The sequence below is a fragment of the Clostridium sp. DJ247 genome (assembly GCF_014231265.1).
In genome coordinates, this window is record NZ_JABAIW010000023.1 from 1 (window position 1) to 57671 (window position 57671).

47 protein-coding genes, 3 pseudogenes and 6 riboswitches (1 of these 56 running past the window's edge) are annotated in these 57671 nt (G+C 30.6%); of the genes and pseudogenes, 9 read left to right on the forward strand and 41 right to left on the reverse strand.

Going from position 1 to position 57671, the window contains the following annotated elements; all coding sequences use genetic code 11:
- Positions 1 to 98: 98 nt before the first annotated feature.
- The 17 genes from HGI79_RS10715 to HGI79_RS10795 form a co-directional block, all read right to left on the reverse strand.
- A complete protein-coding gene (locus tag HGI79_RS10715; RefSeq protein ID WP_185650680.1) occupies positions 99 to 1430 on the reverse strand; it encodes a cobyrinate a,c-diamide synthase in 1332 nt (443 codons plus the stop codon).
- Positions 1431 to 1454: 24 nt separating this feature from the next.
- Complete coding sequence (gene hemL, locus HGI79_RS10720) at positions 1455 to 2723, reverse strand: glutamate-1-semialdehyde 2,1-aminomutase (protein WP_185650681.1); 1269 nt, start codon at positions 2721 to 2723, stop codon at positions 1455 to 1457.
- A 326-nt stretch (positions 2724 to 3049) separates the two neighbouring features.
- On the reverse strand, positions 3050 to 4018 hold the full coding sequence (gene hemB, locus HGI79_RS10725; protein WP_185650682.1) for a porphobilinogen synthase: 969 nt from the start codon (positions 4016 to 4018) through the stop codon (positions 3050 to 3052).
- A gap of 20 nt (positions 4019 to 4038) precedes the next feature.
- Positions 4039 to 5499: a uroporphyrinogen-III C-methyltransferase gene (cobA, locus tag HGI79_RS10730; protein ID WP_185650683.1), complete on the reverse strand. Its 1461-nt coding sequence runs from the start codon at positions 5497 to 5499 to the stop codon at positions 4039 to 4041.
- Positions 5500 to 5511: 12 nt separating this feature from the next.
- Positions 5512 to 6384, reverse strand: a complete 873-nt coding sequence (hemC, locus tag HGI79_RS10735) for a hydroxymethylbilane synthase (RefSeq protein ID WP_185650684.1) — start codon at positions 6382 to 6384, stop codon at positions 5512 to 5514.
- 2 nt (positions 6385 to 6386) lie between these two features.
- Positions 6387 to 7073: an NAD(P)-dependent oxidoreductase gene (locus tag HGI79_RS10740; protein ID WP_185650685.1), complete on the reverse strand. Its 687-nt coding sequence runs from the start codon at positions 7071 to 7073 to the stop codon at positions 6387 to 6389.
- Entirely contained in the window at positions 7031 to 8227 is a 1197-nt protein-coding gene (hemA, locus tag HGI79_RS10745; RefSeq protein ID WP_185650686.1) for a glutamyl-tRNA reductase, read from the reverse strand. Before hemA ends, HGI79_RS10740 begins: the two co-directional genes overlap by 43 nt.
- A gap of 202 nt (positions 8228 to 8429) precedes the next feature.
- Positions 8430 to 9164, reverse strand: coding sequence for a CbiQ family ECF transporter T component (locus HGI79_RS10750; protein ID WP_241428190.1), 735 nt, complete (start codon positions 9162 to 9164; stop codon positions 8430 to 8432).
- Complete coding sequence (locus HGI79_RS10755; protein ID WP_185650687.1) at positions 9127 to 9438, reverse strand: energy-coupling factor ABC transporter substrate-binding protein; 312 nt, start codon at positions 9436 to 9438, stop codon at positions 9127 to 9129. Before HGI79_RS10755 ends, HGI79_RS10750 begins: the two co-directional genes overlap by 38 nt.
- A 4-nt stretch (positions 9439 to 9442) precedes the next feature.
- Complete coding sequence (locus HGI79_RS10760; RefSeq protein WP_185650688.1) at positions 9443 to 10162, reverse strand: energy-coupling factor ABC transporter permease; 720 nt, start codon at positions 10160 to 10162, stop codon at positions 9443 to 9445.
- Between the two features lie 2 nt (positions 10163 to 10164).
- Entirely contained in the window at positions 10165 to 11292 is a 1128-nt protein-coding gene (locus tag HGI79_RS10765; RefSeq protein WP_241428191.1) for a histidinol-phosphate transaminase, read from the reverse strand.
- Between the two features lie 138 nt (positions 11293 to 11430).
- Complete coding sequence (cbiB, locus tag HGI79_RS10770) at positions 11431 to 12390, reverse strand: adenosylcobinamide-phosphate synthase CbiB (RefSeq protein WP_185650736.1); 960 nt, start codon at positions 12388 to 12390, stop codon at positions 11431 to 11433.
- A 65-nt stretch (positions 12391 to 12455) separates the two neighbouring features.
- Positions 12456 to 13973, reverse strand: coding sequence for a cobyric acid synthase (locus tag HGI79_RS10775; RefSeq protein ID WP_185650690.1), 1518 nt, complete (start codon positions 13971 to 13973; stop codon positions 12456 to 12458).
- Between the two features lie 127 nt (positions 13974 to 14100).
- A riboswitch (cobalamin riboswitch) is annotated at positions 14101 to 14278 on the reverse strand.
- 320 nt (positions 14279 to 14598) lie between these two features.
- Positions 14599 to 15324, reverse strand: a complete 726-nt coding sequence (locus HGI79_RS10780; protein WP_185650691.1) for an energy-coupling factor ABC transporter ATP-binding protein — start codon at positions 15322 to 15324, stop codon at positions 14599 to 14601.
- Between the two features lie 4 nt (positions 15325 to 15328).
- Positions 15329 to 16126 carry an energy-coupling factor transporter transmembrane protein EcfT gene (locus tag HGI79_RS10785; RefSeq protein WP_185650692.1) on the reverse strand — a complete coding sequence of 266 codons (798 nt, stop codon included), beginning with the start codon at positions 16124 to 16126 and terminating at the stop codon, positions 15329 to 15331.
- Positions 16127 to 16231: 105 nt separating this feature from the next.
- Entirely contained in the window at positions 16232 to 16786 is a 555-nt protein-coding gene (locus tag HGI79_RS10790; RefSeq protein ID WP_185650693.1) for an NUDIX domain-containing protein, read from the reverse strand.
- A 177-nt stretch (positions 16787 to 16963) separates the two neighbouring features.
- Entirely contained in the window at positions 16964 to 17590 is a 627-nt protein-coding gene (locus HGI79_RS10795; RefSeq protein WP_185650694.1) for an HD domain-containing protein, read from the reverse strand.
- A 267-nt stretch (positions 17591 to 17857) separates the two neighbouring features.
- Between HGI79_RS10795 and HGI79_RS10800 the strand changes: the two genes are divergently transcribed.
- Positions 17858 to 18946, forward strand: coding sequence for a hypothetical protein (locus HGI79_RS10800; protein WP_185650695.1), 1089 nt, complete (start codon positions 17858 to 17860; stop codon positions 18944 to 18946).
- A gap of 369 nt (positions 18947 to 19315) precedes the next feature.
- On the opposite strand, the gene HGI79_RS10805 is transcribed toward HGI79_RS10800, so the two are convergent.
- From HGI79_RS10805 to HGI79_RS10895, 19 genes are all read right to left on the reverse strand, one after another.
- A complete protein-coding gene (locus tag HGI79_RS10805; RefSeq protein WP_185650696.1) occupies positions 19316 to 20164 on the reverse strand; it encodes a TPM domain-containing protein in 849 nt (282 codons plus the stop codon).
- Between the two features lie 63 nt (positions 20165 to 20227).
- Complete coding sequence (locus HGI79_RS10810) at positions 20228 to 20797, reverse strand: LemA family protein (RefSeq protein ID WP_185650697.1); 570 nt, start codon at positions 20795 to 20797, stop codon at positions 20228 to 20230.
- A 376-nt stretch (positions 20798 to 21173) separates the two neighbouring features.
- A complete protein-coding gene (locus tag HGI79_RS10815; protein ID WP_185650698.1) occupies positions 21174 to 22310 on the reverse strand; it encodes a protein-glutamate O-methyltransferase CheR in 1137 nt (378 codons plus the stop codon).
- Between the two features lie 19 nt (positions 22311 to 22329).
- A complete protein-coding gene (locus HGI79_RS10820) occupies positions 22330 to 25533 on the reverse strand; it encodes a response regulator (RefSeq protein ID WP_185650699.1) in 3204 nt (1067 codons plus the stop codon).
- Between the two features lie 14 nt (positions 25534 to 25547).
- Positions 25548 to 26810: a hybrid sensor histidine kinase/response regulator gene (locus tag HGI79_RS10825; RefSeq protein ID WP_185650700.1), complete on the reverse strand. Its 1263-nt coding sequence runs from the start codon at positions 26808 to 26810 to the stop codon at positions 25548 to 25550.
- Between the two features lie 181 nt (positions 26811 to 26991).
- On the reverse strand, positions 26992 to 27954 hold the full coding sequence (locus HGI79_RS10830; RefSeq protein ID WP_185650701.1) for a sugar ABC transporter substrate-binding protein: 963 nt from the start codon (positions 27952 to 27954) through the stop codon (positions 26992 to 26994).
- A gap of 420 nt (positions 27955 to 28374) precedes the next feature.
- Positions 28375 to 29118, reverse strand: a complete 744-nt coding sequence (locus HGI79_RS10835; protein ID WP_241428194.1) for an ABC transporter permease — start codon at positions 29116 to 29118, stop codon at positions 28375 to 28377.
- Entirely contained in the window at positions 29084 to 29923 is an 840-nt protein-coding gene (locus HGI79_RS10840) for an ABC transporter ATP-binding protein (RefSeq protein WP_185650702.1), read from the reverse strand. The genes HGI79_RS10835 and HGI79_RS10840 overlap by 35 nt, the downstream gene beginning before the upstream one ends.
- Positions 29924 to 30001: 78 nt before the next feature.
- Complete coding sequence (locus tag HGI79_RS10845; RefSeq protein WP_185650703.1) at positions 30002 to 31057, reverse strand: aliphatic sulfonate ABC transporter substrate-binding protein; 1056 nt, start codon at positions 31055 to 31057, stop codon at positions 30002 to 30004.
- Positions 31058 to 31473: 416 nt separating this feature from the next.
- Entirely contained in the window at positions 31474 to 33171 is a 1698-nt protein-coding gene (locus HGI79_RS10850; protein WP_185650704.1) for a sulfate adenylyltransferase subunit 1, read from the reverse strand.
- Position 33172: 1 nt separating this feature from the next.
- A complete protein-coding gene (gene cysD, locus HGI79_RS10855) occupies positions 33173 to 34072 on the reverse strand; it encodes a sulfate adenylyltransferase subunit CysD (RefSeq protein ID WP_185650705.1) in 900 nt (299 codons plus the stop codon).
- Positions 34073 to 34192: 120 nt separating this feature from the next.
- The gene (locus HGI79_RS10860; RefSeq protein WP_241428192.1) at positions 34193 to 34906 is read right to left on the reverse strand and encodes an ABC transporter permease; all 714 of its coding nucleotides are present in this window, start codon (positions 34904 to 34906) and stop codon (positions 34193 to 34195) included.
- Positions 34872 to 35711 (reverse strand): ABC transporter ATP-binding protein, encoded by an 840-nt coding sequence (locus HGI79_RS10865; protein WP_185650707.1) that lies wholly within the window; start codon positions 35709 to 35711, stop codon positions 34872 to 34874. The genes HGI79_RS10860 and HGI79_RS10865 overlap by 35 nt, the downstream gene beginning before the upstream one ends.
- A gap of 16 nt (positions 35712 to 35727) precedes the next feature.
- Positions 35728 to 36042 carry a ferredoxin family protein gene (locus HGI79_RS10870; protein WP_185650708.1) on the reverse strand — a complete coding sequence of 105 codons (315 nt, stop codon included), beginning with the start codon at positions 36040 to 36042 and terminating at the stop codon, positions 35728 to 35730.
- Complete coding sequence (locus tag HGI79_RS10875; protein ID WP_185650709.1) at positions 36026 to 37714, reverse strand: adenylyl-sulfate reductase subunit alpha; 1689 nt, start codon at positions 37712 to 37714, stop codon at positions 36026 to 36028. Before HGI79_RS10875 ends, HGI79_RS10870 begins: the two co-directional genes overlap by 17 nt.
- A gap of 47 nt (positions 37715 to 37761) precedes the next feature.
- Complete coding sequence (gene cysC, locus HGI79_RS10880) at positions 37762 to 38352, reverse strand: adenylyl-sulfate kinase (protein WP_185650710.1); 591 nt, start codon at positions 38350 to 38352, stop codon at positions 37762 to 37764.
- 353 nt (positions 38353 to 38705) lie between these two features.
- Positions 38706 to 38819: riboswitch (SAM riboswitch) on the reverse strand.
- A 578-nt stretch (positions 38820 to 39397) separates the two neighbouring features.
- Positions 39398 to 39832 carry an Rrf2 family transcriptional regulator gene (locus HGI79_RS10885; RefSeq protein WP_185650711.1) on the reverse strand — a complete coding sequence of 145 codons (435 nt, stop codon included), beginning with the start codon at positions 39830 to 39832 and terminating at the stop codon, positions 39398 to 39400.
- A gap of 180 nt (positions 39833 to 40012) precedes the next feature.
- A complete protein-coding gene (locus HGI79_RS10890; RefSeq protein ID WP_185650712.1) occupies positions 40013 to 40849 on the reverse strand; it encodes a Cof-type HAD-IIB family hydrolase in 837 nt (278 codons plus the stop codon).
- 173 nt (positions 40850 to 41022) lie between these two features.
- Positions 41023 to 42474 (reverse strand): PLP-dependent aminotransferase family protein, encoded by a 1452-nt coding sequence (locus HGI79_RS10895; protein WP_185650713.1) that lies wholly within the window; start codon positions 42472 to 42474, stop codon positions 41023 to 41025.
- 386 nt (positions 42475 to 42860) lie between these two features.
- Here HGI79_RS10895 and HGI79_RS10900 point away from each other — a divergent pair.
- Both HGI79_RS10900 and HGI79_RS10905 read left to right on the forward strand, forming a co-directional pair.
- Positions 42861 to 43385 (forward strand): annotated as a pseudogene (locus HGI79_RS10900) (IS4 family transposase); the annotation flags it as partial.
- A 94-nt stretch (positions 43386 to 43479) separates the two neighbouring features.
- Positions 43480 to 44421 (forward strand): DHH family phosphoesterase, encoded by a 942-nt coding sequence (locus tag HGI79_RS10905; RefSeq protein WP_185650715.1) that lies wholly within the window; start codon positions 43480 to 43482, stop codon positions 44419 to 44421.
- A 679-nt stretch (positions 44422 to 45100) separates the two neighbouring features.
- Here the strand turns inward: HGI79_RS10905 and HGI79_RS10910 are convergent.
- Positions 45101 to 45931, reverse strand: coding sequence for a MetQ/NlpA family ABC transporter substrate-binding protein (locus HGI79_RS10910; RefSeq protein ID WP_185650716.1), 831 nt, complete (start codon positions 45929 to 45931; stop codon positions 45101 to 45103).
- A gap of 190 nt (positions 45932 to 46121) precedes the next feature.
- Positions 46122 to 46232, reverse strand: a riboswitch (SAM riboswitch).
- 249 nt (positions 46233 to 46481) lie between these two features.
- Entirely contained in the window at positions 46482 to 47384 is a 903-nt protein-coding gene (locus HGI79_RS10915) for a D-alanine--D-alanine ligase (protein WP_185650717.1), read from the reverse strand.
- Positions 47385 to 47634: 250 nt separating this feature from the next.
- On the opposite strand from HGI79_RS10915, the gene HGI79_RS10920 reads away from it, so the two are divergent.
- The 3 genes from HGI79_RS10920 (at position 47635) to thiE (ending at position 49894) form a co-directional block, all read left to right on the forward strand.
- Positions 47635 to 48054, forward strand: a complete 420-nt coding sequence (locus HGI79_RS10920) for a hypothetical protein (protein WP_185650718.1) — start codon at positions 47635 to 47637, stop codon at positions 48052 to 48054.
- Between the two features lie 106 nt (positions 48055 to 48160).
- A riboswitch (TPP riboswitch) is annotated at positions 48161 to 48261 on the forward strand.
- 184 nt (positions 48262 to 48445) lie between these two features.
- Complete coding sequence (gene thiD / locus HGI79_RS10925; RefSeq protein WP_185650719.1) at positions 48446 to 49249, forward strand: bifunctional hydroxymethylpyrimidine kinase/phosphomethylpyrimidine kinase; 804 nt, start codon at positions 48446 to 48448, stop codon at positions 49247 to 49249.
- A 33-nt stretch (positions 49250 to 49282) separates the two neighbouring features.
- Complete coding sequence (gene thiE, locus HGI79_RS10930) at positions 49283 to 49894, forward strand: thiamine phosphate synthase (protein ID WP_185650720.1); 612 nt, start codon at positions 49283 to 49285, stop codon at positions 49892 to 49894.
- Between the two features lie 94 nt (positions 49895 to 49988).
- Here thiE and HGI79_RS10935 read toward each other — a convergent pair whose 3' ends face one another.
- Positions 49989 to 51362, reverse strand: coding sequence for a sodium:alanine symporter family protein (locus HGI79_RS10935; protein ID WP_185650721.1), 1374 nt, complete (start codon positions 51360 to 51362; stop codon positions 49989 to 49991).
- Between the two features lie 105 nt (positions 51363 to 51467).
- A riboswitch (glycine riboswitch) is annotated at positions 51468 to 51555 on the reverse strand.
- A 5-nt stretch (positions 51556 to 51560) separates the two neighbouring features.
- Positions 51561 to 51641: riboswitch (glycine riboswitch) on the reverse strand.
- A 202-nt stretch (positions 51642 to 51843) separates the two neighbouring features.
- Here HGI79_RS10935 and HGI79_RS10940 point away from each other — a divergent pair.
- The 3 genes and pseudogenes from HGI79_RS10940 to HGI79_RS10945 form a co-directional block, all read left to right on the forward strand.
- Positions 51844 to 52119: pseudogene (locus HGI79_RS10940) on the forward strand (transporter substrate-binding domain-containing protein); the annotation flags it as partial.
- Between the two features lies 1 nt (position 52120).
- Positions 52121 to 52234: pseudogene (locus HGI79_RS22790) on the forward strand (amino acid ABC transporter permease); the annotation flags it as partial.
- 668 nt (positions 52235 to 52902) lie between these two features.
- On the forward strand, positions 52903 to 53859 hold the full coding sequence (locus tag HGI79_RS10945; RefSeq protein ID WP_185650722.1) for a patatin-like phospholipase family protein: 957 nt from the start codon (positions 52903 to 52905) through the stop codon (positions 53857 to 53859).
- Positions 53860 to 54007: 148 nt separating this feature from the next.
- Here the strand turns inward: HGI79_RS10945 and pepT are convergent, their stop codons facing one another.
- A complete protein-coding gene (gene pepT, locus HGI79_RS10950; RefSeq protein ID WP_185650723.1) occupies positions 54008 to 55258 on the reverse strand; it encodes a peptidase T in 1251 nt (416 codons plus the stop codon).
- Between the two features lie 413 nt (positions 55259 to 55671).
- A protein-coding gene (addA, locus tag HGI79_RS10955) for a helicase-exonuclease AddAB subunit AddA (RefSeq protein WP_185650738.1) crosses the window boundary here: on the reverse strand, positions 55672 to 57671 show its 3' portion. Its footprint extends 1828 nt past the window's final position; the window shows 2000 of its 3828 coding nt (coding positions 1829–3828); the start codon falls outside the window, past its right edge — the gene reads right to left on this strand; its stop codon occupies positions 55672 to 55674.

The window sequence follows — 57671 nt, forward strand, 5'->3', positions numbered from 1 at the left end:
AAAGCTTCTTAGATTTTCAAAAACACGAACTTTAGACTGATTAAAAGTTTTTAACGTGCTGAAGTTTGGCAACATATCCGGTGGTATAAGTTAAATTTTCACCTACATCCATTTAATAAATATTTAAGCATATCTATATTGCCGAAAAAATGAACATGCCCATAGGCTCCTAAGGAATTATTTTTTACATATCCACACTCCCAACTTTTTATAGAACCATCATATAATTCTTTTTTTAATTTGTAGATTTTTTCTTCTTTCAAATCTACAAAGGACTTATGAAACTCATGACAGTTTATTTCTATGCCTAAAGGAAGTACAGAATTTTCTTTAAAAGTTTTAAGTTCTGCATATCCAAAGTTCTGAAGCCTTTTGGTCATATGAGCATGTCCTTTAAGAAATCCTACAGTTTCATTTATTTTATTACCTTCAATATTTTCTATACCTTCTGTGAGGTACATTAATCCTCCACACTCCGAATAACTTCTAACTCCAGCTTGTAATTGTTCTCTAATGCTCTTAAGCATATACTTATTTGAGCTAAGCTCTTCTACAAACACTTCTGGATAACCTCCACCTATATATAGAAAATCAATGTTATCTGGTAACTTTTTATCTTTTATTGGGCTAAAGAATATAACCTCTCCTGCCTCTTGTAAAAGCTCTAAATTTTCCTTGTAGTAGAAGCTAAAAGCTTTATCATAAGCTACAGCTATTTTCATTTTTTTATTTTCCAAATGAAACGTATCGTCAAAATATTCAGTTTCTTTAAAATACTTTAAAAGAGCTTCTAAATCAATATACTTTAAAATCAAATCACTACATAGATCTATTTTTTCATTTAAATCTTGAACTTCACTACTTTGTACAAGTCCTAGATGGCGGCTTTTTAAGGATAGCTTCTCCTCCTTAGGAATGTATCCAAAGACCTTCAAATTACAGTTTTGTTGTACAGCCGCTTTTAATAGATTATAGTAGTTTTCACTGACATTATTAAATATGATTCCTACTATATTTACTTTTTCATAATTTAATATTCCATTTAGTTCTGCACATAATGTGGCACTTTGTGCTTTAGGTGTTATGACCAAAACAACTGGAAGATCTAATGTTTTAGCCACATGTGCAGTAGAATACTTTGTACTTATGCCTTTGCCATCATAAAGTCCCATTACCCCTTCAACTATACCTATAGTTCCTTTTCCTCTTGAAAAAGAAGCCTTAACTCCATCTTCCCCCATAAGGAATAAGTCTAGATTTCTTGAAGCTTTCCCCGTTATATGACTGTGGAAGGCTGGATCTATATAATCAGGTCCAACCTTATAGCCTTGCACATCAAATCCCTTTTTCATTAAGGCTTTCATTATACCTAAAGTTATAGTAGTTTTACCCCCGCCACTGCTATTTGAGGATATAACTATACTTTTCAAAAACAACACCTCGTTTATAATTTATTAAAACTTTTTCATCAAATCTAAGAACTTTTCTATATCTTGTTCTGTATGTTTTACATTTATAAACATAGCCTCAAACTGAGATGGAGACATAAATATTCCACTGTTTAGCATGTGTATAAAAAATTTAGAATAAAGCTTAGTATCACATAATTTAGCTTCTCTATAGTTAGTTACTTTTTCATTTTCGTTGAAGAATGCTGTCATCATGTTTACGCATCTATTAATAACTAATGGTATTCCTTTTTCCTTAGCTATTTCTTCCATGCCTTTTTGTAATTTTTCTCCTAGCTTATTCATATTATTATAGTATTGTTGATTATCATATAACTTTTTAAGAGTTGTATACCCAGCTGCCATAACTATAGGGTTTCCAGACATTGTTCCTGCCTGATATACAGGTCCCATAGGTGATAACTGTTCCATTAAATCTCTTCTTCCACCATAAGCTCCACAAGGAAGTCCTCCACCCATTATTTTTGCAAAGGTTACTAAGTCTGGTTTAACTCCATAAAGACTTTGTGCTCCTTTATAAGCTACTCTAAAACCACTCATTACTTCGTCAAAAATCAATATACTTCCATATTGTGTACAAATATCTCTTAGTTCTTTTAAAAACTCTTTATCTGCCGGTATAACTCCCATGTTTCCCGCTACAGGCTCTATAATAACTCCAGCTATTTCTTCACCGTATTTTTCAAATAATTCTCTTACACTATTTATATCATTATACTGAGCTATTAAAGTATTTTCTATGCTTCCCACTGGAACCCCTGGAGACCCTGGAATATTTGCAGTTAAAACCCCTGACCCAGCTTCTACAAGGAATCCATCAAAATGACCATGATAACATCCTGCAAATTTTATAATTCTATCTCTCTTAGTACATCCTCTTGCTAATTTTATAGCACTCATAGTAGCCTCTGTTCCTGAATTCACCATTCTTATCATATCTACGTTATCTATTGTTTCACATATAAACTTAGCTAGGTTCAACTCAAGTTCCGTAGGTGCTCCAAAAGCAATAGAATTTTCAGCTGTATCTTTTATAGCTTTAACTACATCTTCGTCGTTGTGTCCAAGTATCATAGGACCCCAAGCATTAACAAAATCTATGTATTCATTACCATCTTCATCATAAACACGAGCTCCAACCCCTTTTTTTATAACTGGAGGATCAATATCTAATCCAGTATAAGCCCTAACAGGACTGTTAACCCCACCAGGCATATATTTTTTAGACTCATTAAATATCTCAGAACTTCTCATATTTTCATCCCCTTAATATTTATCTTTTTAAATATCATCACTATAAACCTATAAAACTATAAACTAACTACGGATGAAACTTAACTTATACGGAGGGATATGTTGCCAAAACTGAAGGCACATTTAAAAACTTTTTTATAAGTCTTAGTGAAGTGTTTTTAGAAAATCTTAGGAGTTTTGATATGTCTGAGGTACGAGTTTATCAAAGCTTCTTAGATTTTCAAAAACACGAACTTTAGACTTATAAAAAGTTTTTAACGTGCCGAAGTTTGGCAACATATCTCGGAGTATAAGTTAAGTTTCCACCGCGGCTTCCTATAGTTTCACTATTCTTCACGTATCCATCTGCAAATATCTAACGCATGATAAGTTATAATCATCTTAGCTCCTGCTCTTTTAATAGATGTCATCATTTCCATAACTATAGCTTTCTCATCTATTAATCCTGCTTGTGCAGCTGCCTTAACCATAGCAAACTCTCCGCTTACGCTATAGGCTGCTATAGGCACATCATATCTATCCCTAGCCCATCTTATTACATCAAGGTAAGATAAAGCAGGTTTAACCATTATTATATCTGCACCTTCATCTATATCATCTTCAATTTCCAGCATTGCTTCTCTAATATTTGCTGGATCCATTTGATAGGTTCTTCTATCTCCAAACTTAGGTGCTGAATCTGCAGCTTCTCTAAATGGACCATAAAAAGCTGAGCAATATTTTGCACTATATGACATTATAGATACATGCTTAAATCCACTTTCATCTAGTGCATCTCTGATAGCAGATATTCTACCATCCATCATATCTGATGGTGCCACCATATCTGCTCCCGCTTTTGCATGAGATACAGATATCTTTGCTATATATTTTAATGTTTCATCATTATCCACATTTTGTCCGCATATTATTCCACAATGACCATGACTTGTATATTGACACATACACACATCTGTTATTACAAACATTTCTGGACATAACTCTTTTATTTTTCTTATACCCTTTTGTACTATTCCATTTTCCTCAAAAGCTGACGTAGCCACTTCATCTTTACTATCTGGAACGCCAAATAGTAAAACACTCTTCACTCCTGCTTTTTTCATATCATTTATAATTTCTTCTAATTTGTCTAAAGAGTAATGATAATTACCTGGTAAAGAAGATATCTCTTCCTTAATATTTTCCCCTTCAACTACAAAAAGTGGATATATAAAATCTGATGGATGAAGGAATGTTTCTCTCACCATAGATCTTATTACACTATTCTCTCTCAATCTTCTATGTCTCCTAAACATTACTTTAACCTCTCTTCAAATTAATTTGTTTCAAGCAGTTTACTTATGATTCCGTCTATGTTATATGAATCACACATTTCATAACTTATTGCATGGTTTTCTAAAGTTTTTCCAGTAATGGGCCCTATAGAGATAACCTGCTTAGATTTTATTTTATCTAGTCCAACTAACTCTATCATATTGTTAACAGTGGTTGGACTTGTAAATACTACTATGTCTACTTCGTCAAAACATTCCTTATTAGGCAGATCTCCAGCTACGGTTTCATAAGTATAACACTCATCAAGTATGCAGCCATATTCTCTTAAAACCTGTGCTAAATAAGGCCTTGAGTTCTTTGATCTTGGTAGGAATATTTTATCTCCAGGTTTTATAAAGTCCTTCATCTTTTGAAATAAGCTTTCTGCTACGAATTCTTCCGCTACAATTTTAGGTATAATACCTCTAGACTTAATTACTTTTTCTGTAGCTGGTCCTATAGCGGCAAACACACCTTTTATTTTTCTTATGTCATATTCCTTATTAACTAAGTGGTTAAAAAAGCTTTCCACTCCGTTAACACTTGTAAATACCATATAATCATATTCTGGTAATTTATCTATATAATTGTCTATATTTTCTGAAGTATACTTTATCTTTATTGAATTTATTTCTGTAACCTGCGCTCCTAAATCTATTAGCTTCTCTCTTATATCTTTAGATTGCTCTTTCGAACGTGTAATACAAACATTCTTTCCAAACAAAGGTTTTTTTTCATACCAATTTAACCTGTCGTTGAATTTAACTACTTCTCCCACAACTATAATACAAGGTGAGTGAAGTCCTGCATTTATAGCTTTTTCCTTTATATCTTTTAATGTAGCTATTACCTTTCTTTGCTTAGATGTAGTTCCCCTCATTACTACAGCACAGGGGGTGCAGTCATCCATTCCGTTTTCTATGAGACCTTGTGCTATAACACCTAAGTTTTCAAAACCCATTAAAAATATTAATGTACCTCCAATGGCTGCAGCTGCTTTCCAATCAATATTTAACTTATCAGCACTCATGCCTGTGAAAACATGAAAACTTTGTGCTATTTTTCTATGAGTTACAGGGATTCCGCCATAGTTTAAAACAGAAATTGGTGAAGTAATTCCTGGAATAACTTCAAATTCTATATTTTCATCTATAAGCCTAAGAGCTTCTTCTCCACCTCTTCCAAATATGTATGGATCTCCACCCTTTATTCTTCCCACAATATGCCCTTTCTTAGCTAACTCCACAAGCATATCATTTATTTCATCTTGAGTTTTATAGTGACAGCCTGGCTCTTTACCACAATAATATATTTCACAATTTTCATTTATATATTTTAAGATTCCGCTTCCAGCCAGTCTATCATACATTATAGCTGTACACTCTTTTAACTTTCTTATAGCTTTTAAGGTTATAAGTTCTTCATCTCCCGGTCCTGCTCCAATAAGATAAACTTTTCCCATTTCAAGCTCCCCCTATACTTCTAATATTTTTTTCGCAAGATTTCGCCCTAATTCTATATAATTTTCCCTACTTCCACTTAGGTCTTTTTTAACTAATTTATTTCCTATTTGAAATATTCCCATAATATTCATTAAACTTCCTTCTATTTCAGCATAAGCTCCTATAGTAGCGTGACAATCTCCACCTAGAGCTCTCATGAAACTTCTTTCTGCTTCTACACATATTCTGGCTTCCAGTAAATCTAAACTCTTAATTATTTCAGCATGCTGATTACCTTTTTTAATTTCTATTCCTAAAGCACCTTGACCAACTGCAGGTATTATTCCATCTACTGAGAAATAATCTGTTATAATACTCTCCATATCTAATCTTTTAAGTCCCGCTGCCGCCAGTATTATACCATCTAATTTTTCTTTCTCTATCTTATCTATTCTAGTTTGCACATTTCCTCTTATAGGTACTATTTCCAGGTCTGGTCTTAGTAACTTTACCTGTTCGGCTCTTCTATTACTACTTGTACCTACTCTAGCACCTCTTCTAAGTTCAGTAAAATGAACTCCATTTATTGATACAAAAGCATCTCTTACGTCTTCCCTAACAGGTACAGCAGCTATTTCAAAAGGCTCTGGAACTTCGAAAGGTACATCTTTCATACTATGTACTGCTGCATCAGCTTCACCATTTAAAAGAGCAAGCTCTATCTCCTTTATAAAAAGCCCTTTGCCACCTATTTTATTTAAAGCAATATCTAATCTTTTATCACCTGTAGTTTCAATTAAAAGTTTTTCCGAGTCTAAACCATACTTTTCTTTTATCATGCTCATAACAGTTTCCGTTTGGACTTGAGCAAGTTTACTTCTACGTGTTGCAATTGTTAATTTCAAGGTTAATCACCATCCCAACTTTTTAATGCAATACTTTCTAAAACAGTTTCGTCGTAAAATAATTCAAGAACAGTTTTATGTTTTCCCTTTATATAAAAAAAGTAAAAATCATCTGAACAAATAAAATTTAATATTTCTTTGCTATCCCTATAACCTCTAAGTTTGTTTCTAATACTAGAAGTAAATTCTATAAAATCTTTATATTTTTTCAATTCTATATCTATTTTATCTGCTAAAAAAACTGACATTTTAGGATTACCCTTTAATGTATGCAACCCAAAAAACACATTATTACTTTCCCTTTGACAAGGAGTGATGCATAAGCCTTTGTCAGGAATAGTACAGTCAACATACAGCTTAGCTATCTCATCACAGTGGCTTCTTATACTTTGGTTTGTATTTTCACAGTTTGTAGCAATGACTACTATGTGCTTATCAAGCATATAGCTTTTTTCATACTGTCCATAAACAAGCTCTAAATTATTATTTTTTTCAAGTTCATGAAACTCAGCTATGAATTCCTTTGATAAAACTGTTACAATACAACCTCTTTTTACAAAGGTTTTTGCCTTTATAAAAGCAGCTCTTCCTCCTCCCACTATGAGAATCTTTATTTTATTTGAAACTAGTGAAAGCATGGTATATTCTATTCTGCTGCATAGAATATCTTCTGTATTATTCTCATACAATCCTCTGCACGTCCTTTCAACTGTTCCTCCTTTAAAACGTCTATAGCTCTATTTATATAAGCATCACTGGTGCTCTTCAAAAGAGTTTCTGCAAGCTTTTCTGCATCCTTAGTATTTTTTTTATTTTTAAAAGTTTTATATCTCTTTGTATATACTTTCTCTCCACACTCTTTAAGCTTAGCTATTTCCGGAGAAATATCCTGTATTTTTTGCCAATTTAAAAATTCGTTTATATGTTTTTCTAAAATAAATCTATTGTTTTTCATTATTTCTTTTCGTTTTTTTCTATTTTCATCATCCATGGAACTTACTTTATCAATATTATATACTGTTACATTTTTCATTTTATATACATCTTCTTCCACATCTCTCGGTACTGCCAAATCAAATATAAGCAATGGTTTTTCTGGTAAGTTATCTTTTTTTATTACACAGTGAGGTGCAGAAGTACAGGATATTATACATTGAACATCATTGTAGTATTTTATTTTTTCATCAAAATGTATTACTTTTACTCTCTTATCATCTATATCTACTGCATCAGTATTTCTTACAGCTATATAAAGAACCTCGAAAGCACCGGACATAATATACTTAGCAGTAAGCTGTCCTACTTCACCAAAACCTAATATCATAAATCTTTTTAGTCCACGTTTTCTACTTTCACTAACTGATATAGATGAAGAAGATACAGGTATTCTATTAAGATTTGACACTGTTCTAAATTCCTTTCCGCAAGTTATAGCCTCTTGAAACAATCTCTGAAGATCCTTCGTTATAGTTTTAGCCTGAAGAGAAATTTCATAAGCATCCTTAATTTGACCTAATATTTGATCTTCACCTAATATTAAGGAGTGGAACCCACAAACTACATCCATAAGGTATTTAGCTACCTTTTCTCCTTTATAATGAAAAATATATTTAGTTAACTTTTTATCCCACTTTAATTTTTCAAAAACTTTTTCTATGATTTTATCATCACTATGATCTGAATTAAAATAAATTTCAGTTCTGTTACATGTACTTAATATTACAACTTCGTCACAAATTTCACGCAATTCTTTTGCATAAGTTTCAACATGCTTTTGTATTATAGAAAACTTTTCTCTTATCTCAAGTTTCACATCACTTTTTAAACCAATAAGTTGAATCATCTCACCATCTCCATAAACAGAATTCTTGGCTTCAGGGGAGTTTTTATTCCCTCTGAAGCTTAGAAGTCGTTATCCAGGACGTAGCCGCTCTTTACTCCCAGTTAAGCAGAGAGCCCAAATCTATGATTTGGTGCGAATCGCTTACTCCTCTGAAGATTGGAGTATTAGAGCGGGTAGTCATCGGACAAAGAATTTCCTTATATTAAACTTTAAAAGTAGTAACACTAATTATATTGTTATTAAGTACAAAAATCAACGAGCCTAAGAGAACAATATATATACATACAGCCATAAATCTTAACATAGAAAAATTAAATTCTTTAGTTAGATAAGGAGTGTACCCTCTGTATCCTCTACTATCTAATCCATCTTTTATACATTTCCACCTATTCATGGTGTTTACAAATAATAACCCTGCCATTTTTCCTGTGTTTCTAATTTTTAATTTAACTCCATCAAAACCACCTCTGGCCTTTATAGAATTATAGAGTATACCATATTCTTCATCTATTATAACCAAAAATCTTTCCATACTTTTTGCTATATCACAAATATCTTTTAGCCAATGATATTTTGAAAAAATGAATAATGCATCATCAATAGGCGTTGTAAGAGAAAAAAATGATAAACACAATGCCGCTGATAAACTTTTTAATAAAATGATAAAGCAATAATTTATTCCATAGTCAAATACAAAGGTTATAGACGAAAAAGCGGCAAATGCTGCTATTTCAAAAGTAAACTTAACAACGACTTTCCTATTATTTTCACATAAAACATGTAATAATATAAAAACTATTATGTTTAGAATTATTGGAAAAGCCTTATGCGAAAAACCTATAACTACAATAGGAAATATACTTAATATTATTTTTTCAACAGGATGTACTTTAGATACCTTACTTATTTTTGATAATGCCATTATTAATTTTAACATCTTTTCTTCTTCCTACATTATAGCCTACAAAGTACCCAATAAAACCTGCCCCTGCGGCAGCTTGTAGAGCAAAAAGTAAACTTTGTATTTCACTTGATGGCGGCTGCCATACATGTTTAAACCAGGGTTTATAGTTAGGATCTATTTGGGTTATTGTGTTTTGAATTTTATCATCAGCCCCTGCAAATTCTCCACCTCTTATAGTTCCTATAACAAGCGATGAACAGACTAAAGCTATACATAAAATAACTAAAAATATATTTTTCTTCTTCAATTTGCTACACCTCAATTAAATCCTTAATTTCCTTAGAAGAGTAATTTTCTATAAATTCAAATATTATTACTGTTAGTATTCCTTCTATTATAGCTAAAGGAATCTGTGTTATTGCAAATATTGAGAAAAACTTTATAAAAGATACAAGTACTCCTCCTGTCTTATCTGGAATAGCTAATGCTAATTGAACTGATGTGGTAAGGTAAGTGGCTAAATCACCTAACATTGCTGCTAAAAATACTGCAGCTTTTTTATTTCTTCTTTTAACAAGTCTAAAAATTATATAGGATACTATAGGACCTACTATTCCCATAGAAAAAGCATTTGCTCCAAGAGTTGTAATTCCACCATGAGCTAGGAATATAGCTTGAAATAAAAGAACTAGTAGTCCTATTACAGCCATTGTAAAAGGTCCAAATAGTATAGCCCCAAGACCTGTTCCAGTTGGATGTGAACAGCTTCCAGTAATTGATGGTATTTTCATTGCAGATAAAACAAAGGAGTATGCAGCCACAAGCCCTAATAACATCTTTATATCCTTATTTTTACTGCTTCTCTTTCTTATATGTTTTAGACCTATAAATACAAAAGGTATTGACAAAACAACATATACTCCACACCAAACCGGTGGCAAAGAGCCTTCTGCTATATGCATAGCGTATACGTTAGATGATAACGTGATAATCAACGCTAAAATCATAAGAAATGTATACTTCTTACTCAATTTTATTCCTCCAAAAAAATATTCTGATTCAGAACTTCTATGATTTTTTCATTACTTTCTCTATCTTTTATAGCTAATCTAATATAGTCCTCATCTAATCCTCTAAAATTGTTACATTTTCTTACAGCTATTCCATGTTTTAAACACTTGTCATAGAACTGATAACATTTAACATTTTTAAGCTTACATAATATAAAATTACTGTAGGTTTGATATACTTCTTTAATAATTTCTGTTTCTCCTAGGCTGTCCGTCATAAAGTTTCTTTCTTCTTCAATCCACTCTAAGGAATTCTCTATATATTCTTTATCTTTTAAAGCATACTTCGCTGCAGTTTCAGCAAAACAATTTATATTCCAAGGATTTTGTTTACTTTTTATACTTTCTATTAACTTTTTATTACTGCTTATACCATACCCTAATCTTACTCCTGGCATGGCATAGAATTTTGTTAAAGCTCTTACTATAAATATGCACTTATACTTTTCTATTTTTTCTAAAAAACTAAAGCCTCTTTTACCTGTAAATTCAATAAAAGCCTCATCAATTATAATAATCTTGTTGTTTTCTTCGCAATATTCCACTATTGCTTTAAATTTTTCTTTATCTATTACTTGTCCATTTGGATTGTTAGGATTTCCTATTATTAAAGCATCCACAAGTTTCATTTTTTCCTTTATGTTATCATAATCATAGTCCATGTTTTCCTTTAAATAAGAATATTGTATATTACATCCCCATTTTAAAGCATTGAGCTCATACTCTATAAATGATGGTACAACTATACATATACTTTTAAAACAGCTAATAACCAAATCTAATATTTCCGCAGCACCATTTCCAAGCGCTATACCTTCTTCATCTATTATGTATTCAACTTGATTTTCTGAGGATATAACATCTTCTTTTTGTTCCCTAAAATATGATTTACTAAACTTCAGATATTCTTTAATATTTTTTCTTAGTTCTCTATACTTAACATCTGGATATCGTTCTAAACTTTCTACGGCCTCATTTATGTTATCCTTAAAACTTTGCGGTACTCCTAAAGGATTAATATTCGAACTAAAATCAAGTAATTTCTTACCCTTTAGCAAACCTTCAGTATATATATCTCCTCCATGTTCCAATGTATCACTTCCCATCTTGTAAATTAATATTGTGTACTATTTTAATTTTGGTTATCTATCTAGGGTTACTGGTTTTAAATTTAACTTATACATAGGGATATGCTGCCAAAACTGATGGCACATTTAAAACCTTTCCCTCTATATTGCAAACCTCTGCATCAGTAAAATAATAAGTACATACACAACTGTCAAAAGCAATTCCGATGCATACATAAGTTTTATAGAGTCATTAATATGCTCCGCTTCCAGCTCTTTTTTCTTATCTCCTATAGTAGGCTTATATACTTTTTCTCCAAAATAAACATTGGTTCCCCCCAATTGTATTCTCATAGCTCCTGCTGCTGCGCCTTCAGGATATGCACAATTTGGACTCTTATGATTTTTTCTATCTCTTATCATTATTTTGAAGCTCTCTATTAGATTTCCCTGTACTATAAAAGCAGTTATGCACATAAGTATACCTGTTATTCTAGCTGGAATGAAATTAAATACATCATCTATTTTAGCTGGAAAAAACCCCATATATTTATATTTCTCATTCATGTAACCTAGCATAGAATCCATAGTGTTTATTCCCTTATACATCATAGCTAAAGGTGCCCCCCCAACTATTGCATATAACAATGGTGCTATTACTCCATCAGAGGTATTTTCTGCTACAGTCTCAACATCAGCCCGTATTATCTCTTTATCACTTAACCGAGTAGTGTCTCTGCCAACTATATAAGATAACTTAATTCTTGCAGCTTCTAAATCTTCATCTTTTAATGCATTATAGACCTTTTTCGCTTCATCTTTTAAACACTTTGCCGCTAATGTGGTCCATATTATAATTATATTTAAAACATTATATAGTAAAGGCATATGCTTTACAGATTTTAGGATTATAAAAGGTACTAAAAAACTTATACCAGCTACAATAATTACAATAATACCTCCAAAAATTCTAATACCTTCATTTGTCTTAAAGAACTTTCTTCCTTTTCTCTCTAAAAAACTTATAAGTTTTCCTATATATATAACAGGATGAGGAAACCACCTAGGATCTCCAATAATCCAATCTAACAAAACTGCTAAAATTATATCTAAACTATTCATTACGAGAAAAGACTCTATCAAATTAATCCCTCAATTCTCTTAAAATATCCTGTATTATTCTAAAATTATTTTTCTATACCTATAATTTCATATATTCTTTTCATATCCAAGCTTTTCCTAACTATATCAGCAAGTTTATCTAACTCTTTTTCACGCAAGGATTCGTAGATACTAGCTTTTTTCAATTGAATTCCTTTTTTAACTCTTATGTTGTTAAGTACATACTCTCTAAAATCAGTTCCATCAAAAACTCCATGAATATAAGTTCCCAATATATTTTCTTTCTTATTTATAGCGCCATCAAACCCAGAAACCCTTTCTCCATTTTTCTCCGTTATTTCAAATAGAGGCTTTGCATTTTCACCATAAGTACATATTCCCATATGAATTTCATATCCATATGCTTTAAGTTTCCTTCTGTCAACTAAACCTTTATCCGTATGTACATTAAATATTTCTATAGTTTCTGCATTTACTCTAGTAGTAACTTTTTCTTCCTCAAAGGTTGTTTCCAAATCTAATAAACCTATTGCTTCTATTTCCCTTATATTCGTTTCCACTCCATAAGGATCTTTAATTAGCTTTCCAAGCATTTGATATCCACCGCATATGCCTATTATTAAGCCGTCGTTGCTATACTGTTTTATGCGCTGTTCTATTCCGGATTCTCTTAATTTTAGTAAATCCTCTATTGTATTTTTACTTCCAGGAATTATAAGTAAGTCCGGCTCACCAAATTCTTCTACTGAGGTTATAAACCTTATTGAAACATCTTCTTCACTTTTTAAAGCGTCAATATCCGTAAAGTTTGATATATGAGGTAACTTGATGATAGCTATATCTATAGGAGCTGTTACTTTTTTATTAAATTCAACGGCACCATCTTCATCTTCAAGAGCTAAATTAGAATATGGAACTACACCAACACAAGGCACTTTTATTATGTCTTCTAACATATCTAGCCCTGGCTTAAGTATTTCTATATCGCCTCTAAATTTATTTATTATTGTGCCTCTAACTCTCTTTCTTTCTTCTTCTGTAAGTAATAACATAGTGCCTGCTAGAGATGCAAAGACTCCACCCTTATCTATGTCTCCTGCTATTAATACAGGTGCATTAACAATTTCAGCCATACCCATGTTAACAATATCTCTATCTCTTAAATTTATTTCTGCAGGGCTGCCGGCCCCCTCCATAACTATTATGTCAAACTCTTTCTCTAGCTTTTCAAAGCTGTTTTTTAGCATATCTTTAAACTGAAGCTTCATATTATGATATTCCATAGCTGTACTATTCCCATGAACCTTACCATTAACAATGATTTGACACTTCTTATCTGAGGTTGGTTTTAACAGTATAGGATTCATATAGGCTTCTGGCTGCAATCCAGCTGCATATGCTTGTAGTACTTGAGCTCTCCCCATTTCTTTTCCATCTAAAGTTATATATGAATTCAAAGACATATTTTGGGATTTAAAAGGACAAACTGAATAACCATCTTGTTTAAATATTCTACAAAGGGCAGCAACTAATATGCTCTTGCCCACTGATGATCCCGTTCCTTGAATCATTAATTTAGCCATAACATCATATCCCCCAATCGTATATATCTACAAACTAAAAAAGCAGTAACCCTTTCAGAGTCTACTGCTTTTATGCCAAAAATCGGCAAAGCCGAGATTAATCACACAAAAAATCTTTCCCTCCGAAAGTTTGTTTCAAACATTAGGCAGGTCTCCTGGCTTATGACTCATCCTCCCCTTAGCCTTCCCCTTTATGAGTGGCATAATTAAGGTTCGTTATCATTTACAGTAGCGGGGGCTGCTGCGGAATTTAACCGCATTCCCTTTTCACCTTTTTTAAAGGCACCTAAGCTTATTATTTTCTTTATAAATTTAGTTTATTACACTTTAAGAGCCATGTCAACAAGTACCATAATATAAAGTGAAACTTGAATCAGATGGGGTTTGTCTTACGAATCCGGAGACGTAGCCGCTCTTTACTCTCAGTTAAGCAGAGAGCCAAAATCTGTGATTTTCATATGGTCGCTTACTCTGTGAGTACTCATCTGACCTAAGGAAGATGAGTTTCATATAAAGATGGGAGTATTAGAGCGGGTAGTCATCGGATAAAATTATGAATGACTATACTCTTTAATTGATTAAATTTCGTGCATGTTTATCTATGTGATATAAAGTCTTATTTATTTTACTTTATGTTATATTCTATTAAAAATTCATTATCACTAATAACAGCATCATAGTTATCATCTCTTACAAGTTCATGTTCTTCTGAAAATACTAATGCCCTCTTGAATACACCTTTCACATATTCAAAATCATGGGTGGAACAGATTATAGTTTTACCACTTTCATTAAGCCTAATCATAAGCTCTCTTAAAAACTTCTTGCCCTTTGGATCTATTCCATTCATGGGTTCATCTAGAACTAAAACTTCTGGATTCATAGCAAGTACACTAGCTATAGCCACTCTCTTTTTTTCTCCGCCACTTAAGTTGTAGGGCTCCCTTAATTTAAGGTCTTCTATATCAAGCAGTCTCAAACAATCAGTAACTCTTCTTTCTACCTCAGTTTCATCTAATTCCATTTGTCTAGGTCCAAAAGCTACTTCTTCATATACATTAGAGCAAAAAAGCTGTGCATCAGAATTTTGGAATACAAAACCTATTCTTTTGTGAAAAAGCTTTGAAAACTTACTATTGTCCAATTTTCTACTATTTATTTCATCACTATGAAAATAATACTTTCCTTTAGTTGGAAATACTATGCCATTTATCAGCTTTAGAAAAGTAGATTTTCCACTTCCATTAGCTCCTATTAACGCTACAGCATCCCCTTCTTTAATAGTTACATTTATATTTTTCAAAACTTCTACATCTTTATATTTAAAAAACACATCCTTAACTTCGATCATTCAATCACATCCTAGCTAAATAAAAATATACTATTATGAGTATTACATTTATAAAAGAATATATGAGTTCTTTAACTCCAAGTTTATATTTTATATGAGATATGTATTCTCCAGTAAAACCTCTACATTCCATAGCAAAATACATTTCTTCTCCCATTTCCTTTGACTTCAAAAACAAATTTCCCATTATTTTTGTTAAAGAGGAATACTTGTTATTATTTTTTCCAATGGATCTTAATTTTAAAGCATAGAGCATATGTAATGAAAATTCTCCAAGAATAAATATGTACTTTATTGTTATATCAAATACCAATATAAATATATCTGGTATAAAAAAAATCTTTAAAGCTTTAGTTATGTCATGCCATTTTGTAGTGTAGGACAAAATGTTAACACTAAGAACAGTACCAACAATTTTTAGTATAATTAATACACTATTTTTCACATTCCCCATGAACATAGAAGGTATAAGCATTACTAAAGTGAATGCTGGTATAACTAAACTTAATGATAAAATCCGTTTTATATCTCTTATGTCAATTAAACTTAGAATTAATAATAAATATACATATAAAATCATTACATATAAAAAATTTTTAGATAATGAAATAAATAGTATATTCAATATAGTAAATAAAACTTTAACCACTGGATTTAGCTTGTACATAAGGGTACTACCCGTATTTTCATTTCGCTTAATCAAAGACAAAATATGTATTATTTCCATAACACTTTTATCTATAAATTTATCTTTATCCTCCTTAGGCATATAATCATCTTTTTTAAAGAGCCATTCTTCCATAATCCACACCTACTTACTGTTACTTCTTTATCCATTGACTACCAGACCCAAGATTTCCCTTTTATAATCAAAGGTCAAGGAGCTGCTCTTCACGAATTAGTTCAACTAATCTCTTATATTCTCACAAAATGTATACCAAGGACCTACTCCAATTGCAATTCCTTTCTTTTCTTCATTCAATAGAAAATTTCTTATATTATTTTTTTCAACCAAAAGCACTTCTATTTCTTCTTCAGCTTCTAACTTTTGTTCTGGGTTTATATTTTCTTTAATATTTTCATCAACTTCTACTTCTACTACCCTTACAGTATCTGTTAGAAGTGCAGCATTAGAATATAAAGTTGGACTTATGCTCTTTATTTTTCCCACATATCCTGTTTCTTCCTGCAATTCTCTTAGAGCTTCCTTTTCTAAATTATTATCTTCTACTAACCCAGCTGGAAAACCTATAACATATTTGTCTACTGCAGGCCTGTACTGTTTTATAAATAAATATCTATTTGATGGAATTAATTTTGCTATAATAACAACAGTTTTGCTTGTATTATTTCTTTCTATACTTTCCCATACTAAATCCTCATTACATTTACCTTTATAAATTATTTCCTTTAATGCTAACCATTTAGCCTTATATAATATTTTTTCTTTTACTTTTTTCATACATGCCTCCATCTGTGTCTACCTTGAAATATATTAAGGCAGTAAATAATTATTTTATAATACTAATATTTCTTATAATATCTATTATATCATTTATATTGATGAATTTAATCTATTTTAAAAATATAAAATCACGAAAACTATTAAAATTTTACTTTATACATTGATTGTCTACTACTACCTGTCAAAACCTACTTGTAATTCATATTCTAAGTTTTCTATAAAATTCTCTAAAAACCTAAGTCTTTCTTCATAAAACCTTGCTCCTGTTTTGGTTTTAGTTAACGAACTTTTCTTTTTTATTCTTTCCAATCTTTTTTGTAATCTTTCATAGACTTTCATGTAAGATGGGTCTGTTTCCATGACAGTTGCCATACTGTCCCATAACACTGTTATTGCACCTACTTCATCTAATAAATCAGCATCTATCAATATCCTATCCTCAAGAGAGAGTTTTTCTATACATTCCTTTTTAGAAGAATGTTTTTTTATAGCTTGTATAATTCTTTTTGATTGATTTTTATCATAATTTATGCTTTCTAAATACTTGCTACAAATTTCTGCACTTAAATCTGCATGAGGTATGCTATTGTCATTTCTTTTTCCAACATCGTGAAAAATTGCAGCAATAGATACTACTTGCTCATCACCTTTTTCAAACTCATTTAGCCTATGAGTCCAATTATAAACTCTTAAAATATGCTGAAATCTTATTCGGAATGGATACTTATTTTCAAAGTCATCTACTTCTAGTTCTCTATTATCTAAAAATTTCTTTACATAATTAATCATGTCTTCATACATGTATATCCCTCCCATAATAAATAGTTCAAAACCCCATATGAATTAAGTTCACTCTATTCTAAATATATGAAGAACTCACATATAAAATTTATTTAGTTCTAAAATTGTTTTTTATATTAAAATAATTTTTCTATGCATACCTTATTATATAAAGGTTCTATTTTAAAAACTTATATTTAAATATTTTTTAATAAATCTTAATGAAGGATTGGATAAAAAATCACAACATACATACTTTACCTATTATATAATTTATGGAGGTGCATTATGGTCCCTATAAGAGAAAAAATACATAATTCAACCTATATATTGACAGTATTTCTTTGCTTGCTACTAATTGTTACCTTTAAAACTTTTATATATAAAGATAACACTAGAAGTATATGCGCAGTTAACAACCATATTCCAACTCACTTTCAATCTTCCTTACTTTTGGGATTTAAAAAAAACATAGACAGTAATACTACTGCCTATCGCACTCTATGGATAAAACCTGATGATAATAATAATCTTAAAGTAGTCGGCCAAACAGATTCAATAATAGTTCCTCATAAAAATACATTTTGGAAAATAGAACCTTTACGCTATAATTTTATAAACACTGAAGATTACACACAATATCTAGTAGCACACGAAGCGGACAGCAACTATATTCCTGAAACCTTTGAATATAACTATAGTACTTATAACTTGGTATTGGATTTTGTTGATAAAAATTATGTAAGTATATTAACTTCTATAAACTTTCATGGTAAAGACTTGAAAGAATTTACTGATAAAAGCTGCTCAGTAGTAGACCTAGAAAATCTAACTAATTTTAGACATACCGAAAATAGAATTACAATGACAGATATTTTTAAATCTGATTCTAACACAGTAATAAAAAAATTAAAAAAATCAAAAGTAACCTTAGGAGAAAGTTTAGATGACACTGCTGTAAATACTACTTCTGGGGACTATTGGTCCATAGGTCGATATGATGGACAATGGATTCCTCAAATAGCTAAAACTTTTAAGTCTTCTAATAACAACAGTAATTATATCCTATATAATACTCAATTAAAATTACCACAAAGTATAGTTTCACATAACAAACTATGCACAAGTCTTAACTCTATAAAAAAGGTTATACCAGAAGCTGAAGATGCCATATCTTCACCTAAAGAAGATATACTAGGCGTATTTACCACAGATAAGTTAACCTTTTACCCTTATTCTAATGGTTTCATAGGTAAAGAGTCACTAAGTATAGATTTAGATAAAGATGAGACTATGATTATGGATCAATGGACAGATGGTTACTCTGTTGACCAATGGGATAAAGCACTAAGTAAATATTTCACTAATAATTCTTAGTAGGGTTCCAAAGTAGAAACTTAACTTACACGACCGAATATGTTGCCAAACTTCAGCACGTTAAAAACTTTTAATCATTATGGGGCATCAGAGCGAAAATTTAACTTATACGTAGTGATATGTTACCAATGTTGAAGTCACATTTAAATATTTTTTATTAGTCTTAGCGAAAATTTGATAAAAAATCTTAGGACTTTAGATATTGTTTGAGCGTAGCGAGTTTATCAAAGTTCTTAGATTTTTCTCAAATTTGAGCTTTAGACTAATTAAAAATATTTAACGTGACGAAACATGGTAACATATCCCGGAGTATAAGTTAAATTTTCACTGTGTATAACCCTAAAACAGTCAAAAGTGTTTTACAGTTATTTACCATCTTCCTGAAGAGCCTCCTCCGCCGGAACTTCCTCCACCGAAACCTCCAGAGGAGCCACCGCCAAAGCCTCCAAAACCACCGCCACCGCCTCTAGGACCTCTGCCCCAAAAGGATTGCCACAGCATGGTGTAGAATAAGAACTTTGTTACTCTCGCTCTATTAAGTAGAATATCTAATACGAATAACCCTAGAATAAAATATATAATTATGGGATTAATCGTTATGACCTTTTCTTCATTAATTACATTGTTACTATTTTCATAATTATCTAAGGTAACATTATATTCCTTAGCGATATCAGCTGCAAAGGTTGAATAAGCATTTATTAAACCTTCACTGTATCTACCTTCTCTAAACAAAGGCTTTGCAATGCTGTCCATTACTCTAGCAGAATATATATCTGTTATTACTCCCTCTAAGCCTCTTCCAACCTCTACTCTCCAAGCACGATCATTAATAGCTACTAATATTAATAATCCGTTATCTTTTTCCTCTTGGCCAATTCCCCAAGTTCTAAAGAGTTCGTTTGAGTAAGATTCTATATCTCTTCCTTCTAAAGAATTTATTATGACTATAGTAGCTTGTGCTCCAGTTTTATCTTCTAATTCTTTGCCTAAAGTTACTATGTAGTTTTTAGTTTTATCATCAGTAACTTCTACATAATCATTGATATATTTTATATTGGTTGGTTCAGGTATATTTGATTGACCTTTTACTACAATTTGTTTGCCCAAGAACAGCATAGAAGTAAAAATTATAATACTTAAAAATAAATTTAATATTTTAAGCTTATTTTTACTCCAGGAATTCCTTATAGTAGTATATAAACTCTTTATATACATATTTTTATACTTCACTTAGTAATAACTTTAACCTAATTTCTTAGATTAAAGTTCACTTTTTCGCTATTTAGTAAAGTCCACTTTAGGAACTTCCTGTGCTCCCTGGGTTGCTTTGTAGTAAGGTTTTTGTTCAAATCTAAAAATACCTGAAATTATAGAATTAGGAAACCTTCTTGTAGTAGTATTATACTGACTTACAGCATTGTTATAATCTTGCCTTGCTATAGATATTCTATTTTCTGTACCTTCCAATGCTACAGATAAGTCTCTAAAATTTTCGCTTGATTTTAATTCTGGATATCTCTCTACTACCACTAGTAGCCTAGACAGTGCAGATGAAAGCTGAGCATCTGCATTAGCTCTATCAGTAATGGTTTGAGCACCTGCAAGTTTAGCTCTTGCATTTGCTACATCAGTAAATATAGTTTGCTCTTGTGCTGCATATCCTTTAACTGTTTGAACTAGATTTGGAATTAAATCTGACCTTCTTTGTAATTGAGTATCAATATTTGATGAAGCAGCGTTAACCTTTTGCTCTAATCCAACCATAGAGTTATAGCTTCCTATAAGAGGTAAAAATATAACCGCTAATACAGCTACAATTATTAGAGTTGTTTTTAATCCCTTACTCATTTTTTCACCACCATTTTGCAATAATACTATATAGTTTTATGATTTTTAAAAATAATTATGCCTCTTTAAGTTAATATATAGATACCCACAACTTAAATTTAACTTATACGTAGGCATATGTTGCCAAAACTGAAGCACATTTAAAAACTTTTTTATCAGTCTTAGTGAAGTGTTTTAGAAAATCTTAGAACCTTATATATGTTTGAGTGCAGCGAGTTTATATAAGGTTCTTAGATTTTCTTAAACGCGAACTTTAGACTGATTAAAAGTTTTTAACGTGCTGAAGTTTGGCAACATATGCGGTCGTATAAGTTAAATTTCGGGCGTGTTTATCTATATAAAAAAGAATGAACTTATAGCTTTATGTCTAATTCTTTTATTTTTTTTTATAAATCTTATATTTTTCATCATACTTAGAAAAATAATTTTGTCCATCATTTTTTTGAATTCCTTCGCTTTTTCCAAGTACTAAAAATCCATTGTTATCTAAAGAATTATAAAAATTTTTTAGTACTCTCTCCTGCAAACTATCATTAAAATAAATAAATACATTTCTACAAAGTATAAGATTAAATTCGTTCAATGTCCCATTACTCAGCAAGCTGTGCTGAAAAAACAATATGTTTTTCATCAATTCTTCTTTAACTTTTATATAGCTTTTATTGACATTAAAATACTGAATAAAACTTTTTTCTCCTTGTGCATTTCTGTAATTGCTGATATCTTTGTTTAAAGTGACTATAGAATACATTCCATTTTTTGCTTCTTCTATAACATAAGGATTAATATCTGTGGCATAAATTTGAGTTTTGCTTAGCATTCCTGCTTCTTTTAGCATTATAACTAATGAATATACTTCTTTTCCATTTGAACAGCCTGCACACCAAATTTTAATATGGTTATAAGAATTTAAATATGGCAATACCCTAGTTTTAATTAAAGTAAATACTTCGTAATCTCTAAAAAACTCTGTGGTATTTATAGAGAAATCCAGAAACAAATTATGAAAAATTTCTTCATTACCTAAAACCTTCTCTTTAAATAAGTTAAAATCGTAAATGCTCTCCCTAATCATAGCTATGTTTATTCTCCTCATGATGCTATCAATTTGATAATCTGTGTAATCATAACCATAAGTATTGTTTAAATCCTTTAAAAAACTATAAACTTCTACTTTATCTAGTTTTCGACCTTCATCAAATGAGTTATTTTTTAGTTTTTTTAAGGTGAAATTATCTATTACATATTGGCATTTTATGCCTAGAATATGTAGATAAGCGTATAGGTATCTCTTTGAAACAAAAATCCTACATTTTTCCTGACTCTGCAGAATAAAAAGCTTTTCTACAATGTTTTTAGAAATCATATTAGCACCTAAAAAAGTTATACAAATATTTTGATTTTGTGGTATACTTAAAAGCCCTGTTAACTCTTCTATCTGCTTAGAGTCTTCTAATTCTCCAATAATAGAAATATGTGTTTCTCCATTGTTGTATATAATTTTAAAAGCCAATATTCCCCTCCATTGTTCATCAAGATTTATTAATCCAAGCTTTTATTAATGTTATAAGTACATCATAATCAATCGGCTTGGATATATAATCATTTGCACCAGCAGCCATACACTTTTCTCTGTCACCTTTTAAAGATTTTGCTGTAGTAGCTATAATAGGTATATGTTTTATTTTATCCGTATTTCTTATGTTTTTAATTGTTTTATATCCATCCATAACAGGCATCATTATATCCATTAAAATTAAATCTACAACTTCACTTTCAAGCTTTTCTAATGCCACCTTTCCATTTTCAGCTTCAATAATTTCTGCACCGTACTCTTCTAAGGCAGCTGCAAGCACAAATATGTTTCTTGGATCATCATCTACTATGAGTATTTTTTGGTTATCTAGATTTAGAGCTCTATCCTTATTAATTTTAGAAGTCATAATACTTTTATATTCTTCTTCATTTTTAACTTTATGAAGTACTAAAGTTAGTTCATCTAAAAGTCTTTCATATGAGTTTGTAGTCTTAATAATTATGCTGTCTGCATATAACTTTATCTCTTTCTCTTGCTCTGTACTTATTTCCATACCCGTATAAATAATTAGAGGAATGCTTAAATTCTTTAGTTTTATAGTTTTATTAATTTCTTTTAATAAATCAATTCCACTTATATCTGACAATCCTAAATCTAATAAAATTCCATGAATCACCTGTTCTTTTATAAGCTTGAGCCCTTCTTCTCCACTATTTGCCGTTAATGTAACAAAACCTATACCTTCTGAGATAGCTTTTATAGACTGAATTAAGTTTTTATCATCTTCAATTATTAGCAATTTTTTTTGTTCATTATCTTCTATATCTTTAAACTGTTCCTTTTCTTTATTCTGTTGTTCATTGATCATAGTTACTGCTGCCTCTTGATTATAGATAGCCTGTTCAGAAACAGTTAATGGTAAGTATAAGAAGAAGGTGCTTCCAATGCCCTGCTCACTTGCTACTTTTATTTCTCCTTTCATAAGCTTACAAAGCTTGCTGCTTATAGATAGTCCCAGTCCTGTACCTCCGTATTTTCTTGATACAGAACCATCTCCTTGACGAAACTCTTCAAAAATTATATCTAACTTATCTTTAGATATGCCTATGCCTGTATCCATTACTGAGAACACTATGTTGTCTTTACATTGATTACTCCGTTCTATTTTTAGTTTTATAGAACCTTTATCTGTAAATTTAAAAGCATTAGATAAAAAGTTTCTAAGAATTTGAGAAATTTTGTCTTTATCCCCAAAGAGATTATCATTAAATTCATCTTCCAATATAAACCTTATATCTTTTTCCTTTGCAGTTACATCAAAAATCTCACTAAGTTCTTCTAAAAGTTCACTTGAATTAAAATGTCGATAATTTAAATCTATCTTTCCCGCCTCGATTTTTGATAAATCTAAAATATCATTTATTAAACTTAGAAGATGTTGACCAGAGTTATATATGACTTTAATTTTTTCTTGTACACTATGCTCAAGGGTATCCTTACTTCTTCTAATTAAAAGAGTAGATAACAATATAATAGAATTAAGTGGAGTTCTAAGCTCATGAGTAATATTAGCTAAGAACTGAGATTTATATTTATTTGCCATCTCATACTCTTTTGAGCGTTCCAAAATTTCTTCTCTAGACTTTTCCAATTCATCATTTTTAATACTCAACAACCTTGACTGCTCTTCCATCTGTAATTGATGTTCCTCAAGTTGAGTGTTAGTTTGCTGTATCTCTTCACTTTGTTGTTGAAGCATTATCTGCTGTTCTTCAAGCTGAGCATTAGTTTGCTGAAGCTCCTCAGTCTGAAGCTGAAGCTGTCTTTGCTGTTCTTCTAATACTTCATTTGCATTTTTAAACTGGAGTGATATTTCCTGAGCCTCTTTTGTTGAATTTTCACTTATCTCTAATAATTCTTTAATCTTTTCATTCTGAATTGCTGAATAAAGATTTATAGCAATGATGCTGCTTACCACTTCTATAAATTGCTGCTTTAATTTATTAAAAGGTTCAAAGGAAGATAGCTCAATAACTCCATAAAGTTCCTCCTCATAAATTAATGGAAAAGTATAAACATTAAGTGGAGCCTCATATATAGTTCCAGTACAAATTGCTGCTTCTGATTTTCTTACATTTGTAAGAAGTATAGGCTTTCTTTCTAAAGCCACTTGTCCTACTATTCCCTCACCAAGTTCATATATATTAGATAATTTCTCTCTTTCTGTAAAAGCAAAGGAGGAATTTAAAATAAGCTTATTTTCTTTATTTTCGTATATGTAAAATGTTCCATTTCCAACATCTAATGATTTAGATAAAAAATTTATTGCCTTTTGTGTCAATTCTTTTACAGATATGTTACCAGCTACTGCATCATTTAATGAATTTCGAGCATCATTTATCCAAAACTCATTTTTTAATTTATTTATTAATATATTATAACTTTCAGCCATCTCTGAAATTTCACTTTTTTGGATGATGTTATATTCTTCTAAATTTCCTGACCTTGAAATTCTACTCATATGATTCTTTAAACTGTTAATAGGATTAAAAATACTTCTTATCATTGACATAAATATTAATAGTAGTATACTTATTAATATTACTAAAGTTAAAATTAATGTTATTCGCTCTGAAGATTGCAATCTATCTACTTCTTGCATTAAAGTGAGTTCATTATCTGAAGAAGTTGAATATATATTATTAAGATACATTTCAAGCTCATTAGCAAAATCCGTACTTATTCCTTTAGATATATTTATTGCATTATCTTTTTTACCTGCTAGCACGTCTTCAATGATTTTATCCCTTTCTGGTTTCCACCACTTCGAAAGAAGACTATTAATTTCATGTAAATTTCTTTTAGTATTAGCATCTACTGAATTTTCTTCTATAGTAGCTAAGTTTTTTTTCAAATCACTTTCATATTGAGCAGCTATGTTTATCTCTCTTTGAATCTCATTACTGCTTGATGATAAAATTACATCCTTCATGGCACTTTGAATTTTAACCACATTTAATCTTGCTTCCACTGTAGCATCAGAAACCTTTAATGACTGATTATACAAATTGTGAGTTACTTGTGCCAAGTTATCAAGTTCTATTAAAGCGAATGTACCAAAGCCAATAAACATTGCAATACAAATAAAAAACAATATAAAAAATCTTCGCTTTATACTAAAGTTTTTAAAAATGTTCATAAATTCCTCCTAAATTAAAAGTATATATCAGAAAATTCTATATCACTTTTGTGAATTACGTTACTGCTTTTATTTGTGGAATCCTTTTTAGCATTGAGCTTTTTATTTTCTTCACAAATAGGAATTTCAACAATGAATTCACTGCCTTTTAGATGCTCACTTTTAACCTTAATATTTCCTCCATGCATTTCAACTAAAGACTTCACAAGGCTAAGACCAATGCCACTGCCCTCATTGCTCCTTGTAAGGAGGTTGTCTACTTGTTTGAATCTTTCAAAGATTACCTGATGTTTATCTTGAGAAATTCCAATTCCTGAATCTTTAACTCTAATTTCAATTGAATTATCTAAAGTGATTATATTTACAAATATATTTCCACCTTGAGGGGTAAACTTTATGGCATTAGATAAAAGATTTAGAACAATTCTTTCAATAGCATCTAAATCACAAGAAAGTATTAATTCTTCGACGTCCGTATCAAATGTTACTTCAATGTTTTTTAAAGCCGCATACTCCACCACAGAGGTTACAATGGCTTCCACTACCTCAATAATATCACAGATTGATATATTAAGAGTAAAGTTACCTGAATCTATTTTAGTAATATCTATTAGATTATTAACTAGCCTTATAAGCCTGTAACAATTTTGAGTCTGTGTTTTCACTTTTAATTTTATTTTTTCTCTGTCTAAAACTTCATCATTTTTGAGATACTGCTCTATTATTTGTGTTGATCCAAATAAAATATTTAAAGGAGTTCTAAGTTCATGAGATACATTTGCAAGAAACATATTTTTAGCCTCATTGGCTGCTTCAGCTGCTTCTTTTGCTCTTTTTAATTCTTTAGTTTGTTCTTGTAGAAGTATATTCATTGATCTCTCTTTTTTAATAAGTCTTAAATATGTATTTATTCTATTTATAAGTAAAAAGTCATCAATAGGTTTAGTAAGATAGTCTACTGCTCCTATTTCAAAACCTTTTCGCTTAAAATCCTCACCTATATAAGCCGCCGTTAAAAATACAATAGGAATATGTTCTGTTTTCTTTCTGCTCTTTATAATTCGTGCCAGCTCAAAACCATCCATCTCTTTCTCCATATGCACATCTAAAATAATTAAATCTACGGAATGTTTTATAAGCTCTTGTAGTGCTTTTGCTGGAGTATCTGCAAGCAATACATTAGCATCTATATACTCTCTTATGAGAGCGTTTGCTGTAAATAAATTATTTAAGTTATCATCAACTACCAAAATTGTATACAAATTATTTGTTACCATGCTTGAAAACCTCACTTTAACCTCTTTTAAAAATATAGGCTAAAATCCTTATCCAAAATATCAATAATTATTCATACGCACCTATTTTTTACCATTCATAACAATTATATCATGAGATACTTTAGTTATACAACATCTGAGTAAAAGTGACACAGAATAAACCTACAATCCTACCTAGACTTTATTTTTTCCATTTAGCCATATACTTATCAACATCTTCTAGATCAACTAATTCAAGTGGAATCATAATTTTTTTTTCTACTTTTTCACCTTTAGCTACTTTAATAGCAGTTTCTACTGCAGCTTTACCCTGATCTATTGGACTTGTGTATATTGTAACATTTAACTTACCAGCTTTCACATAATCAAGAGCATCAGGAGTACCATCTATACCACCTACAAGTATCTTATCAAGTTTTCCTGCCGCTTCTATAGCCTTTAATGCGCCTATTGCCATTTCGTCATTATTTGCAGCTACTATGTCAATTTGTTTACCTGATTGTAGCCAGTTTTCCATTAAAGTCATCCCCTTTGCTCTAGTCCATTCAGCAGTTTGCTCTGCAACAATTTTCATGTTTGGATATTTTGCTATTACATCACGGAAACCTTGAGTTCTTAATCTCACTGCTTCTTGTCCTATTGTACCCGTCATAATTGCAACGTTACCTTTAAAATTAGCCTTCTTTGCAAGATATTCCATTTCCAGTTTACCAGCTTCTAATGGGTCAGTACTTACGTGAGCTGCTACATCATCTGTGTTTGCCAATGGGTTGTTAACACTAATAATAGGAACCTTGGCTTGTTTTGCTTTATCAGTTAATGGCTTTGATGTATCTGTATCAACTGGGTTAACAATTATTGCATCTACCCCCTGAGTTATGAAATTTTCAATTTGAGACAACTGCTTATTGGAATCATTTTTTCCGTCAACATAAATTACTTCAACATCTTTTTGAGTATCAGCATACTTCTTCATTGAATCAACTAAGTAGGACAGCCATTTATCATCAATTGAAGAGATAGCAACACCTATTTTTATTTTTTTTGAAGAGTCTGAAGTAGCTATAGATTTCTGTCCACATCCTGCAAGGAGAGACGTGGCCATAAGTGCAGTAATTACAAATGATAAGAACTTCTTTTTCATAATATTTCCCTCTCTTAAATAATAATTTTATTTTTTATTTATATAAACTTAAGACCTACGGTACACACTTTTGTACCATAATTGTTATTTTGGGATTATATTAAATTTATTTCTACAGTATTTTAGCAAATTCCTCTTGAGCTTGGTCTAAATTTCATTTTTCTATTATCTTAATAACAGTATACATTCTTTTATCTACAATTTCATCTTTAATAACTTTTACTGCTGTTTTTACACCAATTTTTCCATAGTTTTAAGTTTTAATATTAAAACTTAAATTAATAATTTGATAATAAATAAAAAAATAGTTTGGTTAATTAACCAAACTATTTTTCTATATTGTAATATAAACATAGTAATTATAGGAACTATAGGTTACAAGTTCAAAACTGAAATTAAATGATTCATTTGTATTCTTCCTCACACTCTTTTGCCTAAGCCACATTTATATCTTATATTTGCTTCTATTTTTTCGAATATTAATTTATCGAAACCTAATCCTAATATAATAATTACAATCATAACCGCCATGACCTGGCTAATATCTGCTAAATCTCTACCTACCATTAATACTTGCCCTAGTCCTTTTGTAGCAGATAACATTTCTCCGGACATAAGAGCCCTCCAAGCAAAGGACCACCCTTGTTTCATACCAGTAATAACTGATGGGAGTGCAGAAGGTATAATCACATTCCAATATAACTTTATACCTTTAGCCCCCATGGTTTTTGCAGCTCTTACATAAAGAGGGTTAACATTTTTAATTCCTGACTCTGTAGCTATAGAAATTGCAAATATGGAGCCAATAGCAATAACAAATATAATAGCCTGTTCATTTAGCCCATACCATAAAACTGCAAAAGGCAGCCAACATATACTAGGCAGAGTTTGCAATCCTAAAATTAATGAACTAAAGTTTTCATCAATATATTTATATCTTACAATTAGTAGTCCAACAGCTATTCCTACAATTAAAGATATAGAATATCCCACTATTAATCTTTTTAAACTAGCACCTATAGCAACTGCTAAAGTGTTGTCCTTAGCAAGTCCTATAAGAGTTTTTATTACATCAATGGGAGAAGGGAAGGTATATGGCTTCCATGCATGTAAGATATCTACTCCTAGCTTATATACCAACTCCCATATCATTATTAGAATCATATAAAACACTATTCTTTTCAATACTCCAATCGTTGTCGTACTCAGCTTTTGCAACCTTCTCCACCTCCTCCTTGAGTTCTTTCATTACCTCAGAAACCACATATGTTAAATCAATATTTTCTACGGTTCTTGGTCTTGCTAATTTAATTTCAAATTCTCTTTTTACTCTACCAGGATTAGCAGACATAACAATAACTCTATCTGCTAAAAGTACTGCTTCTTCTACATTGTGAGTTACAAATATAATAGTCTTTTTTGTTTTCCACCATACTCTTTGAAGTTCTAATTGCAAAATACTTTTTGTCTGACTATCTAAAGCTGAAAAAGGCTCATCCATTAAAAGTATTTCTGAATCTAAAGTTAAAGCCCTTGCTAGAGCTACCCTTTGTTTCATGCCACCAGATAATTCATGGATATAAGAGTCCTTAAACTTAGTCAAATGAACCATCTTAAGATACTCCATAGCTTTTTCCCTTCTTTCAGTTTTAGGTACCCCTGCCATTTTCATACCAAACTCTACATTATCTATAACCTTAAGCCATGGAAACAATGCTGAATCCTGAAACATCATAGCCCTATCTACGCCAACATCATTTATTTCTTTATCATATAAAAACATTTTTCCTTCTGTAGGTTTTTCAAGCCCTGCAATTATATTTAACAAAGTTGATTTTCCACAACCTGATGGTCCTAAAAGACATATAAATTCTCCTTTTTTAAAAGAAAGGTTTATGTTATCTAAAGTCACTGTTTCCTTATGCTTTGTTACAAATTTTTTGCTAATACCCTTAACTATTAGAGACAAATCAATCACCTGCCTTACTTAAAACAAATTAAAATTTCAATTAGATGAACTTATATTCCCATTTAATTGAAAGCTTAACTACTGAATTTCCTTTTGTCCTTTTTCCTTAAGAACTTTGTTTAACAAATCTAAATTCACAAGATCTTTTGTATCTGGTGCTTGTTTTAAAAATCCTGTAGTAACTGATAAGTTTACCATTTCGATTGTAGCATCTTTTTCTGGATTGTTTGTTACAGTAAGTCTTTTAAATGCAGAATCTAGTATATCTTTTGATAATGACTTCTTAGTTAAATCAGTAATTTGCTTATTAACAACATCACTTGCTTCATTGCTATTCTTATTAATATAATCTGTTAAATCAACGTGAGCCTTTAAAAAGTTTTCTACTATATCAGCATGTTTCTGTAAAAATTCCTTTCTAACTATTATTACTGCTGTAGGATATTTTCCTTCACGCCATACTTTATCATAATCTAAAACCACATTAGCTCCTACTTCTTTAACTAATCTTGAGCCCCATGGTTCAGGAACAAGCGCTGCATCTATCTGTTTTTTATCCAATAGCGTTTTTATATCAGGGTTATCAGCTTGAACTATTTCAACAGTTCCACCTTTTGTTTTATCTTTAAGTCCATTTTGAGTTAACAGATATCTTAAAGATAAATCTTGTGTGTTTCCAAATTGAGGTACAGCTACTTTTTTACCATCTAAAGCTTTAACATCTTTTATAGGTAAGTCTTTTCTAGAAACCAATATGGCACCTGCATCTGTAGCTCCTGCTATAATTTGAATATCTCCTTTTGATTTTGTATAACCATTTATAGCTGGTCCTGGTCCTATATATCCTATGTCTAGTGCTCCTGCTAAAAATGCCTCAATTTCTGATGATCCAGCATTAAATTGCTTCCACTCTATTTTATGGTTATCTCCTAAAGCCTTTTGAAAAGTATTTTGTTCTCTTCCAACTAAAGCTTGAGAATGAGTTATATTTGGGAAAAAACCAACTCTTACTGTTGTATTATCGGTACCTGCACTTTTCTCGCTGTCCTTACTACCTTGATTAGGTCCGCAGCCAGTAAATATCCCAATTATTGAAACTATTGATAATGCTAGAATAATTTTCTTTCCTTTCATAATAAAAATCCTCCTTAATATTTATTTTTTTGATTTTTCATAACTTATCTATATCTTTTTTACCTCTAAATATAGATAACTTATAAAAAAACTGGAGACTAAATCTTTCTATAATCACTATTATAGAAAAACTTAGTCTCCAGTTTTCTGGTCAACTATTTTAAATATTAATTAAATGTAAACGTCTCTGTTTAATACAGTCAACGTATATTACAATCCCTATATTTATAAACTAATAAGCCATTAAATAAATATGCTATATCTAGCTAAGTACATGTTGTTAAAATCTTATAATACTAAGATATACTATAAATTCACATAATATCTTAACTTATTTTGGTACAATCATACCTCAACGCTTTAACAGACGTACCTGCTGAAGTCTACTAAACTTCGATTTTTTTATTTATCCATGACTATATTACACAGTAATTGCTGTGAAATACTACTCTTCGATAAGTTTCTAAGCTAACCCATTTATTTAAAAATTCCACTTCATTCTCTTTATTTATTTTCTTATATTCATTTAAAAACTCTAAAGTTTCCTCACTTGAATTCACTTTTACTGCAAACCCTCTGCCGTTAATAACTGGAACTCCCGTGTACTTATATTCGTCAATTGACTGAATATCACTAATTTTCTTGTCACGGACTTTAATTGCCACCCAGTCACGAAGAACTAAAATATCAACATTTTCTGGATATTCATAACTCTTACCTTTAACTGGAATTTCATCTCCCACTGTATAGGTATGTCCTAATGATTTATATTTTGATAAAGTTAAACTTTCTGTGTTATAGTAAAATTCTTCAAAAATATCTCCTCTTGCTTTTAAATCATTATACTGGAATGAAACATTATCATTCTTATTTTCATGATTGAAAATATTTTCTACAACACCACAGGCTGATGTCATATTAGTAATACGATCGATTAATATAAGTTCTCCTAGTGTCTTGTGCACATCAAACTTGTCAACTACAATCTTTTCAGAAAGTGAAATATTACATACTGCAATTTCATTTTTCTTTAAAAATCCAGTTGATAAATGTTCTCCAGTATTCACATCAATTTTATATTTTACTTCTGTAACAACACCTGGCAACATCTTTGTTCCCACTTTTACAAAATAATCTTTGCCTGCTGTTAACTCAGAATCATCCATCCAAAGAATCGTTGCAGTAAATAAATTGCTGGCTACAAGCTTTGTATCTTTTGTAAGTACACACCCTCTGGATACATCCACTTCTTTATTAAGCTGTATTGTGACAGGCTGATCTTTCGTTGCGCTTTGTACATCTTTATCTGTTATATGAATGCTTTTTACTAACGCTTTTTCATTGCTTGGAAGTGTTATCACTTCATCTCCTACCGCAATACTACCTGCTTCAATCTGTCCCTGAAAACCTCTGAAGGTATGATTTGGCCTACATACTCTCTGTACTGGCATATAGAAGCCTTCCTCAGAAGTACTTTCAACATTTACATTTTCAAGATAAGTTAAAATAGGTGCTCCTGTATACCATGGTATATTTTCTGACTTCTTTGTAACGTTATCCCCTTCTGTAGCAGATATCGGAATGATTGCAATATTTTTCAAAGAAAGTTCTTTCTCTAATTTTCTAATTTCTTCTTCAATTTTTAGGAATCTTTCCTGATCATATCCGATTAAATCCATCTTGTTAATAGCAAATACAAAATGTTTGATACCCATTAAAGAACAAATTCTCGCGTGTCTTCTTGTTTGAACAAGCACTCCTTGTTTTGCATCTACCAGTATGATGGCAAGATCTGCAAATGATGCACCAACTGCCATGTTTCTAGTGTACTCTTCGTGACCTGGTGTATCAGCTACGATAAAGCTTCGTCTATCTGTTGTAAAATAACGATATGCAACATCGATTGTAATACCCTGTTCACGCTCTGCCATAAGACCATCCAATAGTAAAGAATAATCAATGGCTCCCTCACGGCTACCAACTTTACTATCTAATTCCAAAGCTTTTTTCTGATCTGCAAATAAAAGCTTTGCATCATATAAAATATGTCCAATGAGAGTGGATTTTCCATCATCCACACTACCACATGTTATAAACTTTAATAAGCCTTTCATATTAGAAATACCCCTCTCTCTTTCTTCTTTCCATACTGCCAACTTCTTCACTATCAATAACACGGGTGGTTCTCTCAGATGATACTGCACTCAACGTTTCCTCAATAATTTCATCTAAAGTTGTAGCTTCTGATTCCATACCTCCTGTAAGCGGATAACACCCCAAAGTTCTAAAACGCACTTTTTTGTATTCAATTTTTTCTCCTGGCAATACTTTCATTCTATCATCATCCACCATAATGATATTGCCGTCCCTATACACCACTGGACGTTCTTTCGCAAAATATAATGATACAATATCAATATTTTCTCTTTTAATATATTGCCAGATGTCTCTTTCCGTCCAGTTTGAAATAGGAAAAACTCTTATACTCTCACCTTTATGAATCCTAGTATTGTAGAGTTTCCACATTTCTGGTCTCTGATTTTTAGGATCCCATGCTTGTGCCTCATTACGGAAAGAAAAAATTCTTTCTTTTGCACGTGACTTTTCTTCATCACGACGTCCGCCGCCAAAAGCTGCAGTAAAACCATATTTTTTCAATCCTTGTTTTAAAGCCTGTGTCTTCAGAATATCCGTATACGCTGATCCATGATCAAATGGGTTAATTCCTTGTTTTAAACCCTCTTCATTTCTATGGACAATCATCTCTATTCCTAATTCTTTTGCTCTTCTATCACGAAACTCTGTCATTTCTTTAAACTTCCATGTAGTATCAATATGCATAAAAGGAAACGGTGGTTTCTCCGGATAAAATGCTTTCATGGCAAGGTGTAACATAACAGAACTGTCTTTTCCTATTGAATATAACATTACCGGTTTCTCACATTCAGCAGCCACTTCGCGAATAATATATATTGCTTCTGCTTCCAATTTATCAAGATGTGATAATTCACTCATTATTAATTCCTCCTGAGTTTACAGATTTTACTTTTAAAATAAATTTATATGTTATATTAAAGCTAGAAAATTTATAAATAATGTATACCACTTATAAATTGACAACTAACATAAAACATTTTATGATTTTACGAATCCATATTTACGACCTATTGCATTCTCAATGTTTTCAAATACAAACTTATCAATTATAAGTCCTAGTATAATAATTACTACCATAACTGCAACAATTTGATTTATATCATTATACTTCTTACCTTCTGTTAGAATTTGTCCAAGACCATTCATTGAAGAAGCTATCATTTCCCCCGCTATTAATCCTCTCCAAGCAAAAGCCCAACCTTGCCTTACTCCTGCCAATATAACAGGAATAGATTCTGGAAAAATTACTTCTTTATAAAGTGCAAAGCCTTTAGCTCCTGCCATTTCTGCAACTCTAATGTAGATAGGCGTGAAATTTTTAATACCACTTTCTATAGCCATGGACACTGCAAAAACTGATCCTATAATTATTACAAATAGTATTGCTTTTTCATTAAGTCCAAACCATAAAACTGCAAAAGGTACCCAACACACATTAGGCATACTTTGAAGAGCTCCAATTAGCTTACCTAAACTATCTCTACTATGCTTTAACTTTACAATTAACAATCCTATTAATGATCCTATAAAAAGAGAGATTATAAAACCTATAACAAGTCTTTTCAAGCTTATAAGAATTGCCACCCCTAAAGTATTATTTGTTGTAAGTTTAACAATACTTTGATATACATCAACTAGAGATGGAAAACTAGCAAACTTATAGGCCAATTCCCATATTACTATTATCGTCATATAAAACAGAATCTTGCTCCAAATCCCATCCTTCATCGAACTCTGCTTTTGCAACCTTTTCCACCTCCTTTTTAAATTCTTTCATAATTTTTGAAACCATGTAAGTTACATCAACGTTATCTATTTTTCTAGGTCTTGCAAGCTGCACTTTAAACTCTTTCTTTTGAGAATCTGGACTTGCTGGCATTAAAATAACTCTATCAGCTAAAAGTACTGCTTCTTCAATACTGTGAGTTATAAATACTATAGTCTTCTTAGTATTCCACCATATTTTTTGAGTTTCTGTTCGAAGGATATCTCTTGTTTGACTATCAAGAGCTGAAAAAGGTTCATCCATAAGAAGTATATTAGAATCTAAACAAAGTGCTCTAGCAATAGATACTCTTTGTTTCATACCTCCAGAAAGCTCCTTAACAAAAGCGTCCTTAAATTTAGTAAGATTCATCATTTTTAAATATTTCAGTGCTTTTTCTCTTCTCTCACTTTTAGGAACCCCTGCTATCTTCATACCAAATTCTACATTGTCTATAACCTTTAACCAAGGAAACAGGGCATGTTCTTGAAATACAACAGCTCTATCAGGTCCTGGGGAATTTACTTCTTTTCCATTTAGAACAACTTTTCCACCTGTGGGCTTTTCAAATCCAGCTATAATATTTAAAAGCGTAGACTTTCCGCATCCTGAGGGCCCTAAAACACATACAAATTCTCCGTCATTTACAGTTAAATTTATATTTCTAAGCGTTTCAAATTCCTGGTTACCTTTTTTATACTTTTTACTTAAACCCTCGATTACTAAACTCAAACCTCATCCCCCCTCCTTAATATTTATTTGACTCTTTCCTGTTTGTGCTTATTACAGTCTCATTATTGTTTTTATCCACAATGTGCCAGCTTAATTCTTCTTTTTTCTGCTTTACATATAAATAAGCACCATTCCCACCTATATCGGCTCCCAAATAATACTTAATAGCTGCTGCTCCGCATTCTTTAAGACAAGCTGTGCATCCCCAACAATTTTTTTCATATTTGATATATGCTTTTCCATCTTTATCTTTATAAATCAAGCTACCTGGACAAACATCTATACATCTACTACAACCTACACATTTTTCTTTATTAATTTTTATACTCATAGACCTCATCCCTTCCAACTAAATCCCTTAGTACAATTTCAATGTTTCCATCTTTATATATGGAGTTAACATATTTGAGCCAGTTTTCATCATCCTTTTTAGGGAAATCTGCGTTTTCTTGATAACATCTCCAACGAGTTTCAGTTCTTGCTATAAGATGAGCTATAAGCACTTTTGCCACATATAAGCGATCAATTATTTCATATATAAATAGTAGCTCGTGGCAATCATTAGCTTTTAATTTATTAGTTATTTCTATTAATTCATCAATTCTCTTAGCTGCAATAGTTAATTTTCTCTTAGTATAAACATAGTTTTGTGATATTCCACCAGCATACTCATCCATTATTTTCTGCATAGCTTCTTCCACTTGATCTATAGTATAAGTAGCATCTACATTTTGAAAAAATTTATTAACTTCTTTTAGTTTATTTTCTATTTCTGCATTATCTAATGTCTGTTGTTCTACTTTTGCTATATATTTAAGTGCAGCTTGTGCAGCTATTTCTCCTTCAGCAAAACAACCTGTTACATATTTCTTAGGACTTCCTCCTGTTACATCTCCAGCCGCATATAACCCATCTATAGTAGTTTTTCTATTGGTATCTACCCAATATCCACTAGCAGTGTGTCCACCTACTATATAAGGTTCAGTTCCTTCAATTTCAACATTCTCAGTAGATGGGGAAGTATTACTATCTACCCACTTTAAGGTTTGAGCTGGTGCCATATTTAAATATGCTTTAAACAATTCTTGTTCTTGTTCTTTAGTTATGTCTTTAGTTTTTAAAAAACAAGGTCCTCTGCCTTCTAGATTCTCCATTACAGTTGAGTAAAGTCTATTAATTGTAGTACCTTTTCCATAATTAGCAACATAACGTTCCTCAGAGCTGTTTACTTGTGGTGTTCTTACACCTTGAGCTATAGTACCTGTAGGAGCTATAGTATCTTTACATCTTAAAGCTATAAATCTCATTTCAAAAGTAGTCATCTCTGCGCCAGCTCTTATGCCCATAGCATAGCCTGCACCTGTATTAAAAGGGCTGTACCACATTTTGTGTCTTGAAAATGTAGGGTTATTAGGCTTGTATATACCTGCTGCTCCCCCTGTAGTACATATAACCGCTTTTGAATAAATTACAAAGAACTTTTCTTGGTAAATTGAAAATCCATAGGCACCTATCACTTTTCCATCTTTTACTATGTAGTCTATAATATTTAATCCATTTAAAATTTTAATGTTTTTCTCTTTATTTACTGCATCTGCTAGTATAGGTTTAATATTTTCTCCGTTTATCTTTATACTTCTCTTTCCTCTTGAAACATACTTTCCATTATCATCTTTCAAGATAGGAAGTCCCATATCTTCTACCTTTTTAGTAACTTCATTTAGTTTTTTAGCTATAGTATATATTAAATCTTCTCTAACTACGTTATGAAATTCTTCTTTTACATAATCAACAAAGGATTCAGGAGTTTCTCCATCTACTATATATGCGTTTAATGCATTAACTCCTGCTGCAAGACATCCACTTCTTTTTATATTTGCTTTTTCTGCTATTATTACCTGAATTGAAGGGTCCTCAGCGGCAGTAAGTGCTGCAAAGCATCCGGCTGCTCCTCCTCCTACTACTAAAATATCAGTATTTAAAACTTCAAAATTTAGTCCCATCCTGTCACTCCCTAATTTTTATTTTAAACTATATCTATTGTTTAACTTTAGTTATCATTGAGATAACTTATAATAGATTCTACACACTGTTCTAAACTATTTAAATGTGTAGATACTATTAATTCAGGATTTTCAGGTTTCTCATAAGGAGAGTCTATTCCTGTAAAGTTTTTTATTTGTCCGCTTCTAGCTTTTTTATATATACCCTTTGGATCTCTTTGTTCACAAACTTCTAAAGGACAATCTACGAAAACTTCTATAAAATCTTCTCCTAGTAACTTTCTAACCTTCTCTCTATCCTCTCTAAATGGAGAAACAAAAGTACCTATGGTAATAATCCCAGCATCTACAAAAAGCTTTGAAACTTCCGCTATTCTTCTTATGTTCTCTATTCTATCCTCTTTTGTAAATCCAAGATCGGAGTTTAATCCGTGTCTTACATTATCTCCATCTAAAAGGTAAGTGAGCTTGCCCATATTATGCAGTTTACTTTCAAGAGCTGAAGCTACAGTAGACTTACCTGATCCAGAAAGTCCTGTAAACCAAATTAACTTTCCCTTTTGTTTTAAAAGATTTTCTCTGTGTTCCCTCTTAATATTCATATTGTGCCAAACTATATTAGTTGCCTTTATATCCATAAAATCACCTCATATTTTTAGTTAAGGGAATATTGAATATCCCCAAATTATTTATAAATTACTTCACATCTTTTTTATAATATCAAACTTTTATGTAGAAATTATGTAGATGAGTATACTCATCTAAAAATCACGAAAAATAGTTAAACCATCTTTTCAAACGAAAATATTTATTATTAATTTTATAAAAATTTTACATCTTTTTTGTATAATAATTTTACAACTTGTAATATTCTTAGTATTTTATTATTAATACTATAATTATATATAAAAAATAAAAGGCTGTCTTATCAAGTATAAGAAAAACAGCCTTTTATCTAAGTTGAAACTATTTCAAGTTAAATTAAGCATTTTTCTTATCTCTCAGAATATCTGTAATTCCGCAGGAATTGACACCGTTACACTCGAATGAGAATGTTGGTTGTCGGGCTTCATAGGGCCAGTCCCTCCACCGCTCTTGATAAGAATATGTAACATATTTCAAAGTTACAAACATCCGACTTATATCTACATATTATACTGTTTTCTTACTAAATTGTCAATTAATATTATTACTTTTTCAATTTTTTAGTAAATTTTTAAATACCATAAAACAAAAAACTTCTACCTCTCTACAGAGGTAGAAGTTAACTTCCACAGTTCCACTCTGTTTATCATGATCTTAAAAAAACGTGATAAATCTAACTATCAATACAACTTACTTTTTATGCTTTAACGGGCATATCCGCTGAAGTCTACTAAACTTCAATTCAGAGCTCCGAGATGCACTTCAACTATTTTCAACTCAAAATCTCTCACACCTAAAAAGATTTCTCTCTGAAAGTTTCCTAATAGCTTACTCTTCTCATCAAAGCATTTCCTACTATTCCTATATGTTAAGTAAATTATAATTGGTAATTGGTTTAATGTCAACACCATATTTGAACTTTTAACAATAGGTTTTAAATTCATAATTTTTATTTATTATAACGTAGAATCTTAAATTATACAAATTAAAGCCAAGGAAAACCTTGAACTCCTAGAATTTAAATTCTTATTTTATAAATTATATATAGTACATAATATTATCTTTTTCACTCATATATTTGTTAACTAAATCCTCTAAAGTAATAGAATCAAAATAATTGTTTATTTTATTATTTATAATGTTCCATAGATTTTTATTTATGTATTTATCTAATTTATCAGTAGTAGTTGTTTCATCTACATCTACTAAAGCTAGTTTTCCCTCTAGAGCTCTTAATATTTCACCAATAGTAAATTGATTTGCCGGCTTAGATAATAAATAGCCTCCTTGAGATCCTTTTCTCCCTATTACAAAGCCACTTTTTCTCAAAGCGGAAAAAATTTGTTCTAAATATCCCTCTGAAAGATTTTGTCTATCTGAAATACTTTTTAGTGTAACTACCTCAGATTTTGAATATATAGCTAAGTCAATAAGAGCTTTTAACCCATATCTACCTTTAGTTGAAACTTTCATAAGCTCTCCTTTCCTAGTAAAATAATCTGACATTCTTACTATTATTATATATTATGAAATAACAAAAAATAAATTTATTTTAATTATACTATTTATCAGTGGCATAATCTAGTAATATGCTATGTGGAATAAATTAAATTTAAAAGTTCCAGTTCTATATAGGGTTTCAGACTTGAAACTCTATATATTCATTATAAACTTATTAACAGCCTTTGCTACACCTTCTTCATCATTGGTGTCTGTTATATAGTTGGCTTTTCTCTTTACTAGATCTATTGCGTTTCCCATAGCCACTCCAAGACCTGCATATTCTATCATTGAAAGATCATTTTCACTATCTCCAATAGCTATTATCTCTTCTCTTTTCAAGTTATAATAACCAGCTAAAATTTCAACTGCCCTTCCTTTAGAAGTTCCTTTACAAGTAATTTCTATGTTATCTCTTGCAGAACTAACCACTTCTACATCATCCAGTTTCTCTACTTCATTTCTAATTTTTTGTAACTCCTCTTCATTCCTATTAGAAATTATGCATTTGACTATATTCTCCTCTTCATTATGTAAAATAGTTTTCCATTGTTCTATATTTTTTACATGTATTATTTCTATTTTTTCTTCCTTAAGCAAAGTTTTCTGCATAAGAAGATTAATAATAGATTTATCTAACTTATTTCCAAGATACATTTTCTGCGAAGTATGAAACTCTAATGCCGCTTCATATTTGCTGCAAATATTTAATATTTTTGTAGATAATTTTTTACCAAGTATACTCTTATATATAATTTCATCTTTATCTTTTTCTTTTATAAAGGCTCCATTGGCTGCAATAACTGGCGACTTAACCCCTATAAGGTCAGAGTAGTATTCTGCGTTATCATATATTCTGCCTGTAGTTATAACAATATGAACTCCATTATTATGTGCATTTTTTAATACACTTCTTGTATTTTCTGTTATTTTTCTTTTGCTGTTTAAAAGTGTGCCATCCATATCGATACAGACTAATTTATAACTCATAAACACTCTCCTGTTCTATAATAACTTACGTTAGTTTGCTCCTAACTATTTTAACTCAATAATATATCTATATAAAGCTTACTACTTAAATACACTTTTCACAACCATATTCCCCTGTATTTTACAAAGCTTTAAAGTACAAGTTTAGAAGCTAACGAGTATATTAATTAAGTTTAAGGCTTCCCTTCTTGCAGTGCAGCTACAACTTCACCTATTATTTTAAATCCATCTTCAATGTGTTTTTTAGAAACTCTAGAAAATCCAAGTCTCAGAGTGTTTTTCCCCTTGTTATCTGTGTAAAATATGTCTCCTGGAGTAAAAATTACTCCCCTCTTACAGCACTGATCTAATACTTCTCTTGCATCTATTCCATTTAACTTTATAAATATATGAAGTCCACCTTCACCAAGTATTTCACTACATAAAATATATTTTTTAGCACATTCTACTGCATACTCATATTTTTCTTTATAAACTTTTCTAGATTTTTTTATATATCTTTCAAAAGTGCCACCTTGAAGATATTCATAGAATATCGCTTGGTCTAAGGATGATGTATGAATGTTTCTAGCCCTTTTTACACTTTCTAAATAATCTATTAACTTACTATCTCCTAGTATCCAACCTATTCTCATACCTGGAAAAAGTATTTTGGAAAAGCTTCCTATGTATATAACACTGTTACCTTCTCCACTTAATGCCGCAATAGGCGACACATGAGTTCCTGAATATCTTAATTCTTCATTAAATCCGTCTTCAATTATTGGTATATTATAGTCCCTAAGAATCTTATATACCTCCACTCTTTTTTCTGCAGACATGACAATTCCAGTAGGGTTATGGTAGGATGGAATCAAATATGAAAGCTTAAAATTATCTTTCTCTAAAGTCCTCTTTAACTTATCAATATTTATACCATCTCTGTCCATGTCTATTCCTACAACCTCTAGATTATGAAGTTTCATTATCTTTATAGCAGTATTATGAGTTGGATTTTCACAAAGTATCTTATCTCCATTATTAGTTAAGCAAGATAAAATTAAATCAAAGCCTTCAGTAAAACCGTTAGTTATAATAAGATTCTTTCCTTGTACATTTACACCTTTATTTTTCATATATTTTAATAGATATTCAATGAGAGGTTTATACCCTTGAGCATATCCATAATTTAATATTTTTTCCCCCTCAATAGACAACCTATTTAAAAAAGCTCTCTTTACTTCCTCTATATCAAAAAGACTTTGATCTGGAGCTATACTTTTAAAAGATATCATTCCTTTTTTCCACTTAGCCTCATGCTTTACAATATCTAATTCTTGAGAAACCCTTGCTAAGTTGTTTATATGACAACCCCAATCAATGCTCCATTTCTCCTGAGGATTTATCTTAATATCTGCAATAAAAGCACCCTTACCTTTTTGCATGTATACAAATCCTTCTTCTTCGAGATACTGATATGCACATATTATTGTATTTCTACTTACCTTTAAAACAGAGGACAATTCCCTAGTAGATGGAAGCTTTTCGCCACTTCTTATCATACCTCTAAGTATCATATCCTTTATATAATCTTTGATTTGAATATATACAGGCGTATTTTTATCTAATTTTATATCTAAAAACATATTTTCACCTCTATATATATTTTCACACAAATATGACTATAAATAAAGATTTTCTTATTTTATGAATAATCATAACTTGAATTTTACTTATACTCAGGAGTATATCACTAATGTTGAAGTCAAATTTAAATATTTTTAATCAGTCTTAGCGAAAATTTTAAAAAAACCTTAGACATTAGTCTAAATCCGTGAATTTAAAACATAAATTTTATAAAAAATTTGAGTAAAACTTTATTTAAATGCATTTGAGTATAATATTTTTATAGAATAGTTTGCATAGGCGTAAATCCAAACCTAATATTGGTACTAAACCATTATATCTATAGTATAAATATAAAGAAAAAAGCTACTCCTAATATTATAATAAATAAAAAGGAATAACTTTTATGAAGAATATTAACTCAGTAGATAGCATGGCTAAAATAGAAAAAATTATTAATAATCTTTCAAAGAAGATTATTAATAATTTGTCATTAGCTGTTAAATTCACTAAAAGAAATAGTAAGTTAGATGGTTTTACATTTTTTAAAGCATTTACATTTGGCGTATATAGTCTTCAAAATATTTCATTGAGAAACATAGCAGATTTTTGCCAAGAAACAGTATCTGGACTAACTTTGTCCAGACAGGCTTTGGAAAATAAACTTAAAGTAGGTTTTGAATTCTTAGAATCTATTCTTAGACATATTATCGAAGATAACATACTTAAAACAATTAAACATAACCATATAGAAATATTTAAGATTTTTAACGATATAAAAATCTGCGATAGTAGTATAATTAAAACTAGTGATTCATTAAGAGATATTTATAGAGGATTTGGTACAAAATGGAATTCAGAATCAGCACTTAAAATACAAACAGTATATAGCTTTAAAAATAAACTGTTAGATACATTTGAAATTGAAGATGCTATATTATTTGTATATAACTGGTTTAGCTTTACGCCTATGGAATAGTTTGTTCAAAACATGATAATTATACGAATTTATAGGAGGTTACTAAATGAATATAAAAATATTTACTCATAATGATTTAGATGGAATAGGGTGTGCTGTTTTAGGACTATTGTGTTTTGATAAGGCCGATATTGAATATTGCGGTTATGAAGATATAAATAGCAAGGTTAAAGCTTTTATAGATAACAAAGGTTACGATAACTATGATCATGTTTATATAACTGATATATCAATAACTCTTGAACTTGCTGAAATAATCAATAATACTGAACCTGAAGTATTTGAACCTGGATTTAACCTGTGCGAATCTTTCACTTTAATAGATCATCATCCTACTGCACTACACTTAGAAAAATATTGGTGGTGTGACATTGAAGTTGAAAATGAACTAGGTAAATGTAGTGGAACAAGTTTATTTTATAAGCACATACTTCAATCATTACATTATAACGTAAAGTTAAGTAATAAAAAAATAAAAGATTTTGTGGAAACTGTAAGGCAATATGATACATGGGAATGGAAAACAGTTTATAAAAATGATAACCCTAATAAATGGAATAATTTACTTGGTTTATATGGCATACAGAAATTTGTTGATAGAATCATTAATAAGTTAACAACTGAAGAAGCTTTTGATTTTGATGATACAGACTTACTAATGCTTGAATTGGATAGGGATAAGAAAGAGCAATACTTTGAGTTGAAATCAAAAGAATTAGTCAATATTAAAATTGAAAATTACAATGTTGGAGCAGTTTTTGCAGATCAATATATATCTGAACTAGGGAACTATTTAGCTGAAAAGTTTACTGAATTTGATTTTATTGCTCTGATTGGTAATAAAACTGTTAGCTATAGAGGTATAAAAGATAATATTGATTTAGGATTAGTGGCAAAACAATTCGGTGGTGGTGGTCAGCCAAAAGCTTCAAGAAGTCAAATAGATAAAGATAAACAACTAGAATATATTAAAAGCTTATTCAAATAGTTCGCAGTTCAACTATATCTTGGTATAACCTTTTGAATATGGCTTCACTTTTTATAAACGGTTAAACTTTTTTTACAAAGCTACACTATTATTATGAAACTTCTCTTTTTTGTGTCAGAGGCGTACTCACAGAGTAAGCAACCATATCAAAATCATAGATTCTGACTCTTTAATTAAATTTGAGATTTAAACTTATTAAAAAGTATTTATGACGCAAAGAACCGGTAACATATACCAACACCTAGATGAGGTTCTAAAGTTGAAACCTCGTATAGATATCCAATTTCATAACTTCACTTATACTAGGAAATATACTGACAATTCTGAAGATCATTTAAATACTTTTCTTTATGGTCTTAGCTAAGTATTTGAAAGGTGTTTAGACCTTTAGATTTGTTTGAGAAAAGCGAGTTTATCAAAGGTCTATTAAATTCATAATGTAATAAAAAACTCAGCACCTAGTAAGTACTGAGTTTTTATCTACTATTGTTTAGGCTTTTTTCTATTCTTTACGTGCTTTTCTTGAACATCACTTTTATTAGTTCTTTTTGTACCAATATTTACGTCTTGTTTATTTATACCGCCTTTGGTCATACGGTTACACACCCCTTTCTTAATATTAGATTTACCTTAGAAAGAGGTTTTATTCCTATATACTTAGCAATATAAACTATAAACTTTAAAATGCTGGTACTATGCTTCCTTTGTATTTATCTTCTATATACTTTTTAACTTCTGGGGAAGTCAAAGCCTTGGAAAGAGCTTGTATATATGGTTGATCTTTGTCTTTTGTTCTAACAGCAAGTACATTAGCATAAGGTGAATCCTTTGATTCTATAGCTATAGCATCTTTTGTTGGATTTAATCCAGCTGGAATTGCATAGTTAGTATTTATAACTGCTGCATCTACATCACCTATAACTCTTGGAAGTTGTGCTGCCTCTAATTCTGTTATTTTAATATTCTTCTTATTTTCTGTAATATCTAACTTAGATACAAGATCTCCATCTTTTAACTTTATAACAGCTGAAGCTTGTAATACTTTTAATGCTCTAGCACCATTTGATGGATCGTTTGGTATTGCAATTGTTGCTCCATCTTTAAGTTCATCTAATTTTTTAACCTTCTTTGAGTATACTCCCATTGGCTCTAAATGAACTTTAACAGTGTAATCTAAATCAGTATGCTTTTCTTTATTAAATGAAGTTAAGTAAGGTATATGTTGAAAGAAATTTGCATCAAGTTCTCCACTATCTAAAGATGTATTTGGTATTACATAGTCTGTAAATTCAACAATTTGAAGATCATAGCCTTCTTTTACAAGTAGTGGCTTTACTACTTCCTTAAGTATTTCTGCATGTGGTGTTGGTGATGCACCTACTTTTATAACCTTTTTAGTTTCTTTACTAGTATCATTTTGCTTAGCAGCCTCTTGTTTTTGTCCACAACCAGCTAATCCTAAAACAAGCAAAGCTGATACAGCTATTGATAAAATTTTTCCTTTTTTCATAATAAAATTCCTCCTAATAATTCTCTATTCAAATGCTTTACTTTCTTTTTAACTTTAAATATAGTCTTAACTTATCAATGTAAACAATCAATAATTGCATAAGAACAAAAGTACTTTAATTGGCCGGCCTTGTTCTTATTTAAAAAAATTAAAACTCGAGGAAAACCTCGAGTTTAAAATCTCAACGTTATCCTCATCTTCCAGCTTACACTGTAGGATTTAGCACCACTGTATTATTAAATGAAACAATACTGGTTGCTGGGCTTCATAGGGCCAGTCCCTCCACCACTCTTGATAAGTAAGTACTTATTATTAAATTCATTGTTTAGATTATATCAACCAATAAATATCACGTCAATACTATTTTGATTTTTTTATTCAAGGTATAATTTTTTACAAATGATTTATTACATATTTATCATTATTTCACTTTTAATATATGATACTTATCAATTACGCATTAATTATATTATTAAATTTATATTAATCTAACTGTAATTTTTATATTTAATTAATATAGATACCCACAGCTTAAATTTAATTTATACATCTACCTTTTTTGTTTTAATGAAATTTCAATTATTTCATCTAACAATTCTGCAAAACTCATATCCACAGCCTTTGCACTCTTTGGAAACAAGCTATTTTTAGTCATTCCTGGTAAAGTGTTAAGCTCAAGTATATAAGGTACACCTTCCTTTATTATCATATCAACTCTAACATATACACTACACTTTAGAGCCTTCCAACACTGCAAAGCCATTTCTTCAATTTTAGCCTGCAGCTCTTTTTCAAATTCAACTATAATTTCATCTGATCCACCATCTGAATATTTTGCAGTGTAATCAAAAAACTCTGACTTTGGTTTTATTGCAATTATAGGAAGCATTTTTCCATCTAATATACAACAAGTTATTTCATCGCCCTTAATATATTCTTCTATCATAACTTCGTTATCATAATCTAATGCTAATTTTACAGCACTTTCTATACCTTCTTTACTTTTAACTATATTAGTAGCTACACTAGAACCTCCACAATTAGGTTTTACTACTACTGGGTATCCCATCTTTTCTATATAACTATAATCTAGTTCTTCTACACTTTTAACAGACAACCAATCTGCAGTGTTTATACCTGCTGATTTTAACACCTTTTTAGTGGTATCCTTATCCATACAAACTCCACTAGTTAAAGGACCACACCCTGAGTAAGGTATATCCATAGTTTCAAGCACCGCTTGAACCGTTCCATCTTCTCCAAACTTGCCGTGAAGTGCAAGGAATGCAAAATCTAAATCTTTAGTTTTTTCTATAACATCATACTTTTTATCTATAATTATAGGAACTATTTCATATTTATCTTTATTTAAATAACCTGCTATTTCTTTTCCAGATTTTAACGATACTTCTCTCTCAGAGGATATTCCTCCCATAATAACGCCTATTTTCATTTATATTTCCTCCATGCAACTTAATAATTCTTCTAATAACATTCTATACTTTAATGAAAATAAAGAAAGTACCACCTATGTACTTTTTTATAACCTATGTGGTCTTTATATTATAAAAATTAATTTGTCGCTATTGTAACATATAATTTGTAATAATATAATTAGTAATGTAGAAAAATAAAGTAATTTACAAAATTTCCATAATGTAATATGATTGATATGTACTTATTGTCGAATAAGGAGATTTGAAATGGAAAATTATCTAAATGTTACAGATTTATATTATAAAGATGTAGAAGAGTATAAAATTGATATTAATACTACTCTTTCTTGTATGAGTTCTACCAGCGAAAGACTGATATTTGCTGTAGTTGCAGAGAAATCAGGTATAACTCGTTTTGTAATACGAAAGTATCCTGAATTAAGAAACTACATACTAGAAAAAATTATATATTACAAGGAAATACAGGTTATAAACAAAAAAATAAATAGAGCTGTCAACAACTTACTTAAAGCAAATAAAAGTCTTACTTTTATATCCATAATAAATAAATGTAGACTAAGCTCAGATATTATCTATGGAAATGAATATGTTAAAGAAAAAGTTCGAAGTGTATTAGTTGAAAATAAACATAATATAACTACTAAAAAAAACTGCACCCGCTTATAAAGAAAGACTTAATATTTGTCTAAAAGGCATAATACTTATGCTTTAGTTATTACTATTGTACTATTGCATATTTTCATATATATAGTACAATAGTGGTAATTAAATAAACCCTTTGTGGGGGTGCCTTCTAGGCTGAGAAGAGTTATCTCTAACCCTTTGAACCTGACCCAGATAACACTGGCGTAGGGAAGCAAACATTATCTTTATAGTTATGTATATTTCAGTGTATTGCTTTTCTGCAATACATTTTTTATTTTCATTCTAGTAATTAAAATAATATATATTTTTTCACTGTTTTATCCTTATTATCTTAATGTTCTTCGTTTAAAGTCTGGATTAGGGGTTGTATTAACTCAAAGTTTTCTAACACATATAAATAGAGGTGGTTTAAATGAAAAAAGTATTAACAATTGCAGGGTCTGATAGTTGCGGCGGAGCTGGTATTCAAGCTGACATAAAAACCATGAGTTCTCTTGGAGTCTATGGTATGAGCGTAATAACTGCAATAACTGCACAAAATACATTAGGTGTACAAAAAGTAATGGAAGTTACACAGGAACTTATTGAAGCTCAGATACGTTCTATATTTGATGATATAAATGTAGATGCTGTAAAAATTGGTATGGTTTCAAATAGCAAAACTATAGAGATAATAAAAAATCTGCTAACTGAATACAAGGCTAAAAACATAGTTGTAGATCCGGTTATGGTATCAAAAAGTGGCTATTTCTTACTTAAACCAGAAGCAGAAGAAGCTATAAGACAACTAATATCTATTGCAGACCTAGTAACACCCAATATACCTGAAACTGAGGTTTTAACAGGTATAAAAATTGAAAATGAAGCTGCTATGAAAGAGGCTGCTTTGCTAATAAAAGAAATGGGTGCAAAAAATGTACTTGTTAAAGGCGGCCATAGATGTAATGATGCTAATGACATCTTACTTTCTGATGACAGTTTTATAACGCTTGAAGGTTATAGAATAGATACAAAAAATACTCATGGAACAGGCTGTACCCTTTCTTCTGCCATAGCTTCTCATTTAGCTAAGGAACACAGCATACAGGAAGCTGTTTCATTATCAAAGCTATATATAACAAAAGCTATAGAAAACTCATTTTCTATAGGTCATGGTGTAGGTCCTGTAGGACATTTTATAGAAGTTTATAAGAAAGCTGGTGTGTCTTTTGAATAAAATTAAGAATTTACAGAAGGAAGGTAAAGTTATATGACAATAGATTATAGTCTATATCTCATAACAGATAGAAGTTTTTTAAAAGGTAGAAGCTTAAAAACTGTTGTAGAAGAAGCAATTCTTGGAGGAACTACTATTGTTCAAGTAAGAGAAAAAAATATCTCCACTAGAGAATTTTATAAAGTCGCAGTAGAAGTTAAAAAAGTAACTGATTACTATAAAGTTCCTTTAATTATAAATGACAGAATAGATATTGCTCAAGCTATTAATGCAGATGGAGTACATCTTGGACAAGATGATATGCCTTTATCTATAGCCAGAACTATTCTTGGCAACGATAAAATTATAGGTATATCTACTGGGACCCTTGAAGAAGCTATGGAAGCACAAAAAGGCGGTGCTGATTATTTAGGAATTGGTGCTATATTCTATACTGGAACTAAAAAAGATATTGATGTTCCTATAGGTATCCATGGATTGAAAAATATTCATGATAATATAAAAATTCCAGCCGTAGCTATCGGTGGCATCAATGAAACTAACTTCAGGGATGTACTAAATACTAATGTAGAAGGTATTGCTATTATATCAGCTATATTAGGTAAGGATGAAGTAAGGTCTGCCGCTAAAGCTCTAAAATTATAAAACCATCAAAAAAATTTACTCTTCTGTATTTTTTAAGTATGTCTATACAAATACAGAAGAGTAAATCATATTTCATAATATAGAAAAACTATATCTATGCAATTTTTTTTGATTTCTTAGAATTAATATCTTTAAAATAACTCCTAGTCTCAGAAACTATAACTCCACTTAACCCTATTAAAGCTATAAGATTTGGAATTGCCATAAGGCCATTTACAATATCAGCTATTGTCCATACTAATTCAAGTTTTAAGAACGCACCAATAGCTACTAAAAATATAAATATATATCTATAAGGCTTTATTCCTTTTACTCCAAATAAATATTCAGTACATCTTTCACCATAATAGTTCCATCCTAGTATAGTCGTAAATGCAAAGAAAATAAGTCCAACAGTTCCCACAAACTTACCTATTGCAGGTATAGGCAATCCTAATGAAAAAGCATAATTAGTCATGGCAGCACCTTTATATTCTGAACTCCATGCACCTGTAGATATCAGCACTAATCCAGTCATAGTACATATAACTATAGTATCAAAAAAAGTTCCTGTCATGGATATTAACCCCTGACGAACACAGGATTTTGTTTTAGCAGCAGCTGCTGCAATAGGAGCACTACCAAGACCTGACTCATTAGAAAAAACACCTCTTGCAATACCATTTTGTATAGCTTGTTTAACAGTGGCTCCTAAAAATCCTCCTGCTGCTGCAGCTGGAGTAAATGCACCTTTTATTACTAGCATTATTGAATGAGGAAGCATAGAAGCATTATAAATTAAAACTATTATAGATGTTAACACATAAAAAACAGCCATAAAAGGTACTATTAATTCTGATACCTTAGATATACTATTTATACCTCCAATAGTGACAAGTGCAACTAACACAGTTATTATAATTGATGTAATCACAATTGGAACGTTATATGATACATTTACAGATTGAGTTATAGAGTTAATCTGTGCAAATGTTCCTATACCAAAGAATGCTACACCAATGCCAAATAAAGCGAATAATTTTGCCAACCATTTTATACCTAGACCTCTTTCAATATAATACATAGGTCCACCTGACATCTGTCCATTTTTATCTGTAACCCTATATTTTATTGCTAATAACCCTTCTGCATATTTTGTTGCCATTCCAAAGAATGCAGCCATCCACATCCAAAATAAAGCACCAGGTCCACCAGCTTTAATAGCAGTAGCAACACCTACTATATTTCCTGTTCCTATAGTAGCCGCTAAAGCAGTACACAAAGCAGCAAAGCTTGTAACATCCCCTTCTCCGCTATCATCATTTTTATCTTTAACAAAAAGATATTTTAAAGCTAGTGGTAATTTAAATACCTGAAGTATTCCGAGACGTACAGTAAGATAAACGCCTGTTCCTACCAGTAATACTAATAAAGGTGGTCCCCAAATAAAAGAGTCCAATTGATTGAGTAAGTTAGTGATTTGTTCCATTTTATCCCTCCATATAAATTTAAAAATGTTATTCTTTAGAGACAGAAATGAGAAAAGATAAAATGATATCAGATAAGTAATATATCCGACTCATAATAAAAATATTATCTATCCCCTGTCCTTTTACCTGAGAGTTTCGCCTTTAGGCTTTCTCCTTCGGTGCTCATTAAAGAGTCTCTCCAGAGGCTCGTCCAACAACGGTCATCAACTATACTTAGAACCTGAAAGATTAACTTCTTCGGTGGATAATAAAAATCATCTCTCTCCCGTTATCTTCATTCGAACTACGAAGTTTATTCTAATATATTATCAATTGTAATGCAATATATACTGCAATATAATTTTTAAAACTTGAATCTAACACTTTACAACTTTAATATACTAAAGTATAATATCTATTGTAATTCTAATTTATAAGACGGAGGTACTAAGAATTAAAAAAAGACTGATATTATTGTCAATAGCTGTATTTGTGTTAGGAATTTTATTTTCAGGTTCTGGACAAACTAAACAAACTGGTGATAACTCTTAGAATGATATGAAACAAAAAGGTGAATTTGTTGTTGGATTGGATGACAGCTTTCCTCCAATGGGATTTAAAGATGATAAAGGTGAAATTATTAGTTTTCATATCGATCTTGCAAAAGAAACCGCAAAAAGAATGGAAGTTAAAGTTGTATTTAAACCAATTCAATGGGATGGTGTTTTAATTAGCTTAAACAATAAAGATATAGACGTAATTTGGAATGACTTAACGAAAAACTTCAGGGATTAACCCCCTAAAGGCTATACTAGGTTTACATACCTGGGCCTTTAGAGGAACACCTTTACTTCTACAGCTTTTCTTTGCCTATTTTGGATTACCTGCAATCTGTAGATAAAGGTTATTTTGAAGCTGCCAAGGAAACAGTAACAAGAGACTTTACCATTTACCCTTTTGTTTAGCAGCTATTACTTATCTTGTGTGAACTTCTTTAATAGTTTTTATATTTTAAAAACTTGAAAATAAATATTCTTTATATAAAGAATAATATTAATTTAACTTAACAAGTTCTATTATTTTTTACTTATAGAACTTGTTTTTTCTTTTCTTTTTTCATTTTTTGGGTCATCTATAAATTCTAAACACTCCTCAATTACATCCATTGTTATCTGAAAATTATCTTTTTCTTTCATTTTAGACCTCCTGTTTATATTATTATTTATTATTAATTACATTTCTGTAAAAATATAACTATAATATTATATCACATTTTTAACAATCAAACATTAATATACTGTGATAATTAAAAAAATTTTATTCAACCATTTTATTCTATAGACATTATTAACAATTTAGTAAATTTATATAGTTTCTGAGTATAATCTAAATTTTAACTGTAAAACACTATATAATTCTTAATAACACCTTAATTTACATGAATAAAATTTATTGTAATTTAAAAATAACTTTTTTGCGTTAGCTTTAATAATATATATATATATTCATATTTTTCAAAAATAGTGATAAAAATATAAGTTTTTAAGGAGTTGGATATATATGAAAGCTAATGCCGTTTTTGAAGGCGGAGGTATGAGAGGTATAGGTATAGTTGGAGCTTTAGCATATTTAGAAAATCAAGGCTATGAATGGCAACATATAGCTGGCACTTCTGTGGGTGCTGTAATAGCTTCACTATTAGCAGCAGGTTATACCTCTAAAGAAATGATGAACATATTATCAACTATGAATTTCAAAGATTTTCTAGATAAAGATGGGTTTCATCGCCTTCCTTTACTTGGTAAAGCCATAGGCTTCCTAGTGGATAAGGGACTATATTCTGGTGATTATTTTGAAGCTTGGATAGATAAACTTTTAAAAGCAAAAGGTATAAGTAAATTTAAAGATGTTACAGTAGATGGAAAATGCAGACTAAAAATAGTTGCTTCAGATATAACCAGAAGACGTACTTTTGTACTTCCCGATGATTTACCACAGTATGGAATAAAGCCTATGGAATTTTCAATTGTAAGAGCAGTAAGAATGAGCATAAGTATACCCTTCTATTTCAAACCTGTTCAATTTTTACATGCTCATGGTCTAAGCTATATAGTTGATGGCGCACTGTGCTGCAATTTTCCAATAAACATTTTTGATAGTGATAAGATTATTGACATACCAACCATTGGTTTTAAATTTGATTGTCCAGATATAAGTAATACTAGAATCGGGAAAACTGATCCAATCTCCTTTCTAATGGATATTGTAAATACTATATCTGCCGAAAAAAATAGAGAGTGGCTAAGAGAAGAAAATATTTCTAGAACTATATTAATTCCCACAGGAGATATTGCTCCCACAGATTTCAATATATCATCCGAAAAAATTTTAAGGCTTTTCAAGTCTGGCTATAAGAGTGCTTCTAAGTTTCATACTTCCTGGGACTTTAAGGAATATATAAATAAACATTGTCAGCATAAAATAACTGAAAAAGAGGCTAAAGAACTTTTCAGTTAAGGGGCTATATCAAAAATGAAAATTCATGAAAAACTTGCATAAAAACTCGGAATAATTCATACAAAAGCAGGATTTATTACTGAAATTAATTTTATTTTTAGTAATAAATCCTTTATTTTCCAAATAGCTAAAAAATATTTTACAAAAACTATTTTGAGGTAGCCCTAATATTATTATTTTTTGAATATAGTTCTACTATCTTAAGTATAACTTCAACAGCTTTTTCCATAGCAAATGTAGGTATATATTCATATCTTCCATGGAAGTTATGACCACCAGCAAATATATTTGGAGTTGGGAGTCCCATAAATGAAAGTCTTGCTCCATCAGTACCTCCTCTTATAGGTCGAACCTTTGGCACTACACCTACAGCTTCCATAGCTTGAAATGCAATATCAACAACAAATTTTACTGGTTCTATTTTTTCTTTCATGTTTCTATATTGCTCATTTATTTCTATAGTAATAGTATCCTCACCATATTTATGATTTAAAGTTTTAACGATATCCTTCATGAAGCTCTGTCTTTTTTGGAAAGCATCCATATTAAAATCTCTTATTATATAACCTAACTTAGTTTCTTCAACATCGCCATTTATAGAAACTAAATGATAAAAACCCTCATATGCTTCTGTATTATCCGGAGTTTCATTTTCTGGCAGCATTCCTATAAATTCATTTGCTATAAGCATAGAATTTATCATTTTATTTTTAGCATATCCTGGATGGACATTTCTACCTTTTACAATTATCTTAGCAGCTGCTGCATTAAAGTTTTCATATTCCAATTCTCCAATAGCTCCGCCATCCATGGTATACGCATAATCAGCATTAAATTTCTCCACATCAAAATGATCTGCTCCACGGCCTATTTCTTCATCTGGAGTAAATCCTATACGAATATCTCCATGTTTAATTTCAGGATGTTCAATTAAATATTGCATTGCTGCCATTATTTCAGCTACTCCCGCTTTATCATCTGCTCCAAGCAATGTTGTTCCATCAGTAGTTATTATAGTCTTTCCCACATAATCCTTTATTTCTGGGAAGTCCTTGGTACGTAAAACTATATTTTGTTCCTTATTTAAAACTATATCATTTCCATTATAGTTTTCTACCACCTGAGGATTAATATCCGTACCTGACATATCTGGACTTGTATCTATATGTGCTATAAAACCAACGGTAAGTAAAGCTTTATCAATATTTGATGGCAGTGTAGCCATAACATATCCATTCTTATCTAAAGATACATCCTTCATTCCCATTTCCCTTAACTCTTTTGTTAACTCCTCTGCAAGAACTAACTGTTTAGCTGTACTTGGAACTGTATTAGACTCCTCATCCGCTCTAGTATCAATTTTCACATACTTTAAAAATCTTTCAACAACCGTATACATACACAAAATCCTCCTATAATATTCTTTATGTAATATATGATTACTTAGTAAAAACTCATTACTAGTTATCTACAGATTATATCAATATTCATATTGCATTACAATTTCCCTAAAAAACTCAAATACACCACCATAACCCTTGATGTTCAGTGTAGGGTTACTTGGTGGAAACTTAAATTATACGTAGGGATATATTACCTATACTGAAGTCACATTTAAATATTTTTTAATTAGTCTTAGCGAAAATTTGAGAAAAATCTTAGAACTTTAGATATGTTTGAGCGCAGCGAGTTTATCAAAGTTCTTAGAGTTTTCTCAAATTAGAGCTTTAGACTAATAAAAAATATTTAACGTGACGAAGTATAGGTAATATATCCTGGAGTATAATTTAAGTTCCCACCTGTCTCCCTACACTACATCTCCAAAATTTCTCCATTGCTAAATAAATATAAATATTTATTTTTAATATTTTTTCCAGTTATCTTACTTAATGCCCTTGTATAATAATGTACTTGCAGTTCATATTTTTCTTTAATGCTTTCAATACTATCTACAAAGTCAGTTTTATAATCCACAAGCACTATTTCCTCATCTTCTTCAAAATAACAATCTATTATTCCTTGAAGAAGGATTTTTTCCTCTTTATAAATATCTTCTGGTAACTCTTTATACAGTTCTGTACTAGGTATTTCTACAAAAAAAGGAAACTCTCTATAAATCTTTTTAGAACTTTTCATTCTTTTTCCTAATGAGGATTGGAAAAACTTTAATATATAATCTGCTCTTATGACTTTAGACTCTGCTTCTGTTATAAATTCTCTGTTGACTAAGCTTTTAATCTGTTGCTGAATTTCTTCTGCAGAAGATGTTTTATATAAATCAATATGCTGCATAACAAAATGCATAATTGTACCTCTTTCAGCTGAAGACATAGTTTGCGATTTTTCAAGGAAAGAAGGCTTTTTCAAAACAGTTGAAGATTCTATAACTCTACTTTCTTCTATATCAACTAATGCAAATCTCCTTTTTATTTCAGATACTGAAAATTTTGCAGGTATACTACAGGACTCTTTATATTTATATTGCCAATTAAGCCTTCTATTTATTTCATCATAATATTTACTTGCATCTTTATTTAAGCTATAGTATTGTATTTCCTTCACAATATCTTCTTTTTCCTCATGATTCTCATTGATATTCTTAAAATTTTCTTTATTCCATAATTGTACAGTCCATTTTGAATCATCATGTGTTTCATTATTTAAAGATATACTACTATCTACATATTGCCTTATAAGTTTTCCGCATGGATGCCTTACTATTGCATATCCTATCCAATCTAGGTAACTTTTAGCATTTAATACAGCATATTCAGGTATCTTATTTTCTCTACACAATGAAACATTGCACCACTTTTCTGCAGTCTTCTCAATATCATTTACCATACCAGTTACTATAAGTTTTTCTTTTGCTCTGGTAAAAGCTACATAAAGAATTCTCATTTCTTCAGATAAAGTTTCAACTTTTAGTTTTTTTCTAATTACTTGCTTAGCTATAGTGCTGTAAGATACCCTTCTATCTATATTTACATAATCAGGTCCAAGTCCTAATTCTCCATGAAAAAGTATATTTCTATTCATATCCATAAGATTGAAATTTTTTCCGCACCCTGAAACTATAACTACCGGGAACTCTAAGCCTTTACTTTTATGTATACTCACAATTCTTACTACATCTTCATTCTCTCCCAATATCTTAGCACTTCCCATATCTCCGCTGCTGTTTCTAAGTTTGTTTATGAAATTTATAAAATTAAATAAACCTTTATAACTGCTTCTCTCAAACTGCTTAGCTCTTTCAAATAGAACTCTTAAATTTGCCTGTCTTTGCTTTCCTCCTGGCATAGCTCCCACAAATCCATAGTATCCCGTTTCTGTGTATAAATACCATATAAATTCATCTATAGGCATATACAAAACCTTGTTTCTCCATTCATTCAATTTTTCCATAAACTTTACTATTTTATTTTTTAATTCTTCACTTATATGGTTTATATTATATTTTTTCTCTGATGGTATATCCTTTCTTTTTGTACTAATTTGTTCTGTTGTTTCAATGCCAATAGTACAGTCAAAGGCTTCAATATTTTCTTTATCAGAGTTATGTTGCGTTTGGAATATATATTTTAAAGAATCATAAAAAGGTACATCTTTATTAATTATTCGAATATCTATAAGCTCCTCTGGTGAGAGGGCTTCTATTGGTGAACGCAGTACTGCTATAAGAGGGATATCCTGCATTTGGTTATCTATAATCTGAAGCAATGCCATTATAGTCTTTATTTCTGTAGTTTCAAAATAACCAGAGGATATATCCGCAAACACGGGTATCCTCCCCTTTGTTAGTTCTTCCA

Excerpts from the sequence above, each read along its gene's own strand:
- hemL (WP_185650681.1), bottom strand. The coding sequence starts at position 2,723 with ATGAGAAGTTCTGAGATATTTAATGAGTCTAAAAAATATATGCCTGGT.
- hemB (WP_185650682.1), bottom strand. The coding sequence starts at position 4,018 with ATGTTTAGGAGACATAGAAGATTGAGAGAGAATAGTGTAATAAGATCT.
- cobA (WP_185650683.1), bottom strand. The coding sequence starts at position 5,499 with ATGGGAAAAGTTTATCTTATTGGAGCAGGACCGGGAGATGAAGAACTT.
- hemA (WP_185650686.1), bottom strand. The coding sequence starts at position 8,227 with ATGATTCAACTTATTGGTTTAAAAAGTGATGTGAAACTTGAGATAAGA.
- HGI79_RS10750 (WP_241428190.1), bottom strand. The coding sequence starts at position 9,164 with ATGTTAAAATTAATAATGGCATTATCAAAAATAAGTAAGGTATCTAAA.
- cbiB (WP_185650736.1), bottom strand. The coding sequence starts at position 12,390 with ATGAATAGTTTAGATATAATTTTAGCAGTTTTGTTAGATTGGATTATT.
- HGI79_RS10775 (WP_185650690.1), bottom strand. The coding sequence starts at position 13,973 with ATGGCTAAATTAATGATTCAAGGAACGGGATCATCAGTGGGCAAGAGC.
- HGI79_RS10780 (WP_185650691.1), bottom strand. The coding sequence starts at position 15,324 with ATGATCGAAGTTAAGGATGTGTTTTTTAAATATAAAGATGTAGAAGTT.
- HGI79_RS10785 (WP_185650692.1), bottom strand. The coding sequence starts at position 16,126 with ATGGAAGAATGGCTCTTTAAAAAAGATGATTATATGCCTAAGGAGGAT.
- HGI79_RS10790 (WP_185650693.1), bottom strand. The coding sequence starts at position 16,786 with ATGAAAAAAGTAAAAGAAAAAATATTATATAAGGCTAAATGGTTAGCA.
- HGI79_RS10795 (WP_185650694.1), bottom strand. The coding sequence starts at position 17,590 with ATGTATGAAGACATGATTAATTATGTAAAGAAATTTTTAGATAATAGA.
- HGI79_RS10800 (WP_185650695.1), top strand. The coding sequence starts at position 17,858 with ATGGTCCCTATAAGAGAAAAAATACATAATTCAACCTATATATTGACA.
- HGI79_RS10805 (WP_185650696.1), bottom strand. The coding sequence starts at position 20,164 with ATGTATATAAAGAGTTTATATACTACTATAAGGAATTCCTGGAGTAAA.
- HGI79_RS10810 (WP_185650697.1), bottom strand. The coding sequence starts at position 20,797 with ATGAGTAAGGGATTAAAAACAACTCTAATAATTGTAGCTGTATTAGCG.
- HGI79_RS10820 (WP_185650699.1), bottom strand. The coding sequence starts at position 25,533 with ATGAACATTTTTAAAAACTTTAGTATAAAGCGAAGATTTTTTATATTG.
- HGI79_RS10825 (WP_185650700.1), bottom strand. The coding sequence starts at position 26,810 with ATGGTAACAAATAATTTGTATACAATTTTGGTAGTTGATGATAACTTA.
- HGI79_RS10830 (WP_185650701.1), bottom strand. The coding sequence starts at position 27,954 with ATGAAAAAGAAGTTCTTATCATTTGTAATTACTGCACTTATGGCCACG.
- HGI79_RS10835 (WP_241428194.1), bottom strand. The coding sequence starts at position 29,118 with ATGATTCTAATAATGATATGGGAGTTGGTATATAAGCTAGGAGTAGAT.
- HGI79_RS10845 (WP_185650703.1), bottom strand. The coding sequence starts at position 31,057 with ATGAAAGGAAAGAAAATTATTCTAGCATTATCAATAGTTTCAATAATT.
- HGI79_RS10850 (WP_185650704.1), bottom strand. The coding sequence starts at position 33,171 with ATGAAAGGCTTATTAAAGTTTATAACATGTGGTAGTGTGGATGATGGA.
- cysD (WP_185650705.1), bottom strand. The coding sequence starts at position 34,072 with ATGAGTGAATTATCACATCTTGATAAATTGGAAGCAGAAGCAATATAT.
- HGI79_RS10860 (WP_241428192.1), bottom strand. The coding sequence starts at position 34,906 with ATGACGATAATAGTAATATGGGAATTGGCCTATAAGTTTGCTAGTTTT.
- HGI79_RS10870 (WP_185650708.1), bottom strand. The coding sequence starts at position 36,042 with ATGAGTATAAAAATTAATAAAGAAAAATGTGTAGGTTGTAGTAGATGT.
- HGI79_RS10875 (WP_185650709.1), bottom strand. The coding sequence starts at position 37,714 with ATGGGACTAAATTTTGAAGTTTTAAATACTGATATTTTAGTAGTAGGA.
- cysC (WP_185650710.1), bottom strand. The coding sequence starts at position 38,352 with ATGGATATAAAGGCAACTAATATAGTTTGGCACAATATGAATATTAAG.
- HGI79_RS10885 (WP_185650711.1), bottom strand. The coding sequence starts at position 39,832 with ATGAAAGTTTCAACTAAAGGTAGATATGGGTTAAAAGCTCTTATTGAC.
- HGI79_RS10890 (WP_185650712.1), bottom strand. The coding sequence starts at position 40,849 with ATGAGTTATAAATTAGTCTGTATCGATATGGATGGCACACTTTTAAAC.
- HGI79_RS10895 (WP_185650713.1), bottom strand. The coding sequence starts at position 42,474 with ATGTTTTTAGATATAAAATTAGATAAAAATACGCCTGTATATATTCAA.
- HGI79_RS10905 (WP_185650715.1), top strand. The coding sequence starts at position 43,480 with ATGAATATAAAAATATTTACTCATAATGATTTAGATGGAATAGGGTGT.
- HGI79_RS10910 (WP_185650716.1), bottom strand. The coding sequence starts at position 45,931 with ATGAAAAAAGGAAAAATTTTATCAATAGCTGTATCAGCTTTGCTTGTT.
- HGI79_RS10915 (WP_185650717.1), bottom strand. The coding sequence starts at position 47,384 with ATGAAAATAGGCGTTATTATGGGAGGAATATCCTCTGAGAGAGAAGTA.
- HGI79_RS10920 (WP_185650718.1), top strand. The coding sequence starts at position 47,635 with ATGGAAAATTATCTAAATGTTACAGATTTATATTATAAAGATGTAGAA.
- thiD (WP_185650719.1), top strand. The coding sequence starts at position 48,446 with ATGAAAAAAGTATTAACAATTGCAGGGTCTGATAGTTGCGGCGGAGCT.
- thiE (WP_185650720.1), top strand. The coding sequence starts at position 49,283 with ATGACAATAGATTATAGTCTATATCTCATAACAGATAGAAGTTTTTTA.
- HGI79_RS10935 (WP_185650721.1), bottom strand. The coding sequence starts at position 51,362 with ATGGAACAAATCACTAACTTACTCAATCAATTGGACTCTTTTATTTGG.
- HGI79_RS10945 (WP_185650722.1), top strand. The coding sequence starts at position 52,903 with ATGAAAGCTAATGCCGTTTTTGAAGGCGGAGGTATGAGAGGTATAGGT.
- pepT (WP_185650723.1), bottom strand. The coding sequence starts at position 55,258 with ATGTATACGGTTGTTGAAAGATTTTTAAAGTATGTGAAAATTGATACT.